Source organism: Pseudomonas sp. FW305-7, assembly GCF_058786735.1.
The window spans coordinates 115,343-156,039 of the sequence record NZ_JBYSZA010000015.1; the positions used below are offsets into that span (position 1 = coordinate 115,343).

Consider the following 40,697-nt stretch of genomic DNA (forward strand, 5'->3'; position numbering starts at 1 on the left):
GGCCGACGTTGAACAGGTGCTCTACGCGGCAGTGGTACTGAACCATGATCGACAGGCGACCCCAGTCGCCACCGCCAGGGCCTGCTGCCAGGCGCTCGACCACTTCTTTCTGCAACATGAAGTGCATGTCGCGAATGATGCCGGCGTTGTTCAGCAGGTGAAAAATCAGCGGTGTAGAGATGTTGTACGGCAGGTTGCCGACGACGCGCAGACTGTTCGGCGCGGCGTTGAGCGTGTTGAAGTCGAACTTCAGCGCATCGCCCTGATGCAGGTTGAAGTTGCTCTTGCCAGCGAACTGCTGATTGAGGATCGGGATCAGATCCTTGTCCAGCTCCACCACGTCCAGTTGCGCACCTGAGTTGAGCAGGCCGGCGGTCAGTGCGCCCTGGCCCGGGCCGATTTCCAGCAGGCGGTCTTCGGACTTGGCACTGATGGAACGCAGGATGCGGTCGATGACGCCGGCATCGTGCAGGAAGTTCTGGCCAAAGCGTTTGCGCGCCTTGTGTTGGTATTGCTCGGTCATAAACGGGTCTCGGCCATCTGGTAGGCGGTTTCCAGGGCGACTTGCAGGCTGCCGGTGTCGATTTTGCCGCTGCCGGCCAGATCCAGGGCGGTGCCATGGTCGACCGATGTGCGGATGATCGGCAAGCCCAGGGTCACGTTGACGGCAGCGCCGAAGCCTTTGTACTTAAGCACAGGCAAACCCTGGTCGTGGTACATCGCCAGCACTGCATCGCAGTGCTCCAGATATTTGGGGGTAAACAGAGTGTCGGCGGGCAGCGGGCCACGAAGGTCCATGCCCTCGCCACGCAGGCGCTCTAATGTCGGTTCGATGATGTCGATTTCTTCATGGCCCAGGTGTCCGCCTTCACCGGCGTGCGGGTTGAGCCCGCAAACGAGGATGCGTGGCTGGGCGATGCCGAATTTGTTTTGCAGGTCGCTGTGCAGAATCCGCGTGACCCGCTCCAGCCGCTCCGGCGTGATCGCATCGGCGATGTCGCGCAGGGGCAGGTGAGTGGTGACCAGTGCCACACGCAAACCGCGGGTAGCGAGCATCATCACCACCTGGGCGGTATGGGTCAGGTCAGCGAGAAATTCCGTGTGTCCAGAGAAGGCGATACCCGACTCGTTGATCACGCCTTTGTGCACGGGTGCAGTGATCATCCCGGCGAAATCGCCGCTGAGGCAGCCGTTGCCGGCGCGGGTCAGGGTTTCGAGGACGAAGGCCGCATTGGCCTTGTCCAGTTGCCCGGCCACCACTGGGGCGCTGAGCGGAGTGTCCCAGACATACAGGCTGTTGGCGGGCGCCGGGGCGTCCGGCCAGTGATCCGGGCCGACATCCTGCAAGTTGACGGCCAGCCCCAGCTGCGCGGCCCGCTCAAGGAGCAGGTCGCGGCTGGTGATGGCAATCAGGGGATGTGGCTGGGCTTGCGAGGCGAGCAGCAGGCACAGGTCGGGACCGATGCCGGCTGGTTCGCCGGGTGTCAGCGCGAAACGCTTGGGTTTCACTGCGCTGCCTGGTCTGCACCAGGGAGTTTGATCTCTACGTACGCTTCGTCACGGATCTGACGCAGCCAGGTTTGCAGCTCTTCGTCGTATTTGCGGTTACGCAGTACGGTCATGGCTTGCTGCTCGCGGGCTTGTTCGGTGCTGTCGGTGGCGCGACGGCCAAGGACTTCCAGAACATGCCAGCCGTATTGGGTCTGGAACGGCTTGGACAGTTGACCTTGTGGGGTCTTGGCCATCACTTCGCGGAACTCCGGCACCAGTACGTTCGGGTCGATCCAGTTCAGGTCGCCACCGTTGAGGGCGGAACCCGGGTCTTCAGAGTAGCTCTTCGCCAGAGTGGCGAAGTCTTCACCTGCCAGGATTCGCTCATACAGCGATTGAACCAGGGCTTTGGTCTTGGCTTCGTCGCGGATCGGGCTTGGCTTGACCAGGATGTGGCGCACATGCACCTCGTCACGGGTCTGGGCTTCGCCGCCGCGCTTGGCCAGCAACTTGAGGATGATGAAACCACCTGGCGTACGTGCCGGCTGAGTTACATCGCCAACGGCCATGCTGCTCAGCTCGCGATCGAACGGAGGTGGCAGTTGAGCGGCTTTACGCCAGCCCATGTCGCCACCTTCCAGTGCGTTGTCGCTGGCGGATTTGGCCACTGCCAACTGACCGAAGTCGGCGCCTTGCTTGAGCTGCTGGTAAACCTCCATGGCCTGACGCGCGGCACTCTGAATGGCTTCGGAGTTGGCGCTTTCCGGGGTCGGAATCAGGATGTTGGCCAGGTGCAGCTCTTCGGACAGTTGCATCTTGCCCAGGTCGGAGGCGAGGAAGTTCTTCACTTCCTGCTCGGAGACCTGAATGCGTTCTGCCACGCGGCGCTGACGGACACGGCTGATGACCATCTCGCGCTTGATCTGGTCACGAGCGTCGTCATAAGACAGGCCGTCGCGTGCCAGGGCGGCGCGGAACTGGTCAACAGTCATGTTGTTGCGCTGGGCGATGGTGCCGACAGCCTGGTTCAGTTCTTCATCGGTGATGCGGATGCCGGAACGTTCGCCGATCTGCAGTTGCAGGTTTTCGACGATCAGGCGCTCAAGCACCTGTTGATCCAGTACACCTGGAGGTGGCAAGCCACCTCCACGCTTGGCGATGGTCTGCTGAACTTCGTGGACGCGCTGGTCCAGTTGGCTCTGCATGACCACGTCGTTGTCGACGATCGCTACCACTTTATCGATGGACTGTACGGCGGCGTTGGCCGCCGTACCCAGGAACAGCGCGCCCAGCATCAGCGGGCGCAGACAATCAGAAAGCTTGGTCTTCACGTTCACGATAACCTTGAATGCCTTTGTCGAGGAAGCTCTCTACCTTGGCGCCAGTGAGGCCACCGAGTCCCTTCAGAACAATTTGGAGGAAGACGCCATGGTCGCCTTTTTCGTTTTGCGGAGCTTCCTGACTGAACTCGTCATAGGAAATCCAGTAACGGTTGATCAGGCGCAGTTTCCAGCAGCAGTTGTCGTACTCGAAACCACCGAAGGCTTCCAGGGTACGGTTACGGTTGTAGTCGTACTGCCAGCGGCTGATCGCGTTCCACTGTGGAACGATCGGCCAGATGACCGAGAAGTCATGCTGCTGGATCTTGTAGTAGTCCTTCACGTAGCCAGGCGTGCCCGGGGTGCCGTAGTCACCACCACCCACAGTCCATTTACCCGTGGATTGATCGTAACGAACCTGGTCATTGCGATAGCGATAGCCGGCGTTGATGACCTTGTTCGGGTTGTCTTCAGGCTGGTAGTGGAACATCGCACTGCCGGAACGCGGGCTGCGGCTGTCCGGATCCCAGTTGTAGTCGGCAGTGGTGCGCCAGTCGCGGTTCCAGCGGTATTCATATTCCAGTGCGTATGGCGAAACGTTGGATTTCGCGTCATCACGGGTTTTTGCATCGATGCCCGGCAGTTGGACTTCACGATCCTTGAAGTACAGCGCCTGACCGACGCTGATGCGTTGACGTTCGAAACCGTTGTCTTCGATCCAGCGGCTGGTTACACCCAGCGACAGTTTGTTCTCGTCACCGACGCGGTCGGAACCGGAGAAGCGGTTGTCACGGAACAGCGACGAGTAGTTGAAGGTGGATTCGCTGGTGTCGAAGACGGGAATGTCTTCCTGATCTTTCTCCGGTACATAGAGGTAGAAAAGGCGAGGCTCCAGAGTCTGGCGGTAGTTTTTGCCAAAGTACGAAGTGTTGCGGTCGAAGTACAAGCCACTGTCGACGCTGGCAATTGGTACGCCTCGGTTTTGGTTGCGGCTGTAATCTTCGCCAGCCAGCAATGTGCTTTTGCCTTTCTGGTCAAGATCAAGATTGTATTGAGTGTATTGATACTTGAGCGATGGCTTCAGGAAACCATAAGTCCAGTTCATTGGCAGGCTCACGCCTGGTTTCAGGTTCAAACGGTCGCCGTTGGCACGAGCGAGACCTGCAATGTTGTTGTCTAAGCGCCGAGTGCCGACGGTGCCGTCAATGTTGATCGGTCCACCATCTTTATCTATGTAGTTACCCGTCAGCAGATCCCGGTCGAAACGAACCAACTCGGTTTCGTAGTCGAAATTCAAGCCTTCCGGATGTACTGGCAGCTGACCATTGAAGGTGATCTGCGGCAGGCGGTCATATGGCGTGATGTTCGATACGGTCGCCAGTTGGTAAGCCTGGGCATTCAGCCGCGCTGTATAGCTGTCGCCACGATAGGTAACCGATCCCTGCTGGTTCACGTAGTCGCTGGATTTCACACCAATCTGATCGGTCTGCAGATCCTGGAAGTAATAAGGATCACTGATCTTGGTGTAGTCGACCTGGGTGAGAACACGGGAGTCAAGGCCGCCCTTGTGTTGCCAGTTGTACATGTAGCGGGTCTGTTTGGAATCAGTCTGCTTGTCGCGATCATGGTCCTCGTCATTGAGGTACGCAGCACCGAACTGACCTTCACTTGACTTGGTCAGATAACGGAACTCGCCTTCCACCAACATGCCACGCTTGCTCATGTAACGCGGGTACAACGTGGCGTCGTAGTTAGGCGCCAGGTTGAAGTAGTACGGGGTAACCAGCATGAAGCCGGTGTCGGTGCCGCTGCCGATGGTCGGCGGCAGGAAGCCCGACTGGCGACGATCATCGATCGGGAAGTAGATGTATGGCGTGTACAGGATCGGAATGTCTTTTACACGCAACGTCACGTTGGTCGCGGTACCGAAGCCGGTGGCCGGGTTCAGGGTGATGTTATTACCCTTGAGCTGCCAGGCGTTGCTGTTCGGTTCGCACGTGGTGTACGTGCCGTCCTTGAGACGAATGATCGCGTTTTCGGCACGCTTGGCGTACAGCGCGTTACCGCGGATGCGCGATTTGTGCATCACGTATTCGGCGTTGTCGACCTTGGCTTCACCAGTGTCGAGCTGCACATCGGCGTGGTCGCCGACGATCAGCGCGCCGTTGTCGCGGATGCGCACATCGCCGTTGAGTTCGGCGCGGCTCTCGGCCTGATACAGGCTCGCCTCATCGGACTCGACCTGCATGCTGCCCTGACGCAGGACAACATCACCGGCCAGGGTGCCAACTTGATCATCGGTGTTATAGCGCGAAGCTTTTGCGCCGATAAAGGTCGGTGCATCGCTTTTATTCGTCTTGTCATTCATGCCAGGACGAGTCGGCTCGATGTAAGCACCAGAGCAATACGGACCGGTTTCAGCCAATTGGGCAGCGGTGAGTTTCTCGCGCGGAACCCAGTCGAGGTGACTGAAGTCTTCGCTACGGGATTTCAGTCCGCGGCCCTTGGCTTCGGTCACCAGCGCTGGTTTGGCGCCAGTGTCGGAAGTCGAACCGTTCTGTGCCGGGGCTTCGCCGGTGGCGCTGACGGCACTGCCGTCATGCACTGGACGCGGAGGCAATGCAGCCGCCGGCGTCTTGGGCGAACAGTCCCAGGCACCCGTAGCCGAGACAGAGCAGTCATACTGCTCGGCGGCGACAACGAATTGACTGGCCAGAGGTTGCATAGCCAGCAGACTGCCGGTTACCAACAACGGAAATTTTTTACGAAACGCGGGGGATTTCAATGCCATCTTATTAGTCCGGGCTTCCTGCGTGCCATCTGCCCGCGGTGTGGGCCGCACGCCTCTCGATGGTCTGAAAAAGATGCTGGATAATAAAGCATGACCCGCTTGACGGCTAGCGCCGTCGGAGACCCTTGCAATGCCTGACCAAGATGTACGCTTGCAACACCTGAAAGTTTGGCTCGATGAGCAGTTGGCAATCCTGTTTGCAGATCAGGGCTGGGGCGCCGTGCCCCCGGCCACGTTGACCGCGGCCAGTAGCGACGCGAGTTTCCGCCGTTACTTCCGCTGGGAAGGCGCGGGTCGCAGCTTCGTCGTGATGGATGCGCCGCCACCCCAGGAAAACTGCAAACCGTTCGTGGATATCGCCTTTTTGCTGGCGAAATCCGGAATTAATGTGCCGAAAATTTATGCCGAAGACCTCGAACGCGGCTTTCTTTTGCTCAATGACCTGGGCAACAAGACCTATCTCGACGTGATCGATGGCGAAAATGCCGACGCATTGTTCAGCGATGCCCTGAAAGCCCTGCTGGCTTTTCAGCAGTTGCCGATGGTCGCGCCCCTGCCGAGTTACGACGTCGCATTGCTGCGCCGTGAGCTGGAACTGTTCCCTGAGTGGTACGTGAAGCGTGAACTGGGCGTCGAATTCAATTCGACTCAGCAACAACAGTGGCAGCAGATCAGCGACCTGTTGATCGACAGCGCCCTGGCCCAGCCGAAAGTGCTGGTGCACCGCGATTACATGCCGCGCAACCTGATGCTCAGCGAGCCAAACCCTGGCGTGCTGGATTTTCAGGATGCGGTCTATGGCCCGGTGACCTACGACGTAACCTGCCTGTTCAAGGACGCTTTCCTCAGCTGGCCTGAAGAGCGCGTGCGTGGCTGGCTGGAAAATTACTGGCAGCAAGCCTCGGCACTGAACATCCCGGTGCAGCCGGATTTCGAAGACTTTCTGCGTGCCAGCGACCTGATGGGCGTGCAGCGTCATTTGAAAGTCATCGGCATCTTCGCGCGTATCTGCCACCGCGATGGCAAGCCGCGTTACCTGGCCGATGTGCCGCGTTTCTTCTCTTATATAGAAGCGGTGATTGCCCGTCGTCCTGAACTGGCCGAATTGCAAACGCTGTTCACCAGCCTCCGGGGTGGAGCAACAGCATGAAGGCAATGATTCTGGCGGCAGGCAAAGGCGAGCGCATGCGCCCGCTGACCCTGACCACCCCGAAACCGCTGGTACGTGCCGGCGGCGTGCCCCTGATCGAATATCACCTGCGCGCCCTCGCGGCCGCCGGTTTCAATGAGATCGTGATCAACCACGCCTGGCTCGGTCAGCAGATCGAGGATTATCTGGGCGACGGTTCGCAATTCGGCGTGAGCATTCAGTACTCGCCGGAAGGCGAGCCGCTGGAAACCGGTGGCGGGATTTTCCGTGCGCTGCCGTTGCTCGGCGACGATGCGTTCTTGGTGGTCAACGGTGATATCTGGACCGATTACGACTTCAGCGTGCTGCATCAGCCGATCAATGGTCTGGCGCATCTGGTGCTGGCGGACAACCCTGCGCATCACCCGAGCGGTGATTTCACCCTGACCGACGGGAAGGTGCACGACGGCCATCCGGACGCGCAGACCCTGACCTACAGCGGTATTGCCGTGCTGCATCCGCAATTATTCGATGGCTGCACGGACGGTGCCTTCAAACTGGCGCCGCTGCTACGTAAAGCCATGGCAGACGGCGAAGTGACAGGCGAGCGGCTGAAAGGTCACTGGGTGGATGTCGGTACGCATGAGCGTCTGGCCGAAGCTGAAACCTTGATAGAAGCGAGTCGCTGATATGTTGTGGCCAGGGACTCTGATTGGAGCCGGAGCGGGTTTTGCGATCGCCAGCATTCCGGGGGCCATGCTTGGGGCGTTGTTGGGACAGGCGCTGGATCGGCGCCTGCACTTGCAGAGCTGGGGGCATTTACGCGAGAAACTCGGCGGCCGGCCGATGCTGCGCAACGACGAATTATTGTTCGTGTTGCTCGGGCGTCTGGCCAAGAGCGACGGGCGGGTCACGGACGGGCATATCCAGCAGGCGCGGAACGAGATGCGCGCGCTGGAGATGAGTGAACCGGCAACGCGTCGGGCGATCGCGGCGTTCAACCGGGGCAAGTCCGGTGGCGATCGTCTGCGCGGTTATCTGCGCCGCCTGAGTGCGCAGCCACACGCGGCCGAAGGTGTGTTGCGCGCCTGCTGGCGGATGGTCTGGGCCGATGGCCGGGCGGGCGTCAGTGAGCGGGAATTGTTGGCGCAGTGGGGTAAATGGCTGGGCTGGACGACGCATCAGGTGCAAGCACTGGCCAGTGATTACGAGCCCGGCAAGCGGCCCATCGTCAGTGCGGCGGTGAGCTATCAGGAGGCGATGCGCCTGTTGGGTGTGTCGGCATCCAGCGAGCCGGCGCAGATCAAGCGTGCCTATCGGCGTCTGCTCAGTCGTCATCATCCGGACAAGATTGCCGGCAGTGGTGCGACGCCAGCGCAGGTGCGCGACGCGACCGAGAAAACCCGCGAGCTGCACAACGCCTATACATTGATTCGTGAGCGGCGGGATTTTCGCTAGTCGTTAGATGTGTATCGTTTGAAGTGGCCTCATCGCGAGCAGGCTCACTCCTACAGTTGATCGGGTTCCTTCAATTGGAGCGTAATCACCTGTAGGAGTGAGCCTGCTCGCGATGGATGCGACTCGGTCTATCGATCAGTCGGTGTTCTGCGGATTCAACCAGCCACGCACGCGGCGGAACAGCTGCTCCTGCTCAGCGTTGTTATCCGGCAGTGCCTTGAGCGCCACCTGGCTGAATGCCGACGTCTTCAAACGCTTGCTCGCCTGCATGCGCTCCAGCGCGGCATTGCGATCCAGCGGTTTGTCCATGTAGAAAATATCCGCCGTCGGCAGCTTCAGCGTCGGCGTCAGTTCCGCCAGTGCCGGCTTGGCCTTGAGCGGTGTCTGCGCGTCGACCATGACAAATTTTTCCACCTGCGCCGTTTGCCGTTCGCTCAAGTAGCGTGCGGCCCAATACGCGCCGGTTCCGTGACCGAGCACGACAATGCGCCGCGCACTTTGCTGTTCGGCGTAGGCAATGGCAGCGTCGATTCGCGTGAAGATGCGTTCGGCATCGGCTTTGGATTGTTCTTCGGTCGTCTCGGCAACCACTTGGTCAGCCACTTCAGCCTCCCCGCCCGCCGCTTGCTCGATCGGTTGCGCGGTGGTGGAATCCTTGCTGCCCGACTCAGGTGCTTTCGGGGCCGCAGCCGCCTGGATCACACGCGGCGCGATGACGTCGGCTTGCAGGTCGGGCAGGGTGATGCTCAGGCTGCTCCATTCAACGTCCGGCAACTTGCGCCGCAACGGGCCGATTGCCTGAGGCCAGTCAGCGGTTTCGCCCGTACCGGGGATGATAATTACCGCGCCTTTGGGCTCGGCGGTATTGGCCGGTTTCCACAAGGCGAGGAAGGTGTCGCTGGCGGCCTGCAACTGTTGCTGTTCCTGCGCCGGGACTTTGCGTTGCAGTGCGGCGGCTTCTTCCTGACTACGCTCAAGCAATGGCTGGCGTTCGGCCGGTTTTTCTTCAGCGGACTTTTCCGCAGCGGCGGCCGGGGCCGGATCGGCCGCGTTGACGGAAAACGCACAAGGCAGGATCAGCGACAGGCACAATGCTGGCATTGCCAGGCGGTAGACAGAGGGCATCGGTTATTCCAGGCCAGAAAAGTATCCCGGCAGCCTAATGGGTTGGTCAGAATTTGTCAGTGTATGAGACTTCAATGAAGCGATTTTGCTGCCTGTGGGTTATCGGCTGTCTGTGGCTTCCCTTGATGGGCTGGGCGGCGCCTGCGCCACCAACGCACGTTGCGCAGTTGTCGGCGAGTGAGCAGCAATGGCTCGCGCAGCACAACGAATTGCGCGTCGGTCTGGTGTTGCAGGCGCCGTACGCGCAATACGACCGGCGCTTGCAGCGTTTGTCCGGGGCCAACGTCGAGCTGATGAAGCTGTTGGCGAAGGCGCTCAATGTCGAGCTGAGCTGGCGCAACTTTCAGGATCTGGCGCAACTGGAAGCGGCCGCGCGCGAAGGCGAAATCGATATCGCCCCGGGGCTGACCCAGACGCCCAGCGCCCTGCGCCTTTGGCAGTTCTCCGATCCGTACATGCGTGTGCCGCAATTGGTGGTCAGCGATCAGAAGGCCAGCGGCGGAGTAGATCTGGAGAAACTCGACAGCCAGACCCGCGTCGCCGTGCGCATGCCGAGCACCACCGCCGACTATCTGCGCGGTAACTATCCGCATTTGAACCTGCAAGGCGTGCCCCTTGAGCGTCAGGCATTGCAGCTGTTGTTGAGTCAGCAAGCGTCATACGCGATCGTTGATGAGGCGCAGCTCGGTCGACTTTCGGCAGAACCGGAGTTTGCCGAACTGGTGGTGGTCGGCGATATCGGGCTGCCGCAACTGCTGCGGGTGGCATCGCGCCGTGACTGGCCGGAACTGGCCGGTATCGTCCAGAGCGCATTGCGTGTGATCCCGGCCAAGGATCTCGAACGCCTGCACAACCAATGGCTGCAACCGAAATACCCGCGACTGTCGGAGTCGCCGGGGTTCTGGCAGAACCTCAGTCTGTTGTTTGCCGTCATGTTGCTCAGTTGCGTGGCCATCGTGTTCTGGCAGCGGCGCCAGCAGCACAGTCTCGAACAGCGTCTGCTGGCCGCGCGCGAAGACATCGCCTTGCGTGCCGCCAGCGAAGAAGCCTTGCGGCTGACGCAGTTTTCCATCGACCAAAGCACCGTCGGCATCCTCTGGGTCAATTGGGACAGCCATGTGCGCTACGCCAACCGCGCGGCGGAAAACATGCTCGGTTATCCATCGGGTGGGCTGATCGAACGACCGCTGATCGACTTCGAACCGGGTTTGCACATGGACCGCTGGCTCAACCTGTGGAAACGCGCACGGGCCAGTGAAGAAGGGCCGCTGAGTTTTGAAACAAGCTGCGTACGTGCCGACGGCAGTGTTTTACCCGCGGACGTGTCGCTGAGTTTCCTGCGTTTTCGCGACAGTGAATATCTGGTGGTCTATCTCAATGACGTCACCGAGCGCCGCCGGGCACTGGCCGCGTTGCAGGAAAGCGAGGCGCGCCTGCAGGGTATCGCCGCGAACGTGCCGGGGCTGGTGTTCCGGCTGGAGCGGGCGCCGGTGACCGGGCAGATCGACTTTGCCTACATCTCCGAGGGCAGTGAAAGTCTGGTGGGTTACGCGCCAGCGGCCATCGCTCATCGCGACATGGGCCTGCGCAGTCTGGTGCATCCGGACGACAGGGCCAGTTATCACCAGACCCAGGATCAGGCGCTGGACACCGACAGCGATTGGTCGTGGCAGGGGCGAATTCTCACGCGCCAGGGGCAACAGCGCTGGGCCGAAATCAAGGCGATTACCCGACAACTGGAAGATGGCGCCTATGTCTGGGATGGCATCGTCTGGGACATCACCGAGAGCAAACGCATCGAGCTGGAGCTGGCGGCGTCGCGTGAGCAACTGCGTGAACTGTCGGCGCACCTTGAGAGCGTGCGCGAAGAGGAGAAGGCGCGAATCGCCCGCGAGGTTCACGATGAGCTGGGGCAGATGCTCACGGTGCTGAAACTGGAGACGTCGATGTGCGAACTGGCCTACGCACAACTCGATCCCGGTCTGAATGAGCGGCTGAACAGCATGAAACGCCTGATCGCTCAGTTGTTTCAATTGGTGCGCGATGTGGCCACGGCATTGCGTCCACCGATTCTCGATGCGGGGATTGCCTCGGCCATCGAGTGGCAGGCGCGACGGTTCGAGGCACGCACGCAGATTCCGTGTCTGGTGCAGGTGCCGGACAATCTGCCGGCGCTGAGCGATGCCAAGGCGATTGGCCTGTTCCGCATCCTGCAAGAGGCGCTGACCAACGTCATGCGCCATGCTCAGGCGCATACTGTCGAACTGACGCTGGCGCTGGAAGGCGATGAATTGTGTCTGACGGTCAGTGATGACGGCGTAGGCTTTGTCGCCGCTGCCGCTCGGCCGACCTCGTTTGGCCTGGTCGGCATGCGTGAGCGGGTGCTGATCATGGGCGGGCGGCTGGTGCTGGAGAGTGAGCCGGGGGAGGGCACCAGTCTGCATGTCTGGGTGCCGGTGAATGAGGTCTGATGGTTATATGGTGTTTGGGTCGACGCTTTCGCGAGCAGGCTCGCTCCCACATTGGAATGCTTTTCCCTGTGGGAGCGAGCCTGCTCGCGAATGACCTTGGCGCTGAATAAGAACAATGGAGAAAAACGTGATCCGTGTACTGGTAGCCGAAGACCACACCATCGTCCGTGAAGGCATCAAGCAATTGATCGGCCTGGCCAAGGATCTGCAAGTGGTGGGGGAGGCGAGCAATGGCGAACAGTTGCTCGAAACCCTGCGCAACGTGCCGTGCGAAGTGGTGTTGCTCGATATCTCCATGCCCGGCGTAAACGGTCTGGAGGCGATCCCGCGAATCCGTGCGCTGAACAACCCACCGGCGATTCTGGTGCTGTCGATGCACGACGAAGCGCAAATGGCCGCTCGCGCCTTGAAGGTTGGTGCGGCCGGGTATGCGACCAAGGACAGCGATCCGGCGCTGTTGCTCACGGCGATCCGCAAAGTCGCGGCGGGCGGGCGCTATATCGATCCGGATCTGGCGGATCGCATGGTCTTCGAAGTTGGCCTGACTGATACGCGGCCACTGCACTCCTTGTTGTCCGAGCGTGAGTTCTCGGTGTTCGAGCGCCTCGCCCAAGGTGCCAACGTCAACGACATTGCCCAGCAATTGGCCCTGAGCAGCAAAACCATCAGTACGCACAAGGCGCGGTTGATGCAGAAGCTCAACATCACCTCGCTCGCCGAACTGGTGAAATACGCGATGGAACACAAACTTCTCTAAACACACCACAAAAACCTGTGGGAGCTGGCTTGCCAGCGATGAGGGAGTGTCAGTCACATCAATGTCGGCTGACCCGCCGCTATCGCTGGCAAGCCAGCTCCCACAGGTTTCTCTGTGTGTCCGGAGAATGTGGGCATATCTGTTAGCGACAGGCGCTTTTGCTTGTTCTTGCGGCTTGCAGCTTGTCACTCACGGCTGCCTTATCCAATCGCGCCATCCTTGTAGGGCAATCCCTACCCCCAACCTTCCATCCGGCTGAGGCGAATCTCTCCTGCGCCCCGATTTGCGTGCCTGCCGCCAGCCACTAGGCTTGATACACAAGCAGTCATCAACAACAAAGGTGTGGGTATGAGCCAGGTCGATTCAAACGCAGGGGCCAGTGATGTGCTGGTCAGCTTTCGTGGAGTGCAGAAGAGCTACGACGGCGAGAACCTGATCGTCAAAGACCTCAACCTGGACATTCGCAAAGGCGAATTTCTCACCCTGCTCGGGCCGTCCGGTTCCGGCAAGACCACCAGCCTGATGATGCTCGCCGGTTTCGAGACGCCGACCGCCGGCGAAATCCTTCTGGCGGGTCGCGCAATCAACAACGTGCCGCCGCACAAGCGCGATATCGGCATGGTGTTCCAGAACTACGCGCTGTTCCCGCACATGACCGTCGCGGAAAACCTCGCCTTCCCGCTGACTGTACGTGGCTTGAACAAAAGCGATGTCAGCGACCGTGTGAAGAAAGTCCTCAGCATGGTCCAGCTCGATGCGTTCGCCTCGCGCTACCCGGCGCAGTTGTCCGGTGGTCAGCAGCAACGTGTGGCCCTGGCCCGCGCTTTGGTGTTCGAGCCGCAACTGGTGCTGATGGATGAACCGCTCGGTGCCCTCGATAAACAACTGCGTGAACACATGCAAATGGAGATCAAACACCTGCACCAGCGTCTCGGCGTGACTGTGGTCTACGTGACTCACGATCAGGGTGAAGCGCTAACCATGTCTGATCGCGTTGCAGTCTTCCATCAGGGCGAAATCCAGCAGATCGCGCCACCGCGCACGCTTTACGAAGAACCGAAAAACACCTTCGTCGCCAACTTCATCGGCGAGAACAACCGCCTCAATGGTCGCCTGCTCAGTCAGAGCGGCGAGCGCTGCGTGGTCGAGTTGGGGCGTGGCGAAAAGGTCGAGGCGCTGGCAGTCAACGTCGGCCAGACCGGCGAACCGGTGACCCTGTCGATTCGCCCGGAGCGTGTGAGCCTCAACGGTTCGAGCGATCAATGCGTCAACCGCTTCTCAGGGAGGGTGGCGGAATTCATCTATCTGGGCGACCACGTCCGGGTGCGCCTGGAAGTCTGCGGCAAGACCGACTTCTTTGTGAAACAACCGATTGCCGAGCTCGATCCTGCGCTCGCCGTCGGCGACGTGGTACCGCTTGGCTGGCAGGTCGAGCACGTTCGTGCGCTTGACCCGCTGTTAGAGGCGAACTGATCGCCCCCCGTTGTACCAACACCAACCCTGCACGTGGAGAGAACAATAAATGTTGAGATCCCTGAAGTTCACCGCCCTGACCCTGGGCCTGATGGGTGCGACCAGCGCAATGGCCGCTGGCCCGGATTTGACCGTGGTGTCGTTTGGCGGGGCGAACAAGGCGGCGCAAGTCAAAGCCTTCTATGCACCGTGGGAAGCGGCGGGCAACGGCAAGATCGTTGCTGGCGAGTACAACGGCGAGATGGCCAAGGTCAAAGCCATGGTCGACACCAAGAGCGTGTCCTGGGACCTGGTGGAAGTTGAATCGCCAGAGCTGTCCCGTGGTTGCGACGAAGACATGTTCGAGCAACTCGATCCGGCGCTGTTCGGCAAGACCGAAGACTACGTCAAAGGCGCGATTCAGCCTTGCGGCGTGGGCTTCTTCGTTTGGTCGACCGTACTGGCCTACAACGCTGACAAGCTGAAAACCGCACCAACCAGCTGGGCCGATTTCTGGGATACGAAGAAATTCCCGGGCAAGCGTGGTCTGCGCAAAGGTGCCAAGTACACCCTCGAATTCGCGTTGATGGCTGATGGCGTTGCGCCGAAAGACGTCTACAAGGAACTGGCGAGCAAGGGTGGTCAGGATCGTGCGTTCAAGAAGCTTGATGAACTCAAGCCGAATATCCAGTGGTGGGAAGCTGGCGCGCAACCGCCGCAATACCTCGCTTCCGGTGACGTGGTCATGAGCTCGGCCTACAACGGTCGTATCGCGGCGGTGCAGAAAGAATCCAACCTGAAAGTGGTGTGGAACGGCGGTATCTACGATTTTGACGCGTGGGCCATCCCGAAAGGCCTGGACGCCAAGCGTGCGGAAGCGGCGAAGAAGTTCATCGCCTACTCGGTACAGCCGCAGCAGCAGAAGACCTACTCGGAAAACATCGCCTACGGCCCGGCCAATACCCAGGCTGTGCCGCTGCTGGCCAAGGATGTCCTGAAAGACATGCCGACCACCCCGGAAAACATCGCCAACCAGGTGCAGATCGACGTCAGCTTCTGGGCTGACAACGGCGAGCAACTGGAGCAGCGCTTCAACTCCTGGGCGGCGAAGTAATCCCTTCACATGGATCGACGGCACACCGGATGATCGTTCCCACGCTCTGCGTGGGAATGCTACCCGGGACGCTCCGCGTCCCTGTGACGCAGAGCGTCACTGGATGCGTTACCACGCAGAGCGTGGGAACGATCAGTACCCAAAGTTCGAGGTAGCGTTCGCCACCTCTGTAACGATCAAAGATTTGCGGAGTACGTCATGGCCATCGCCGTTCCCCTGAACGAGGGCGCCAGCCCCACCTTGAAGCAGAAGCTCAAACGCGCCGAGCGGGTCAACCGCTGGAAGGCCCAGGCGCTGATTGCGCCGCTGGTGCTGTTTCTGTTGCTGGTGTTCCTGGTGCCGATCGTGGCGCTGCTCTACAAAAGCGTCGGCAACCCCGAAGTGGTCGGCGGCATGCCACGCACGGTGGCGGCCATCGCCAGTTGGGACGGCCGTGGCTTGCCCGCTGAGCCGGTCTACAAAGCCGCCGGCGAAGACCTCGCCGAAGCACGCAAAAACCAGACGCTGGGCGATCTGTCCAAGCGCTTGAACATGGAGTTGGCCGGCTATCGCAGCCTGCTGACCAAAACCGCCCGGGCGCTGCCATTCGCCAGCGAACCGGCCTCCTATAAAGAAGCACTGGAAGCGCTCGACGAGCGTTGGGGCGATCCGGCCTACTGGCAAGCGGTGAAACGCAACACCAGCAGTATCACGCCTTACTACCTGCTGGCGGCGGTCGACCACCGTATCGACGACCTCGGCGAAATCGCCCCGGCCACCCCCGATCAGGCGATCTACCTCGACATCTTCGCCCGCACTTTCTGGATGGGCCTGATCATCACGGTGATCTGCCTGCTGCTCGCTTATCCACTGGCGTATTTGCTGGCGAACCTGCCATCTCGCCAAAGCAACCTGTTGATGATTCTGGTGCTGCTGCCGTTCTGGACTTCAATTCTGGTACGGGTCGCCGCATGGATCGTGCTCCTGCAATCAGGCGGGTTGATCAACAGTGCGCTGCTGGCCATGGGCATCATCGATAAACCGCTGGAACTGGTGTTCAACCGCACCGGCGTATACATCTCGATGGTGCACATCCTGCTGCCATTCATGATCCTGCCGATCTACAGCGTGATGAAAGGCATCTCGCCGACCTACATGCGCGCCGCGATCTCGCTGGGCTGCCACCCGTTCGCCAGTTTCTGGCGGGTGTACTTCCCGCAGACCTATGCCGGTGTCGGCGCCGGTTGCCTGTTGGTGTTCATCCTCGCCATCGGCTACTACATCACCCCGGCGCTGCTCGGCAGTCCGAACGATCAGATGGTCAGCTACTTCGTCGCGTTCTACACCAACACCAGCATCAACTGGGGCATGGCCACTGCGTTGGGCGGCTTGCTGCTGCTGGCGACCGTGGTGCTTTATCTGATCTACAGCTGGCTGGTGGGCGCCAGTCGCCTGCGCCTGAGCTAAGGGGAATTTGAAATGCTGAGTCCTTACATGTCGCCCATCGAACGGGTGTGGTTCTACAGCTTGCGGATCCTCTGCGGCCTGATCCTGCTGTTTCTGATTCTGCCGGTGCTGGTGATCGTGCCGCTGTCGTTCAACTCGGGCAGTTTCCTCGTGTATCCGTTGCAGGGCTTTTCGCTGCATTGGTATCAGGATTTTTTTGCTTCGGCGGAATGGATGCGCGCCCTGAAGAACAGCATCATCGTCGCCCCGGCCGCGACCGTGCTGGCGATGGTCTTCGGCACACTGGCGGCGATCGGTCTGACCCGCGGCGACTTTCCCGGAAAGTCGTTGGTGATGGCGCTGGTGATTTCGCCGATGGTGGTGCCGGTGGTGATCATTGGTGTGGCGAGTTATCTGTTCTTCGCGCCGTTGGGTTTGGGTAACAGCTTCTTCTCGCTCATCGTGGTGCATGCGGTGCTGGGTGTGCCGTTTGTGATCATCACGGTGTCGGCGACGTTGCAGGGGTTTAACCACAATCTGGTGCGTGCGGCCGCGAGTCTCGGTGCATCGCCGCTGACGGCGTTCCGCCGGGTGACCTTGCCGCTGATTGCGCCGGGGGTAATTTCCGGGGCGCTGTTTGCCTTTGCGACGTCGTTTGATGAGGTGGTGGTGACGCTGTTTCTTGCGGGGCCTGAGCAAGCAACGTTGCCTCGGCAGATGTTCAGCGGGATTCGCGAGAACCTGAGTCCGACGATTGCCGCTGCTGCCACGTTGCTGATCGCCTTCTCCGTCATCCTGCTGCTGACCCTCGAATGGCTGCGCGGCCGTAGTGAAAAACTGCGTACCGCTCAGGTTTAAGAGCCAGATCAAAAGCTTACCCCCTCACCCCAGCCCTCTCCCCCAAGGGGGCGAGAGGGAAAGGGAGCAGATCGTTGTTTTTCAAAGCTTGAATTCGACTCGGTATCGCGCGTCGGTGTACCTCCCCCATCCACCTCGGTCAGTCCCCTCTCCCTCCGGGAGAGGGCTAGGGTGAGGGGCTGTTGATCTTGCCCTTGATGGGTCATTCACCACCTGAATAGCAGACAACCCCAAACCCTCAGCTAATCTTGTGCCCAGCTCCCACATCTATAAGAGGCTGCGCACGATGAGTCTGTCCCAGTTCAAAATCGCTCACAAACTGATCACCGGCGCCGCCGCCATCGAGCAACTGGCCGCCGAACTCACGCGCCTCGACATCGACAACCCGCTGATCGTCACCGACGTCGCGCTGGTCAAGTCTGGCACCGTCGAGTTGGCGCTGGTACAACTCGGCGGGCGCGATTACGAGATCTTCGACCGCGTACTGCCGGACCCGGAAATCGCCATCGTCGAAGACTGCATGCGCGTCTATCGCGAAGGCGGACATGACGGCTTGATCGGCTTGGGTGGCGGCAGTGCCATCGACATCGCCAAAAGCGTGGCGGCGTACGCCGGTTACCACGGCGCGCTGGAGGACCTGTTCGGCGTCGACCAGGTGCCGCGCAAAGGCCCGCCGCTGATCGCCATTCCGACCACCGCCGGCACCGGCTCGGAAGTAACCAACGTGGCGATCCTCTCCGACAAAGTCGCGCAGTTGAAGAAAGGCATCGTCAGCGACTTTCTATTACCGGACGTGGCACTGGTCAGCCCGCAGATGACCCTGACTTGCCCGCGCAGTGTCACCGCCGCCAGTGGCGTCGACGCGCTGGTTCACGCCATCGAGTCCTATCTGTCGGTAAATGCCTCGCCGATCACCGACTCGCTGGCCATCGGTGCCATCAAACTGATTGCCAAGGCGTTGCCCAAGGCCTACGCCAACGGCGCCAACCTGCAAGCCCGCGAAGACATGGCCACCGCCAGCCTGATGGCCGGCATGGCGTTCGGTAATGCCGGGGTTGGCGCGGTGCATGCGCTGGCGTATCCGTTGGGCGGGCGCTACAACATCGCTCACGGGGTCAGCAATGCCTTGTTGCTGCCGTATGTCATGACCTGGAACAAAATGGCCTGCGTCGAACGCATGCAGGATATTGCCGAAGCCATGGGGGTGAAGACCGCTCATCTGAGTGCCAGCGAAGCGGCGGACAAAGCCGTGCAGGCGATGACCGACTTGTGCGTGGCGGTGGAAATTCCCGTCGGCCTGCGCAGTTTCGGCGTACCGGAAGAGGCGATACCGGCCATGGCCGTGGAGGCCGCGGGAATCGAGCGCTTGATGCGTAATAACCCGCGCAAGCTCAGCGCCATCGATATCGAGAAGATCTACCGCGCAGCCTACTGATCATCGCGGTCACGGTGCGCGCGCGGAAACTTGAGGTATACAATGCGCGCCATCGTGATTTAGCTCAGAAAAGGTGCGTCATGCAGCCCTTCGTAATTGCTCCGTCGATTCTCTCCGCCGACTTCGCCCGCCTCGGCGAGGAAGTAGACAATGTTCTGGCCGCTGGTGCCGACTTCGTTCACTTCGATGTCATGGACAACCACTACGTGCCCAACCTGACCATTGGTCCGATGGTCTGCGCGGCACTGCGCAAGTACGGCGTCACCGCGCCAATCGACGCACACCTGATGGTCAGCCCGGTGGACCGCATCGTCGGCGACTTCATCGAGGCCGGCGCGACCTACATCACCTTCCACCCGGAAGCCACGCTGCACGTCGATCGCTCGCTGCAACTGATCCGTGAGGGCGGCTGCAAATCCGGTCTGGTGTTCAACCCGGCGACCCCGCTGGACGTGCTCAAGTACGTGATCGACAAGGTCGACATGGTCTTGCTGATGAGCGTCAACCCGGGCTTTGGCGGGCAGAAGTTCATTCCCGGCACCCTCGACAAACTGCGCGAAGCGCGGGCGATCATCGATGCCTCGGGCCGTGACATCCGTCTGGAAATCGATGGCGGCGTCAACGTCAACAACATCCGTGAAATCGCCGCCGCTGGCGCCGACACGTTCGTGGCCGGCTCGGCGATCTTCAACGCGCCGAACTATCAGGAAGTCATCGACAAGATGCGTTCCGAGCTGGCGCTGGCACGTCCATGAGCGGTTTTGAGCAGCTGTTCCCGGGCAAACTGCCACGGTTGGTGATGTTCGATCTGGATGGCACGCTGATCGACTCGGTTCCCGACCTGGCGGCAGCGGTGGACAACATGCTGCTCACCCTCGGCCGCCAACCTGCGGGCATCGACGCGGTGCGCGAGTGGGTTGGCAACGGCGCGCCTGTACTGGTGCGCCGCGCACTGGCCGGTGGCATCGATCACTCCGCCGTGGATGACGTCGAGGCGGAGCACGCGCTCGAGGTTTTCATGGAGGCTTACGGCGCCAGCCATGAGCTGACCGTGGTTTATCCCGGCGTGCGCGACACCCTCAAGTGGCTGCACAAGCAGGGCGTGGCCATGGCGCTGATCACCAACAAGCCGGAGCGCTTCGTCGCGCCGTTGCTGGATCAGATGAAGATCGGCCGCTACTTCAAGTGGATCATCGGCGGTGACACGCTGCCGCAGAAGAAGCCTGACCCGGCCGCGCTGTTCTTCGTGATGAAAATGGCCAACATCCCGGCCTCGCAATCGTTGTTCGTCGGCGACTCGCGCAGCGACGTGCTGGCGGCGAAAGCGGCAGGGGTCAAATGCGTGGCACTGAGTTACGGCTACAACCATGGCCGACCGATTGCCGAGGAATCCCCGGCACTGGTGATCGACGATCTGCGCAAGCTAATTCCCGGTTGCCTCGGTACGGCCGCTGAGATAACGTTGCCCGACGCTTCTCAATCCCCTTCTGGAAACGCCATCGTGGTGGTCACCCGCAAACTCTGGATGAAAGTCATCAAGGCCCTGGCCCGCTGGCGTTGGCGCGCCTGACTTGTTCCTGGCCGGCCTGCCGGCGCGTTTGCACACCTGACTGATTTGCCCCTCACACCACGAGGCACCTTATGATCCGCGAAGAATTCCTGCGCTTGGCCGCCGACGGCTACAACCGCATCCCGCTGGCCTGCGAAACCCTGGCCGACTTCGACACGCCGCTGTCGATCTACCTGAAACTGGCCGACCAGCCCAACTCCTACCTGCTCGAATCGGTGCAGGGCGGCGAGAAATGGGGCCGTTACTCGATCATCGGCCTGCCGTGCCGCACCGTGTTGCGGGTTCACGACCATCACGTCAGCATCACTGTTGATGGCGTCGAAACCGAAAGCCACGACGTTGAAGATCCGTTGGCCTTCGTCGAAACCTTCAAGGCGCGCTACAACGTGCCGACCATCGCCGGTCTGCCGCGTTTCAACGGTGGCCTGGTCGGTTACTTCGGTTACGACTGCGTGCGTTATGTCGAGAAGCGCCTGGGCAAATGCCCGAACCCGGATCCGCTGGGCGTGCCAGACATTTTGCTGATGGTCTCCGACGCTGTCGTGGTGTTCGACAACCTCGCCGGCAAGATGCACGCGATTGTGCTGGCCGACCCGGCGCAAGCGGATGCATTCGAACAAGGTCATGCGCAATTGCAGGCGTTGCTGGAAAAGCTCCGTCAGCCGATCACTCCGCGCCGTGGCCTGGATTTCAGCAAGCAGCAAGCGGCTGATCCGGTGTTCCGCTCCAGTTTCACCCAGGACGACTACGAAAAAGCCGTTGATACCATCAAGGAATACATCCTCGCCGGTGACTGCATGCAGGTCGTGCCGTCGCAGCGCATGTCGATTGACTTCAAGGCTGCGCCGATCGATCTGTACCGCGCACTGCGTTGTTTCAACCCGACGCCGTACATGTATTTCTTCAACTTCGGTGACTTCCATGTCGTCGGCAGTTCGCCGGAAGTGCTGGTGCGGGTCGAAGACAACCTGATCACCGTGCGCCCGATTGCCGGCACGCGCCCGCGTGGCGCCACCGAAGAAGCGGATCTGGCGCTGGAAGAAGACCTGCTGTCGGACGACAAAGAGATTGCCGAGCACTTGATGCTGATCGATCTGGGGCGTAACGACACCGGGCGCGTCTCGGAAATCGGTTCGGTGAAACTCACCGAGAAAATGGTCATCGAGCGTTATTCCAACGTGATGCACATTGTTTCCAACGTCACTGGCCAGTTGAAAGAAGGGCTGACGGCGATGGACGCATTGCGGGCGATTCTGCCGGCGGGCACCTTGTCCGGCGCGCCGAAAATTCGTGCGATGGAAATCATCGACGAACTGGAGCCGGTCAAACGTGGCGTGTATGGCGGTGCAGTCGGTTACTTCGCCTGGAACGGCAACATGGACACTGCGATTGCGATCCGCACCGCGGTGATCAAGAACGGCGAACTGCACGTGCAGGCCGGTGGCGGCATCGTCGCCGACTCGGTGCCGGCGCTGGAATGGGAAGAAACCCTGAACAAACGCCGCGCGATGTTCCGCGCCGTGGCCCTGGCCGAGCAAACCCCGGACTGACCACACATCCCCCTGTAGGCGTGAGCCTTTGTGGCGAGGGGATTTATCTCCGATGGGGCGCGAAGCGGCCCTGAAAGCTGCAACACGGATTCTTCAGGTGTACCGTGCGCAATGGGTTTTCGACTGCTGCGCCGCCGATCGGGGCGGTGCGACGTTTCGCTAAATCCCCTCGCCACAGGTCAATGTCGCCCATCCCGGAAAATATGATCCATAAAAAAAGCGGCGCCTGTGAGGGCGCCGCTTTTTTATGGCCTGCAACAAACCCCTGTAGGAGCCGCCGTAGGCTGCGATCTTTTGATCTACCGCTTAAAAATCCAATACCACCCCAACATTCACGCCCTGCTGGGTAAAGTCATCATCCTTGCGCAATGTGTACCCGCCACGCAGCGCCAGATCCGCCGTGAGCTTGTGGCTGACGCCCAAACTCAAACGGTTCAAGTGGCTCTGCGGCGTATAGCCCTCAAGCTTGAAGTCATTCGCCGGCAAGGTATTAAGCGCGATGTTGACCTTCTGCACATCATCTTCGTACTCACGCTCATGCGCGTACTCACCAAACACCTGAGTTTGCGGAGTGAAGTTGTACTTGCCCTGAATGCCGACGCCCAAACGTTTCGAATCGCGAGCCTGGTCATCGAAGGTCAGCGCCGTGGCGCGGTTGCTCTTCTCCGAGTAGCCATCGACATCGACGCTGGCGTAATCGGCGCTGACGAACGGCGACAGATGCCATTCGCTGCCCGGCTGAGCGATGTCGTAACCGACACGGGTGCTGAAGGCCCACAGATGGCCGTCGGTATCACCCTTTTCCGCACCCTCGCTGGCGCCCAGGTCGAACTTGCGCTTGAGGTTGTCGTAGTCGAGTTTGCCGCCGGTCAATGCCGCGTCAGCCCACCAACGGTTTTGCTGGAATTGGGCAAACGCTGTAGCCAGATAGCTGTTGAGTTTGTAGTCCGAATCGTTATGACCGGCCTCCAGGTTCTGCCGGTAGAAGCCCGCTGCCACGCCAACGCGCCAAGCATCGTTGAGGCGATAACTGCCGCCGACATTCAGGTTGTAACCGCTGCCATCGGCGCTGGCGCCGCTGCTTTGGCTGTCGACATCCAAGTGTTGGCCGCCGGCGGAGACAATCGCCCGCCATTGGCCGACCGCTTGCCAGTTCTCCCAGTCTGCCTGCCATTGGCTGCGCAGCTCATCCTGATGCGCACGCACGGTGGCGTGGGCCATTTCCGGCAACAGTGTCAGTTCCCACGGCGCGGCGAGCAGTGAATAGGCGTAATCGGAGATGAGTTTCTGTCCGGCTTCGGTCGGGTGTACGCCGTCGTTGTAGATCAACTTGCTCGGATCCGGTGTCGCACTGTTGATGCCGTAACGGGCGTTTTCCGGGCAACTGCTGCCGCTGAAGCAGGTCGCGGTCAGGTTTTGATCGGTGGCGAGGCCGAAGCGCCCCGGGTCGGCGAACACTTCCGACAACAACACCGGAATGTTCAACGGAATGATTTCGGCGTTGATGCCTTGCAGGCGGGTCACCAGTTGACTGTTGAACTGGCTGGCGAGCTGACTGCTGAACGCCTGCAACGGGGTGCCGTTGATGGCCGGGGTCAGGCCGACGTCAGGCAACAGCCAGACCATCACGTATTTGGCGCCGGCGGTTTGCAGCGCTTGCACACTGTCGGCCAATCGGTCGGCACCGGCGTTGGCCTGGGGCAGGCTGAGAATCCGCCCTTGCAGGAAGTCGTTGCCGCCGCCGGAGATGTAGTACAGCGCGTTCGGATCGGCGCGCAAACCGTTCGACGGCAAGTAGCCTGCGCGGGTGCGTTCGCCGGTCGCGGATTGAGTGGTGATCGAATCGAGAATCTGGTCGGTACGATATCCGCCCACTGCCCAGTTGTTGCCATCCGGCAGGCCTTCGTTGGCGCGCACAGCCGAACTGGAAGACGCTGTCTGGTCCGGGGTGAAACCGAGGCGGCCACCGAGCAGTTGGGTGGCATTCAGCGAGCGCTGTTCACCGCTGCCGTCCAGATAAACCGGGCCGGTACGGTTGGTGTAGCGCTGAGTGGCACCGGCCGGGCCGCCGGTGTCGGTGAAGGTCCCGGCATCGTTGAGGCTGTCGCCGAAGACAATGAAACTCGAATAGGGATTTGGCGCTGCATTCGCCTGGGCGCAGGCCAGTGCGAGCAAGCATCCGGCCAGCGGTACAAACAACGTCTGTTTGATCATGAGCAAGTCCGTTTATTTATTGTTGTAGGTGAACGAAACGACAGTACCAAAAACTTCCGGCCTTTTGCCACCGGTCGCGAATCCTCCCCCGGTTTTATCTCCCGCAGGCCCGGCCATATTGCACGCTCCGCCCAGCTAAGTTACTGTGCCGGAACGTATGAACGAGACCTTCCCCGTGTTGATCACCAGCAAACTTCTGGATCAAGTCATCAAGGCACACGCCCGCTGGCGTTGGCGCGCCTGAATCTTTTCTGCCGGCCTCGCCGGATCTGTATCGCTTTGCCTTCCTTGCCCGTTTGAAATGCCGCTTTGCCGACGCCACTGGCGCGTCCGACATCGTGCAGCGCTCTGCGGGCAGGTCATCTGAAGGCTGTCTTCAAGTCAGAATTCAAGAGGTTCGAAACGCCATGTTGCTGATGATCGACAACTACGACTCCTTTACTTACAACGTTGTGCAATACCTCGGCGAGCTGGGTGCCAAAGTCAAAGTCGTGCGCAACGACGAACTGACCATCGCCGAAATCGAAGCGCTCAACCCCGAGCGTATCGTGGTCTCCCCCGGTCCTTGCACGCCGAGCGAAGCCGGCATCTCCATCGAAGCCATCAAGCACTTTGCCGGCAAACTGCCGATCCTCGGTGTCTGCCTCGGCCACCAGTCCATCGGCCAGGCCTTCGGTGGCGACGTAGTACGTGCCCGCCAAGTCATGCACGGTAAGACTAGCCCGGTATTCCACGAGGACAAGGGCGTTTTCCAAGGCCTGAATCATCCGCTGACCGTTACCCGTTATCACTCGCTGATCGTCAAGCACGAGACGTTGCCCGATTGCCTGGAGCTGACCGCGTGGACACAACACGATGACGGCAGCGTCGACGAAATCATGGGCCTGCGTCACAAGACCTTGAACATTGAGGGCGTACAGTTCCACCCCGAGTCGATCCTGACCGAACAGGGCCATGAACTGTTTGCCAACTTCCTCAAACAAACCGGCGGCACGCGCTAAGGACTTCCCATGAATATCAAGACAGCCCTGAGCCGTATCGTCGATCACCTCGACCTCAGCACCGATGAAATGCGCGACGTGATGCGCGAAATCATGACTGGCCAATGCACCGACGCGCAGATCGGCGCGTTCATGATGGCCATGCGCATGAAGAGCGAGAGCATCGACGAAATTGTCGGCGCCGTGTCGGTCATGCGCGAGCTGGCCGATCAGGTTGAACTGAAAACCCTCGACGGCGTAGTCGATGTGGTGGGTACCGGCGGTGACGGTGCCAACATCTTCAACGTGTCGACCGCTTCTTCCTTTGTTGTCGCCGCTGCCGGTTGCACCGTGGCCAAACACGGCAACCGCGCGGTCTCGGGCAAAAGCGGCAGTGCCGATCTGCTGGAGGCGGCCGGCATTTATCTGAACCTGACGCCGGTGCAGGTTGCCCGTTGCATCGACAACGTCGGCATCGGTTTCATGTTTGCCCAGACGCACCACAAAGCCATGAAGTACGCCGCCGGCCCGCGCCGCGATCTCGGTCTGCGTACGCTGTTCAACATGCTCGGCCCGCTTACGAATCCGGCCGGTGTGAAACATCAGGTGGTGGGCGTTTTCACTCAAGCCTTGTGCCGGCCGCTGGCCGAAGTCTTGCAGCGCTTGGGCAGCAAACACGTACTGGTCGTGCATTCGAAAGATGGCCTGGACGAATTCAGCCTCGCTGCGCCGACTTTTGTCGCCGAGCTGAAAAACAACGAAATCACTGAATATTGGGTCGAACCCGAAGACTTGGGCATGAAGAGCCAGAGCCTGCACGGTCTGTCGGTCGAAGGCCCGGAAGCGTCGCTGGCGCTGATTCGCGACGCGTTGGGCAAGCGCAAAACCGAAAACGGCCAGAAAGCCGCCGAAATGATTGTGCTCAATGCCGGTGCGGCGCTGTATGCCGCTGACCTGGCCAGCAGTTTGAAACAGGGCGTGGAGCTTGCGCACGACGCTCTGCACACTGGGCTCGCTCGGGAAAAACTCGAGGAGCTGGGTGCCTTTACCGCGGTATTCAAAGTGGAGAATGAGGGATGAGTGTACCGACGGTTCTGGAAAACATTCTGGCGCGCAAAGTTCAGGAAGTTGCCGAGCGTAGCGCTCGCGTCAGCCTGAGCGAGCTGGAAAGTCTGGCCAAGGCGGCCGATGCACCCCGTGGTTTTGCCCAGGCATTACTGGCGCAAGCCAAGAAGAAGCAGCCTGCGGTGATTGCCGAAATCAAAAAGGCCTCGCCGAGCAAAGGCGTGATCCGCGAGAACTTCGTGCCGGCCGACATCGCCAAAAGCTACGAGAAGGGCGGGGCGACCTGCCTGTCGGTGCTGACCGACATCGATTACTTCCAGGGCGCCGACATCTACCTGCAACAGGCGCGCGCGGCGTGCAAGTTGCCGGTGATCCGCAAGGACTTCATGATCGACCCGTACCAGATCGTCGAAGCCCGTGCGCTCGGCGCCGACTGCGTGCTGTTGATCGTCTCCGCACTGGATGACGTGAAAATGGCCGAGCTGGCATCCGTCGCCAAAGGCGTCGGTCTCGACGTGCTGGTGGAAGTGCATGACGGCGATGAACTGGAGCGCGCGTTGAAAACCCTCGACACGCCGTTGGTTGGGATCAACAACCGCAACCTGCACACCTTCGACGTCAGCCTGGAAACCACCCTCGACCTGCTGCCGCGCATTCCACGCGATCGTCTGGTCATTACCGAGAGCGGCATCCTCAACCGCGCCGATGTCGAGCTGATGGAAATCAGCGACGTCTACGCGTTCCTGGTGGGCGAGGCGTTCATGCGCGCGGAAAACCCGGGCACCGAACTGCAGCGGTTGTTCTTCCCGGAGCGCGGTGGTCCGGTAGTCAGCGGTTCGACCCTCGACTGATCAAGTCTTCTCAGGCGCCCGCGTCCCCTGTGGGAGCGGGCTTGCCCGCGAAGGCGGCATAAGACTCACCTCAGACTCATCGTCCTACGGAACCCTTATGATCCCCACCCCCCTGACCATCGAAGCCGGCCTGCAAGCCGAACAGGATTTACTGGCCTCGATCTGCGCCGGCGACGCCGAGTTCGGCCTGCTGTTCTGGCAACCCAGCGACCGCGCCTTGGTAATGCCGCGCCGCCTCAATCGTCTGCCCGGATTCGAACACGCCTGCGAAGTCTCCGCTGCTGCTGGTTGGCCGGTGCTGTTGCGTGAAACCGGCGGTGAACCGGTCCCGCAATCGACCGCAACCATCAACATCGCCTTGGTCTACGCCCCGCCACGCAGCGAAGGCGATCTGAACCGGATCGAAACCGGCTATCGACGCCTGTGCGATCCGATCTGTCAGTTACTCGATGAGTTGGGCGGTGTTTCGTCGTTGGGTGAAATCGACGGTGCGTTCTGCGATGGTCGCTTCAACGTCAATCTCGACGGTCGCAAAATGGTCGGCACGGCTCAACGTTGGCGCCAGAGTCAGGGCGGGCAACGTCCGGTTGGCTTGGTTCACGGTGCAATGCTGATGGATAACGAGCGTGAATCGATGGTGGCGGCCGTCAATCGCTTCAACGAAGCTTGCGGCCTGGAGCAGCGGGTGCGGGCGCAAAGCCACATTGCCCTGCACGAAAAATTCAACGCGCCACAGGCGTTGGCGCGTCTTGATGAGTTGTTTCGTCTGATGCTGGCGCAGATGTACAGCGCCTGATTTTTACCGGCTTACCGTGTACCGAAGACCACCATGGTCTTGCCTTTCACATCGACCAGGTTGCGTTCCTCAAGATCTTTGAGCACGCGACCAACCATCTCCCGCGAACAGCCGACAATCCGTCCGATTTCCTGGCGGGTCACCTTGATCTGCATGCCGTCCGGATGGGTCATGGCGTCCGGCTGCTTGCACAACTCCAGCAGGCAACGGGCGACACGACCGGTGACGTCGAAGAATGCCAGATCGCCGACCTTGCGCGTGGTGTTGCGCAGGCGTTGGGCGATTTGTCCGCTCAGCACGTAAAGAATGTCTGGATCCTGCTGGGACAATTCGCGGAACTTGGCGTAGCTGATTTCGGCGATTTCGCACTCGACCTTGGCGCGCACCCAGGCACTGCGTTCTTGCTCCTGGCCGGCCTGTTCGAACAGGCCCAGTTCACCGAAGAAATCTCCGGCGTTGAGGTAAGCGATGATCATCTCGCGGCCATCGTCATCTTCGATCAGGATCGTCACCGAGCCCTTGATGATGAAGTACAGCGTATCGGAACGGTCGCCAGCACAAATAATGTTGCTCTTGGCCGCATGGCGACGACGCTGGCAATGCATCAGCAGCTTGTCGAGGTTCTTGATTTTGGGTGTTGGGGTAATAGCAACCATGGTTGTATCCCGAAAAGACTGCACGGTGATGTTTGATTTTTTTATGAGGCGCTGAAGGCGGTCGCTACACAGCTGGCATGGGCGCCAGCGAATTGGCGCCAGCTTACCAGACACTTCGTCGAAAATTCGAGAAATTACCTACGTCCTAGAGGCATCCGTCCTAGGATCGCCGCTGGCTGTCAGACCGGGGCGCTGTGCTAAGCTGGCGACCCTTTTTTCTACAGTGGAGTCTTGGCGATGAAGGCACGCATCCAATGGGCTGGCGAAGCCATGTTCCTCGGCGAGTCCGGCAGCGGTCATGTCGTGGTCATGGATGGTCCGCCGGACGCCGGTGGTCGTAATCTGGGGGTTCGCCCGATGGAGATGCTGCTGCTGGGCGTCGGCGGCTGCAGTAACTTCGACGTGGTCAGCATTCTGAAGAAGTCCCGTCAGGCTGTTGAGAGCTGCGAAGCCTTCCTTGAAGCCGAGCGCGCAACCGAAGATCCGAAGGTGTTCACCAAGATTCACATGCACTTCGTGGTCAAGGGCCGTGGCCTGAAAGAAGCTCAGGTCAAACGCGCCATCGAGCTATCCGCCGAAAAGTATTGCTCGGCCTCGATCATGCTTGGCGCCGCAGGTGTGGCAATCACCCACGACTACGAAATCATCGAACTCGGTTGAGCCGACATTCAACTATCATAAAAGCAGTGCAGACTCTGGCGATCCCCCGCTGACGTCTGCATAATGCGCCACTTTTTTCAGGGCAGTGATCGGTCAACCGACGGGTCATCCGCCTGAACAGATAACCAAAATCGCCATCGCGAAGAGGTGTTAACCGTCCTACGCAGGTGCGTTGTTCGCACTTGACGGGCATGCTTGATCACGCGGCCGTGCCGCATACATAGAGAGTTTTTAACGGTGAAAAGCAAACTCAAGCTCCACGGGTTCAATAACCTGACAAAGACCTTGAGCTTCAACATCTATGACATCTGCTACGCGGAGACCCCGCAAGACCAGCAGGCTTACGTCGAGTACATCAATCAAGAGTACAACGCCGAACGCCTGACGCAGATTCTCACGGAAGTTGTCGAAATCATTGGTGCCAACATTCTGAACATTGCGAGTCAGAACTATGAGCCTCAGGGTGCCAGCGTCACGATTCTGATCTCGGAAGAGCCGGTAACCCCGACCGAAAGCCAGATCGAAGAATCGCCGGGTCCTTTGCCCGAAATTATCCTGGCCCACCTCGACAAGAGCCACATCACGGTGCATACCTACCCGGAAATCCATCCGGACGCCGGCATCGCGACTTTCCGTGTGGACATCGATGTGTCGACCTGTGGTGTCATTTCACCGCTTAAAGCGCTCAACTTCCTCATTCACCAGTTCGATTCGGACATCGTGACTGTGGATTACCGTGTGCGCGGCTTCACCCGTGACGTTGAGGGTAACAAGCACTTCATCGACCACGAGATCAATTCGATCCAGAACTACCTGTCCGAAGACACTCGCGACGCGTATCAGATGACCGACGTGAACGTGTACCAGGAAAACCTGTTCCACACCAAAATGCTGCTGAAAAACTTCGAACTGGACAACTACCTGTTCGGCGATGCCACCAGCAACCTGTCCCCTGAGCAACGTGCCCAGGTGACCGATCGTGTGAAACACGAAATGCTCGAGATTTTCTACGCGCGCAACATGCCAGCGTAAGAGTTTCAGGCACAAAAAAAGGCGACTGTCTCAGGACCGTCGCCTTTTTTATTGCTCAAACAAAGAACCCTGTAGGAGTGAGCCTGCTCGCGATGAGGCCCTCAGCACCCAAACAGATCTCAGATCCGATAAGTGCTTTTGGTCATCACCTTGGCCAAAAGACTCATCCCGAATTTCACCGGCGCCGGAAACCGGAAGCCACCAGCCTCCAGCGCACTCTCCGCATGGTGCTCTTCATCTATACGCATCTGCTCAAGAATCGCCCGGGACTTCTCATCCTCGGCCGGCAGTTGCTCCAGATGCTCATTCAAATGCTTGCACACCTGATGCTCGGTCGCCGCAACAAACCCGAGGCTGACCTTGTCGCTGATCAGCCCGGCAACCGCGCCAATGCCGAACGACATGCCGTAGAACAGCGGATTCAACACGCTGGTATGGCTGCCTAACTGGTGAATGCGCTGTTCGCACCAGACCAGATGATCAATCTCCTCTTCGGCCGCGTGCTCCATGGCTTCGCGTACCTGCGGCAGCTTGGCGGTCAGCGCCTGCCCCTGATACAGCGCCTGGGCACAGACTTCGCCGGTATGGTTGATGCGCATGAGGCCGGCAACATGGCGAGTGTCTTCGTCGCTCATTTGCGTTTCCGGCTGCAGAATCGCCGGCGACGGACGGTACGGCTGACCGCTGAAGGGCAACAAAGTACGCATCGCGGCATCGGCTTGCAGCAGAAGACGGTCAATTGGCGAATAGTGACGTTGGGTAGTCATGCTGACCTCCGGAAGAATCTCGGCGGCCAGTTTAACTGAATCGGCCGGAGAAGGTTTGCGCTGGGTCATTTGATGCGCGGTCAAGCTTTCGTGGGAGCGAGCCTGCTCGCGAAGGCATATTGTCAGGCGCTGATGAATTTAATGTGCCGACGTCTTCGCGAGCAGGCTCACTCCCACAGTGTGCGTGTGACGTTTAGCCCGGCGGCCAGTTCATCTGGCGTTGACCGAGTACATGCATATGAATGTGGTAGACGGTCTGCCCACCTTTTTCATTGCAGTTCATCACCACCCGGAAGCCTTCTTCACAGCCCAGCTCCAGCGCCAGACGTTGCGCTGTGAACAGGATGTGCCCGGCCAGTGCCTTGTCGTCTTCGGTGAGGTCGTTGAGGGTGCGCACCGGTTTCTTCGGGATCACCAGAAAATGCACCGGTGCCTGTGGAGCGATGTCGTGGAACGCCAGAACCTGGTCGTCCTCGTAAATGATCTTGGCCGGGATCTCCCGGTTGATGATCTTGGTGAACAGAGTATCCACTGCTGTTTTCTCCGTTGTGTGGGCGAGTCTGAGTCTACTCATGGGGAATGAACCCGCCCAGTTGTTTTGCCGTAGGACGGTTCAGCGCGGGCAGTAGGCCTTGTTGACCATGCCAACGATGGTGCGATTGAGCCAGCGCGAACCCAGTCGCGGTAGAAAGGCGAACCAGCGATTGCGTCGTCCCGGAATGATGATCGCGCGGTTCTTCTCCAATGCTCGCACGGTGTAAAGCGCGACTTCTTCCGGGCTCATCAGCAATTTGCTGTCTTTGAGTTTGTCGCTGTTCAGTTGTGCAGTACGAAAGAAAGCCGTGCGGGTAGGGCCGGGGCAGAGCACCGATACCTTTACCGCGCTTTGTTTGAGCTCGACCCGCAGTGCTTCGGAGAAGTGCAGCACGTAGGCTTTGCTGGCGTAATAGGTGCTCATCCACGGGCCAGGATTGAACGCCGCTACCGAGGCGACGTTGAGAATCTGGCCGCCACCCTGCAGCGCCATGCTGTTGCCGATGGCATGGCACAGGCGGGTGAGGGCGAGGATGTTCACTTCAATCAGGTCCTGCTCGGTCATCCAGTCCTGAGCGAGAAACGGGCCGCAGGTGCCAATGCCGGCGCAGTTCACCAACAGATCGATCTGCCGGTCGCCTTCTTCCAGCTCCAGCAGGAAACCGGACAGGCGCAACGGCTCGCCCAGGTCGCAGGCACGAAACAACACCTCAACGCCGAAGCGTTGGGTCAGTTCGATTGCAATACTTTCCAGCTGATCACGCTGTCTTGCCACCAGAATCAAGCTGCGGCCGCGCCGAGCCAGGGCTTCGGCCATGGCCAGGCCAATGCCGCTGGAGGCGCCAGTGATCAGAGCGTAACGGGTCATGCAATTCTCCATCGCAACAGCTCCGCGCCAGCGACGCGGGTGTCACGGCGGGGAGCGCTGTTCATTCTTTCGCAGAGTCTACAGGGGGCTGCGCCGCTTCGGCTGCATCGTCAGCGGAATTCGCTGCCGGTTCGACCTCTACGTCGATTTCATCGGTGGTCACCGAGCCGCTGTCGTAGCTGCTTTCGAGGCTGGTTTCGTACTCCTGCTGAATGGCCGAGATCCCTCCGAGCATTCCACCCACAAAAAACAGCCCGATAAACACGATCCACAGTGCGCTCAGCACTTTGACCGCCGTGCTATTGGGCGGCGGTGGTGGGCCGTAGCGATTGGCGCCGGTATTGCCTGGTACGACCATGATCACAAAAGGAAAAATGCTGCCGACCAGCGGGACGAGGTTGAGCAACCACAGCCAGCCGGACCAGCCGATATCGTGCAGGCGTTGAACAGTGAACAGAATACTGATGATGATCAGCGCCAAGCCTAAAAAGACCGCGACGATGCCGCCGATGATCAGGCCACCGGTGGAGTCGGAACTGACAAGTCCCACGGCAATCAGCGCGAATATGCTGAGAATCGGCAGGCTCACCAGCGTTACGACCATGGTCCAGGCCAGAAAGCGCAGGCGGCCTATCCGGCCTTCGACGCTGAACGGCTTGAGCATGGCGAATGCCGGAAGGTTTTCACCGACGCTGGCCTGGGGAGGTGCATAAGGCGAGCTAGGCTCTGCATAGGCAGGAGCAGGGGAGTGCTCGTGGACGTCCGAGAGATTCAGCTCGATGGCAGTTTCAGTTTCGACGCGTGCATCGATCCCGGTTTTGCTCAGCGCTTGCAGATAGGCTTGCGCGTCGCTATGGGACAGATCGCGTTTGAGTGCCACTGTGCGGCCGTTGAACAGGCGCTCAATGGCGGCCACGTCGCTTTTGAACAGGTCTGCCAGATTGAGCTTGGCAGTGGTGATGTCGACGCCGGGCTGTAGAGCACCGTCGAAAACGATCTTGTAACGGGGGTCGCTCATGGCCGAGGCATCCTTGTCGCGATTAGATTCAAAGGTCGTCAGTGTAAGGCCAGTCTGCTCGCGACTGGCCTGATTTTTTAGCGCGGCCAGCGCTTCGGCAACTGTGCTGCACGTTCCTGGGCCTGACGATATTCCGCGTCGAGGCGCGTGATCAACTGATCGACGCTTGGCAGATCATCGATCTGCCCCACACCCTGGCCGGCTGACCACACGGTCTTCCAGGCTTTGGCTTCGTCGCTGATCGGTTTGAGCTTGTCACCGAAATTCACTTCACCTTTGCCTTGCAGTGCGGCCAAGTCGAAACCGGCCGCCTCCAGGCTTTGGCGCATGAAACTGGCCGGTACTCCCGACACCGCTGGAGTATGGATGATGTCTGCCGCTTTGGCTGTCAGCAGCATCCCCTTGTAGGCGTCAGGCGCATGACTTTCGGTGGTGCCGATAAAGCGCGTACCGAAGTAGGCCAAATCCGCACCAAGCATCTGCGCAGCTAGAATCTCATGACCATGGTTCAGACATCCTGCAAGCAGCAACGTCTTGTCGAAGAACTCGCGGATTTCGGCGATCAGCGCAAACGGGCTCCAGGTACCAGCATGGCCCCCGGCGCCGGCCGCAACCGCGATCAAACCGTCGACACCGGCCTCGGCAGCCTTCTCGGCATGCCGGCGCGTGGTGACGTCGTGAAAGACCAGGCCACCATAGCTGTGCACCGCATCCACCAGTTCCTTGACGGCGCCAAGGCTGGTGATGACGATCGGCACTTTATGCTCGACGCAGATGTTCAAATCCGCCTGCAAGCGCGGGTTGCTGTTGTGAACAATCAGGTTCACTGCGTATGGCGCCGGGTTGTCCAGTGTCGCTAGGCCCGCCTCGATCTGCTCCAGCCAGGCTTTGAACCCGCTGCTTTCGCGTTGATTCAGTGCCGGAAAGCTGCCGACCACGCCGTTTCGGCAACAGGCCAGCACCAGTTCCGGGTTGGAAATCAGGAACATCGGCGCTGCCACTACCGGCAAACGCAGACGTTGTTCGAGCAAAGCGGGCAACGACATTATGAACACCCCAAAGAGTTGTACTTGTTGAAGTTAGAACGGCTTGACCACGACCAGAATTACGATAGCCAGCAATATCAGAACCGGGACTTCATTGAACCAGCGATAAAAGACATGGCTGCGGGTGTTCTCGCCACGGGCAAAACGTTTTACCTGCGCGCCGCACATGTGGTGATAGCCGATCAGCAGCACCACAAGGGTCAGCTTGGCGTGGATCCAGCCGCCCATGCTGAAGATGTTCGGGTTGAGATAGATCAGCCAGCCGCCGAAGATCAACGTGGCGATCATCGCCGGCCCCATGATGCCGCGATACAACTTGCGCTCCATGACGCTGAAGCGTTCTTTGCTGATCGTGTCTTCACTTTGCGCGTGATAAACGAACAGTCTCGGCAGATAGAACAGGCCGGCAAACCAGCACACGATGCTGACGATATGAAACGCTTTGATCCATAGATAGAGCATTTTTAGTTATTCCCAGGTTCACGGTAGCCCGGATAGTAGAGGCTTGAGCGTCCGCACGTCACCTTGACGGTTGTCGCAGGCGCGCGCGGCCCCTATTATCGACGGCTTTCCAGTGGGTTCGTTGAGGGCAGGTTTATGGTCAAGGTCGGTATCGTCGGCGGCACGGGTTACACCGGTGTCGAACTGCTGCGTCTGTTGGCACAGCATCCGCAGGCAGAAGTGGTCGTGATCACTTCCCGATCCGAGGCCGGTCTGGCCGTGGCTGACATGTACCCGAACCTGCGCGGTCATTACGACGGCCTGGCATTCAGCGTGCCGGACATCAAAACTCTGGGCGCTTGCGACGTGGTGTTCTTCGCCACGCCGCATGGTGTTGCTCACGCACTGGCGGGTGTACTGCTGGCAGCGGGCACCAAGGTCATTGACCTGTCGGCCGACTTCCGTCTGCAGGATGCAGAAGAGTGGGCCAAGTGGTACGGTCAGCCGCACGGCGCGCCGGAGCTGCTGGACGAGGCGGTTTACGGTCTGCCTGAAGTCAATCGCGAGCAGATCAAAAAAGCGCGCCTGATTGCTGTTCCGGGCTGCTATCCGACTGCTACTCAGCTCGGTTTCCTGCCGTTGCTTGAGGCGGGTCTGGCCGATGCCTCGCGTCTGATCGCCGACTGCAAATCCGGTGTCAGCGGTGCCGGTCGCGGTGCGGCTGTAGGTTCGCTGTACTCCGAGACGTCGGAAAGCATGAAGGCTTACGCGGTAAAGGGTCACCGTCACCTGCCGGAAATTCGTCAGGGCCTGCGTCGTGCAGCAGGCAAGGACGTTGGTCTGACCTTCGTTCCGCACCTGACGCCAATGATTCGTGGTATCCACTCGACGCTTTACGCGACGGTGGTCGATCGTTCGGTGGATTTGCAGGCATTGTTCGAAAAGCGCTATGCCAATGAACCGTTCGTCGACGTGATGCCGGCTGGCAGCCATCCGGAAACCCGCAGCGTGCGTGGTGCCAACGTTTGCCGTATCGCGGTGCATCGTCCGCAGGATGGTGATCTGGTGGTGGTGTTGTCGGTGATCGATAACCTTGTCAAAGGCGCGTCGGGTCAGGCTGTGCAGAACATGAACATTCTGTTTGGCCTGGATGAGCGCTTCGGCCTGTCCCATGCCGGTATGCTGCCGTAACACTTTATCGCGCACAGCAAAAAGGCCCGTTAAGCGGGCCTTTTTGCATTCTGAACCGGTGATCGGCTTTATTGATATACCGTAACAATAGTTGACCGATTTTCTAGGACAAGCGGATAATGCGCGTCATCACGCATTATGGCGGCGTAACGCCGGGAGATAGTCAGCATGAGCGTCGAATCCTTCACCCCCACGGCTTTGCAATTCACCCAGGGTGCCGCGCACAAGGTGAAGAGCCTGGTCGATGAAGAGGGGAATGATCGCTTGAAGCTGCGCGTATTCGTTACGGGCGGCGGTTGTTCGGGGTTTCAATACGGCTTCACCTTCGATGAAGATGTGGCCGAGGACGACACCATTGTCGAGCGCGAAGGCGTGAGTCTGGTGGTGGATCCGATGAGTTTCCAATACCTGGCGGGTGCCGAAGTGGACTACCAGGAAGGTCTGGAAGGTTCGCGCTTCGTGATCAAGAATCCGAACGCCACCACCACGTGTGGTTGCGGGTCTTCGTTCTCGATCTGATTGCACTCGCTGCACACAACAAAACGCCGCAGAGCCTCACGGTTCTGCGGCGTTTTTTGTTGTCGGCGTTTGACTCAGTTGGGATAGATGGCGCCGAGTACGCGCAGGCCTTTGGCGCCGGTGACGCTTGGGCGATTGGCAGCTATGCCTTCGAGGCAGCAATGAGCCAGCCAGGCAAAGGCCATGGCTTCGACCCAGTCTGGATCTACGCCGTGGGTGGCGGTGCTGGCGATTTTTGTATTCGGCAGCAAGTCCGCCAAGCGTTGCATTAGCGTGGCGTTGTGTGCGCCGCCGCCGCAGACCAATAGCTCCTGCGTATCCGACTGGGCGCTTTGCAGCGACTCGACGATGGTCAGAGCGGTCAGATCGAGTAGCGTGGCTTGCACGTTTTCAGCGGGGAAGGCTGGCAGGTGCGAAAGGTGTTGCTCCAGCCAGAGTAGGTTGAACACCTCTCGTCCGGTGCTTTTCGGGCCCTTGGTGATGAAGAATGGATCGCTGAGTAGCGCTTCCAGTAATGTCGGCTCAACGGAACCTGTTTTCGCCCAGTCCCCATTACGATCGTAGTTTTCGCCGCGTTGCTGCTGAATCCAGGCGTCCATCAGAACGTTCCCAGGGCCGCAGTCGAAACCGGCTACAGGCTTGGTCGGCTCAATCAGGCTGAGATTGCTGAAACCGCCGACATTCAAGACCGCCTGGTTGCCGGTACGCTCTTCGAACAACGCTTCATGGAAGGCTGGCACCAGAGGCGCGCCTTGGCCGCCGGCGGCGACGTCTCGGCTGCGGAAGTCGCTGACGACGGTAATGCCCGTCAGCTCGGTCAACAGGGCAGGGTTACCAATCTGTACGGTGAAACCGCGAGCGGGCTCATGGCGGATTGTCTGCCCGTGGCTGCCGATTGCGCGGATGTGTTCAGGGTTGAGTTGCCGCTGATCGAGAAGGGTGTGAATGCCCTGGGCTGCAAGCTTCACCCAGTGCTGCTGAGCAATCGCCGAGCGGGCGATCTCGTCGGGACCGCTGGCGCACAAGCCGAGGAGCTCGGTGCGCAGCGATTCAGGCATGGGAATGTAATGCGTAGCGATCAGCTTGATCGCCGAGGTCTGTTCGATCAGGGCGATGTCCAGACCGTCAAGGCTGGTTCCGGACATCACGCCGATATACAGGGCCATGGCTTAGCGCTTGCTCGAGGCCAGCATGGTGGCCTTCTCTTGGTCCATGCGTGCCATCAGCGGCTGGCTCTGAGCGAGGAAGCGAGCACGCTCGGCTTTGGCAATCGGATCGGCCATTGGCAGCTTCTGGCCCAGTGGGTCGACGTGCACGCCGTTAACCTGGAACTCGTAGTGCAAGTGCGGGCCAGTCGACAGGCCGGTAGTGCCGATGTAGCCGATCACTTGCCCCTGCTTCACGGTGCCGCCGGTTTTCACGCCTTTGGCGAAGCCCTGCATGTGGCCGTACAGCGTGCGGTAGGTGTTGCCGTGCTGGATGATCACCGTGTTGCCGTAACCGCCGCGGCGGCCGGCAAGCAGCACTTTACCGTCACCGGCAGCCTTGATTGGCGTGCCGCGTGGGGCTGCGTAATCAACGCCTTTGTGAGCGCGGATCTTGTTGAGGATCGGGTGTTTGCGGCCCATGGAGAACTTGGAGCTTATACGGGCAAAGTCCACCGGCGTACGGATGAACGCCTTGCGCATGCTGTTGCCATCGGCGGTGTAATAGCTGCTGTTGCCTTGCTTGTTGGTGTAACGCACGGCGGTGTAAGTCTTGCCGCGGTTGGTGAAGCGCGCCGAGAGGATCGGGCCATTGCCGACAGCCTTGCCGTTGACCACTTTCTGTTCGTAAATCACGTCGAATTCGTCGCCCTGACGGATGTCCTGAGCAAAGTCGACGTCATAGCCGAATACGCTGGCCATATCCATGGTCAGGCTATGTGACAGGCCGGCGCGGGCAGCAGACTGAGACAGCGAGCTATTGATTACGCCGTGGACGTAAGCGGTGCGAACGGTTGGCTTTGCAGTAACGCGATTAAAGGCATAACCCTTGTCATTCTTGGTCAGGGTGATGGTTTCAACATCACTGACCTTGCTGTGCAGGCTGGTCAGCTGGCCTTCGGGGGTGAGTTCAAACTCGAGCTTCTGGCCGTGTTTGAGCTGGCTGAACTGCTTGGCTTGCTTGTCGCTGGCCAGAATTTCATGCACGGCCGCGGCCGGCAAGCCTACCTTTTCAAACAGCGTAGATAGCGTATCGCCTTTCGCGACAACAACTTCTCGATGACCTGGGGCTTTTGGTTTTTCGGCGACGGGTGCTGGCGCAGGTGCGGCTTCAGCCGTTTGCGAAGTGGTTTCGTCGCTGTTTTCTATCTGTGCAAACGGGGAGGTTACAGGCTCATTTGTGGCTTGAGCCGCGTCGGCAGCGTCTTGATCTTGTGTCAGTTGTTCAGCAGGACTTTCCAGTTCAAGGCTAAGGGTCGTCTTTTTGGCTTCAACATCGCTGGAAGGAAATACCAGGAGCGCCAGGCTAAGTAGGGCGGCGATTCCACTTGCGGCGAGTAGGTGGGTCTTCGGGTAAAGCGGTGGCGCTTTAGACGGTTCGGTGGTCATAAGTAATTTTGACTTTTGAAAAGTGATGAATTGGAAAAGATGAATGACATGATGAAGATGAAATAACTGTATAAAATATAACCAAATCATCTCTGAAGCAAGTCTACAGACGTCGCGTCTGTGGATTGGTGTCCGTGCGCCGGGCAAAACTTGTAATTGGTGCACGATCTTGTATGGTTGGTTCCCTTTGAATCTGAGCCTTGCGGGTCTGTTATGAAGTCGGTTGAAGAGCAGCTAGCGCTGATTAAACGTGGTGCGGAAGAACTATTGGTCGAGTCCGAGCTGATCGAGAAGCTCAAGCGCGGCCAACCGCTGCGTATCAAGGCTGGTTTCGATCCGACCGCCCCGGATCTGCACTTGGGTCATACCGTGCTTATTAATAAGCTGCGTCAGTTCCAGGAGCTGGGGCATCAGGTGATCTTCCTTATAGGTGACTTCACCGGGATGATCGGTGACCCGAGTGGCAAGAGCGCCACTCGTCCGCCACTGACTCGCGAGCAGGTTCTCGAGAATGCAGAGACCTACAAGACTCAGGTTTTCAAGATTCTTGATCCGGCGAAAACCGAAGTTGCGTTCAACTCCACCTGGATGGATCAGATGGGGCCGGCGGACTTCATTCGCCTGACTTCGCAATACACTGTCGCTCGTATGCTTGAGCGTGATGACTTCGACAAGCGCTACACCACCAATCAGCCGATTGCCATTCATGAGTTCCTCTATCCGCTGGTTCAGGGTTATGACTCGGTTGCTCTGCGCGCGGATGTCGAGTTGGGTGGTACCGATCAGAAGTTCAATTTGCTGATGGGTCGTGAGTTGCAGCGTGGTTATGGTCAAGAGGCTCAGTGCATTCTGACCATGCCGTTGCTTGAAGGTCTGGATGGCGTGAAGAAGATGTCCAAGTCGCTGGGCAACTATGTCGGTATTCAGGAAGCTCCGGGTGTCATGTATAGCAAGCTGGTTTCGATTCCGGATGCGCTGATGTGGCGTTACTTCGAATTGCTCAGCTTCCGTTCGATGGATGAGATCAATGCGTTCCGTGCTGATGTAGAGGCGGGTGCCAATCCTCGTGACATCAAGATCAAGCTGGCTGAAGAGATCGTTGCGCGTTTTCATGGCGAAGAAGCAGCAGCGAATGCTCACCGCGGTGCGGGCAATCGCATGAAAGAAGGTGAGTTGCCGGATGATCTGCCGGAAATCGATCTGACCTCTGCTGAGGATATGCCGATTGCCGCTGTCCTTAATAAGGCAGGCCTGGTGAAGAACTCGGCAGCTGCTCGTGATCTGCTGGCAGCTGGCGGTGTACGTATAGATGGTGAGGTGGTTGATCGCTCCTTTATATACGCAGTGGGCGCGACCCACGTTTGCCAGGCTGGCAAGAAGGCTTTTGCACGCATTACGCTGAAATCTGAATAAAGTTGGAATTGGGGGTTGACGGCGAATTCTAGAGGTCTATAATTCGCCCCACTTCCGGCGCAGTCGAAACGGAAAACTCCTTGAGATTCAATGAGTTATACGGTTTT

The 40,697-nt window shown here is 59.4% G+C and carries 37 protein-coding genes (1 of these 37 cut by a window edge); 22 read left to right on the forward strand and 15 right to left on the reverse strand.

Features of this window, described 5'->3' with window-relative positions:
- The 4 genes in view from rsmA to AC3WMT_RS18575 are tightly spaced (each overlapping or abutting the next) and all read right to left on the reverse strand, a layout consistent with a single transcriptional unit that may run on beyond the window.
- On the reverse strand, nt 1-523 hold the 5' portion of the coding sequence (gene rsmA / locus AC3WMT_RS18560) for a 16S rRNA (adenine(1518)-N(6)/adenine(1519)-N(6))-dimethyltransferase RsmA (RefSeq protein ID WP_103304408.1). Its footprint begins 296 nt before the window's first position; 523 of the gene's 819 nt are visible here — the first part of the coding sequence; it begins with the start codon at nt 521-523; its stop codon lies off the left edge, out of view.
- Nucleotides 520-1,509 carry a 4-hydroxythreonine-4-phosphate dehydrogenase PdxA gene (pdxA, locus tag AC3WMT_RS18565; protein WP_103304407.1) on the reverse strand — a complete coding sequence of 330 codons (990 nt, stop codon included), beginning with the start codon at nt 1,507-1,509 and terminating at the stop codon, nt 520-522. Before pdxA ends, rsmA begins: the two co-directional genes overlap by 4 nt.
- Entirely contained in the window at nt 1,506-2,822 is a 1,317-nt protein-coding gene (surA, locus tag AC3WMT_RS18570) for a peptidylprolyl isomerase SurA (protein WP_146041241.1), read from the reverse strand. The genes pdxA and surA overlap by 4 nt, the downstream gene beginning before the upstream one ends.
- On the reverse strand, nt 2,803-5,601 hold the full coding sequence (locus AC3WMT_RS18575) for an LPS-assembly protein LptD (RefSeq protein WP_103304406.1): 2,799 nt from the start codon (nt 5,599-5,601) through the stop codon (nt 2,803-2,805). Before AC3WMT_RS18575 ends, surA begins: the two co-directional genes overlap by 20 nt.
- A gap of 130 nt (nt 5,602-5,731) precedes the next feature.
- On the opposite strand from AC3WMT_RS18575, the gene AC3WMT_RS18580 reads away from it, so the two are divergent.
- Genes AC3WMT_RS18580 through AC3WMT_RS18590 form a run of 3 tightly spaced genes read left to right on the forward strand, consistent with a single transcriptional unit; the run spans nt 5,732 to nt 8,188 of the window.
- Nucleotides 5,732-6,751 carry an aminoglycoside phosphotransferase family protein gene (locus AC3WMT_RS18580; protein ID WP_103304405.1) on the forward strand — a complete coding sequence of 340 codons (1,020 nt, stop codon included), beginning with the start codon at nt 5,732-5,734 and terminating at the stop codon, nt 6,749-6,751.
- Nucleotides 6,748-7,419: an N-acetylmuramate alpha-1-phosphate uridylyltransferase MurU gene (gene murU / locus AC3WMT_RS18585; protein ID WP_103304404.1), complete on the forward strand. Its 672-nt coding sequence runs from the start codon at nt 6,748-6,750 to the stop codon at nt 7,417-7,419. Before AC3WMT_RS18580 ends, murU begins: the two co-directional genes overlap by 4 nt.
- Before the next feature lies 1 nt (nt 7,420).
- Nucleotides 7,421-8,188 (forward strand): TerB family tellurite resistance protein, encoded by a 768-nt coding sequence (locus AC3WMT_RS18590; protein WP_103304403.1) that lies wholly within the window; start codon nt 7,421-7,423, stop codon nt 8,186-8,188.
- 135 nt (nt 8,189-8,323) lie between these two features.
- On the opposite strand, the gene AC3WMT_RS18595 is transcribed toward AC3WMT_RS18590, so the two are convergent.
- Nucleotides 8,324-9,313, reverse strand: coding sequence for an alpha/beta hydrolase family protein (locus tag AC3WMT_RS18595; protein ID WP_103304402.1), 990 nt, complete (start codon nt 9,311-9,313; stop codon nt 8,324-8,326).
- Between the two features lie 74 nt (nt 9,314-9,387).
- Here AC3WMT_RS18595 and AC3WMT_RS18600 point away from each other — a divergent pair, with 74 nt between their 5' ends.
- The 10 genes from AC3WMT_RS18600 to trpE all read left to right on the forward strand — a co-directional run bounded on the left by AC3WMT_RS18600 (nt 9,388) and on the right by trpE (nt 21,945).
- On the forward strand, nt 9,388-11,784 hold the full coding sequence (locus tag AC3WMT_RS18600) for a PAS domain-containing sensor histidine kinase (RefSeq protein WP_103304401.1): 2,397 nt from the start codon (nt 9,388-9,390) through the stop codon (nt 11,782-11,784).
- Between the two features lie 115 nt (nt 11,785-11,899).
- Nucleotides 11,900-12,541: a response regulator gene (locus tag AC3WMT_RS18605; RefSeq protein WP_177431404.1), complete on the forward strand. Its 642-nt coding sequence runs from the start codon at nt 11,900-11,902 to the stop codon at nt 12,539-12,541.
- 348 nt (nt 12,542-12,889) lie between these two features.
- Nucleotides 12,890-14,014 carry an ABC transporter ATP-binding protein gene (locus AC3WMT_RS18610; RefSeq protein ID WP_103304399.1) on the forward strand — a complete coding sequence of 375 codons (1,125 nt, stop codon included), beginning with the start codon at nt 12,890-12,892 and terminating at the stop codon, nt 14,012-14,014.
- 49 nt (nt 14,015-14,063) lie between these two features.
- Nucleotides 14,064-15,107, forward strand: a complete 1,044-nt coding sequence (locus AC3WMT_RS18615) for an ABC transporter substrate-binding protein (RefSeq protein WP_103304398.1) — start codon at nt 14,064-14,066, stop codon at nt 15,105-15,107.
- Nucleotides 15,108-15,305: 198 nt separating this feature from the next.
- A complete protein-coding gene (locus tag AC3WMT_RS18620; RefSeq protein ID WP_103304397.1) occupies nt 15,306-16,553 on the forward strand; it encodes an ABC transporter permease in 1,248 nt (415 codons plus the stop codon).
- A gap of 12 nt (nt 16,554-16,565) precedes the next feature.
- A complete protein-coding gene (locus AC3WMT_RS18625) occupies nt 16,566-17,390 on the forward strand; it encodes an ABC transporter permease (protein WP_064589486.1) in 825 nt (274 codons plus the stop codon).
- Nucleotides 17,391-17,676: 286 nt separating this feature from the next.
- Nucleotides 17,677-18,825 (forward strand): iron-containing alcohol dehydrogenase, encoded by a 1,149-nt coding sequence (locus AC3WMT_RS18630; protein ID WP_103304396.1) that lies wholly within the window; start codon nt 17,677-17,679, stop codon nt 18,823-18,825.
- 80 nt (nt 18,826-18,905) lie between these two features.
- Complete coding sequence (gene rpe, locus AC3WMT_RS18635) at nt 18,906-19,580, forward strand: ribulose-phosphate 3-epimerase (protein WP_007918813.1); 675 nt, start codon at nt 18,906-18,908, stop codon at nt 19,578-19,580.
- Nucleotides 19,577-20,395: a phosphoglycolate phosphatase gene (locus AC3WMT_RS18640; protein WP_103304395.1), complete on the forward strand. Its 819-nt coding sequence runs from the start codon at nt 19,577-19,579 to the stop codon at nt 20,393-20,395. Before rpe ends, AC3WMT_RS18640 begins: the two co-directional genes overlap by 4 nt.
- Before the next feature lie 71 nt (nt 20,396-20,466).
- Entirely contained in the window at nt 20,467-21,945 is a 1,479-nt protein-coding gene (gene trpE, locus AC3WMT_RS18645; protein WP_103304394.1) for an anthranilate synthase component I, read from the forward strand.
- Nucleotides 21,946-22,251: 306 nt separating this feature from the next.
- Here trpE and estP read toward each other — a convergent pair whose 3' ends face one another.
- Entirely contained in the window at nt 22,252-24,159 is a 1,908-nt protein-coding gene (estP, locus tag AC3WMT_RS18650) for an esterase EstP (RefSeq protein ID WP_103304393.1), read from the reverse strand.
- 407 nt (nt 24,160-24,566) lie between these two features.
- Here estP and AC3WMT_RS18655 point away from each other — a divergent pair, with 407 nt between their 5' ends.
- The 4 genes from AC3WMT_RS18655 (at nt 24,567) to AC3WMT_RS18670 (ending at nt 27,851) form a co-directional block, all read left to right on the forward strand.
- Nucleotides 24,567-25,160, forward strand: a complete 594-nt coding sequence (locus AC3WMT_RS18655; protein ID WP_103304392.1) for an aminodeoxychorismate/anthranilate synthase component II — start codon at nt 24,567-24,569, stop codon at nt 25,158-25,160.
- A gap of 9 nt (nt 25,161-25,169) precedes the next feature.
- Nucleotides 25,170-26,219 (forward strand): anthranilate phosphoribosyltransferase, encoded by a 1,050-nt coding sequence (gene trpD, locus AC3WMT_RS18660; RefSeq protein WP_103304391.1) that lies wholly within the window; start codon nt 25,170-25,172, stop codon nt 26,217-26,219.
- Nucleotides 26,216-27,055, forward strand: coding sequence for an indole-3-glycerol phosphate synthase TrpC (trpC, locus tag AC3WMT_RS18665; protein WP_103304390.1), 840 nt, complete (start codon nt 26,216-26,218; stop codon nt 27,053-27,055). Before trpD ends, trpC begins: the two co-directional genes overlap by 4 nt.
- A gap of 97 nt (nt 27,056-27,152) precedes the next feature.
- Nucleotides 27,153-27,851, forward strand: a complete 699-nt coding sequence (locus tag AC3WMT_RS18670; protein ID WP_103304389.1) for a lipoate--protein ligase family protein — start codon at nt 27,153-27,155, stop codon at nt 27,849-27,851.
- 11 nt (nt 27,852-27,862) lie between these two features.
- On the opposite strand, the gene crp is transcribed toward AC3WMT_RS18670, so the two are convergent.
- Complete coding sequence (gene crp, locus AC3WMT_RS18675) at nt 27,863-28,507, reverse strand: cAMP-activated global transcriptional regulator CRP (RefSeq protein ID WP_103304388.1); 645 nt, start codon at nt 28,505-28,507, stop codon at nt 27,863-27,865.
- 237 nt (nt 28,508-28,744) lie between these two features.
- Here crp and AC3WMT_RS18680 point away from each other — a divergent pair, with 237 nt between their 5' ends.
- Nucleotides 28,745-29,167 (forward strand): OsmC family protein, encoded by a 423-nt coding sequence (locus AC3WMT_RS18680; RefSeq protein WP_007941657.1) that lies wholly within the window; start codon nt 28,745-28,747, stop codon nt 29,165-29,167.
- A 237-nt stretch (nt 29,168-29,404) separates the two neighbouring features.
- Entirely contained in the window at nt 29,405-30,199 is a 795-nt protein-coding gene (speD, locus tag AC3WMT_RS18685) for an adenosylmethionine decarboxylase (protein ID WP_103304387.1), read from the forward strand.
- 119 nt (nt 30,200-30,318) lie between these two features.
- On the opposite strand, the gene coq7 is transcribed toward speD, so the two are convergent.
- The 6 genes from coq7 to hemJ all read right to left on the reverse strand — a co-directional run bounded on the left by coq7 (nt 30,319) and on the right by hemJ (nt 34,894).
- Nucleotides 30,319-30,966: a 2-polyprenyl-3-methyl-6-methoxy-1,4-benzoquinone monooxygenase gene (gene coq7, locus AC3WMT_RS18690; RefSeq protein ID WP_103304494.1), complete on the reverse strand. Its 648-nt coding sequence runs from the start codon at nt 30,964-30,966 to the stop codon at nt 30,319-30,321.
- A gap of 193 nt (nt 30,967-31,159) precedes the next feature.
- Nucleotides 31,160-31,498, reverse strand: a complete 339-nt coding sequence (locus AC3WMT_RS18695) for a histidine triad nucleotide-binding protein (protein ID WP_003228789.1) — start codon at nt 31,496-31,498, stop codon at nt 31,160-31,162.
- Between the two features lie 81 nt (nt 31,499-31,579).
- Nucleotides 31,580-32,368, reverse strand: coding sequence for an SDR family NAD(P)-dependent oxidoreductase (locus AC3WMT_RS18700; RefSeq protein ID WP_025113537.1), 789 nt, complete (start codon nt 32,366-32,368; stop codon nt 31,580-31,582).
- A gap of 61 nt (nt 32,369-32,429) precedes the next feature.
- Complete coding sequence (locus tag AC3WMT_RS18705) at nt 32,430-33,386, reverse strand: DUF805 domain-containing protein (protein WP_103304386.1); 957 nt, start codon at nt 33,384-33,386, stop codon at nt 32,430-32,432.
- 77 nt (nt 33,387-33,463) lie between these two features.
- The gene (locus AC3WMT_RS18710; protein ID WP_103304385.1) at nt 33,464-34,432 is read right to left on the reverse strand and encodes an NAD(P)H-dependent flavin oxidoreductase; all 969 of its coding nucleotides are present in this window, start codon (nt 34,430-34,432) and stop codon (nt 33,464-33,466) included.
- A gap of 33 nt (nt 34,433-34,465) precedes the next feature.
- Nucleotides 34,466-34,894: a protoporphyrinogen oxidase HemJ gene (gene hemJ / locus AC3WMT_RS18715; protein WP_103304384.1), complete on the reverse strand. Its 429-nt coding sequence runs from the start codon at nt 34,892-34,894 to the stop codon at nt 34,466-34,468.
- 135 nt (nt 34,895-35,029) lie between these two features.
- Here hemJ and argC point away from each other — a divergent pair, with 135 nt between their 5' ends.
- Together argC and erpA are read left to right on the forward strand one after the other, a co-directional pair.
- Nucleotides 35,030-36,064 carry an N-acetyl-gamma-glutamyl-phosphate reductase gene (argC, locus tag AC3WMT_RS18720; protein WP_103304383.1) on the forward strand — a complete coding sequence of 345 codons (1,035 nt, stop codon included), beginning with the start codon at nt 35,030-35,032 and terminating at the stop codon, nt 36,062-36,064.
- A 168-nt stretch (nt 36,065-36,232) separates the two neighbouring features.
- Nucleotides 36,233-36,583, forward strand: coding sequence for an iron-sulfur cluster insertion protein ErpA (erpA, locus tag AC3WMT_RS18725; RefSeq protein ID WP_003228776.1), 351 nt, complete (start codon nt 36,233-36,235; stop codon nt 36,581-36,583).
- A gap of 74 nt (nt 36,584-36,657) precedes the next feature.
- Here erpA and AC3WMT_RS18730 read toward each other — a convergent pair whose 3' ends face one another.
- The gene (locus tag AC3WMT_RS18730) at nt 36,658-37,749 is read right to left on the reverse strand and encodes an anhydro-N-acetylmuramic acid kinase (RefSeq protein WP_103304382.1); all 1,092 of its coding nucleotides are present in this window, start codon (nt 37,747-37,749) and stop codon (nt 36,658-36,660) included.
- A gap of 3 nt (nt 37,750-37,752) precedes the next feature.
- Nucleotides 37,753-39,177 (reverse strand): peptidoglycan DD-metalloendopeptidase family protein, encoded by a 1,425-nt coding sequence (locus AC3WMT_RS18735; RefSeq protein ID WP_103304381.1) that lies wholly within the window; start codon nt 39,175-39,177, stop codon nt 37,753-37,755.
- Between the two features lie 213 nt (nt 39,178-39,390).
- Here AC3WMT_RS18735 and tyrS point away from each other — a divergent pair, with 213 nt between their 5' ends.
- Nucleotides 39,391-40,590 carry a tyrosine--tRNA ligase gene (gene tyrS / locus AC3WMT_RS18740; RefSeq protein WP_103304380.1) on the forward strand — a complete coding sequence of 400 codons (1,200 nt, stop codon included), beginning with the start codon at nt 39,391-39,393 and terminating at the stop codon, nt 40,588-40,590.
- The last annotated feature ends 107 nt before the right edge of the window (nt 40,591-40,697 follow it).

Coding starts and splice junctions, on each gene's coding strand:
- AC3WMT_RS18605 (WP_177431404.1), top strand. CDS start 11,900: ATGGAGAAAAACGTGATCCGTGTACTGGTAGCCGAAGACCACACCATC.
- trpD (WP_103304391.1), top strand. CDS start 25,170: ATGAATATCAAGACAGCCCTGAGCCGTATCGTCGATCACCTCGACCTC.
- AC3WMT_RS18590 (WP_103304403.1), top strand. CDS start 7,421: ATGTTGTGGCCAGGGACTCTGATTGGAGCCGGAGCGGGTTTTGCGATC.
- AC3WMT_RS18595 (WP_103304402.1), bottom strand. CDS start 9,313: ATGCCCTCTGTCTACCGCCTGGCAATGCCAGCATTGTGCCTGTCGCTG.
- AC3WMT_RS18620 (WP_103304397.1), top strand. CDS start 15,306: ATGGCCATCGCCGTTCCCCTGAACGAGGGCGCCAGCCCCACCTTGAAG.
- AC3WMT_RS18630 (WP_103304396.1), top strand. CDS start 17,677: ATGAGTCTGTCCCAGTTCAAAATCGCTCACAAACTGATCACCGGCGCC.
- AC3WMT_RS18700 (WP_025113537.1), bottom strand. CDS start 32,368: ATGACCCGTTACGCTCTGATCACTGGCGCCTCCAGCGGCATTGGCCTG.
- AC3WMT_RS18735 (WP_103304381.1), bottom strand. CDS start 39,177: ATGACCACCGAACCGTCTAAAGCGCCACCGCTTTACCCGAAGACCCAC.
- hemJ (WP_103304384.1), bottom strand. CDS start 34,894: ATGCTCTATCTATGGATCAAAGCGTTTCATATCGTCAGCATCGTGTGC.
- argC (WP_103304383.1), top strand. CDS start 35,030: ATGGTCAAGGTCGGTATCGTCGGCGGCACGGGTTACACCGGTGTCGAA.
- murU (WP_103304404.1), top strand. CDS start 6,748: ATGAAGGCAATGATTCTGGCGGCAGGCAAAGGCGAGCGCATGCGCCCG.
- AC3WMT_RS18600 (WP_103304401.1), top strand. CDS start 9,388: ATGAAGCGATTTTGCTGCCTGTGGGTTATCGGCTGTCTGTGGCTTCCC.
- trpE (WP_103304394.1), top strand. CDS start 20,467: ATGATCCGCGAAGAATTCCTGCGCTTGGCCGCCGACGGCTACAACCGC.
- AC3WMT_RS18705 (WP_103304386.1), bottom strand. CDS start 33,386: ATGAGCGACCCCCGTTACAAGATCGTTTTCGACGGTGCTCTACAGCCC.
- AC3WMT_RS18625 (WP_064589486.1), top strand. CDS start 16,566: ATGCTGAGTCCTTACATGTCGCCCATCGAACGGGTGTGGTTCTACAGC.
- AC3WMT_RS18670 (WP_103304389.1), top strand. CDS start 27,153: ATGATCCCCACCCCCCTGACCATCGAAGCCGGCCTGCAAGCCGAACAG.
- erpA (WP_003228776.1), top strand. CDS start 36,233: ATGAGCGTCGAATCCTTCACCCCCACGGCTTTGCAATTCACCCAGGGT.
- AC3WMT_RS18580 (WP_103304405.1), top strand. CDS start 5,732: ATGCCTGACCAAGATGTACGCTTGCAACACCTGAAAGTTTGGCTCGAT.
- AC3WMT_RS18655 (WP_103304392.1), top strand. CDS start 24,567: ATGTTGCTGATGATCGACAACTACGACTCCTTTACTTACAACGTTGTG.
- coq7 (WP_103304494.1), bottom strand. CDS start 30,966: ATGACTACCCAACGTCACTATTCGCCAATTGACCGTCTTCTGCTGCAA.
- AC3WMT_RS18615 (WP_103304398.1), top strand. CDS start 14,064: ATGTTGAGATCCCTGAAGTTCACCGCCCTGACCCTGGGCCTGATGGGT.
- tyrS (WP_103304380.1), top strand. CDS start 39,391: ATGAAGTCGGTTGAAGAGCAGCTAGCGCTGATTAAACGTGGTGCGGAA.
- AC3WMT_RS18575 (WP_103304406.1), bottom strand. CDS start 5,601: ATGGCATTGAAATCCCCCGCGTTTCGTAAAAAATTTCCGTTGTTGGTA.
- AC3WMT_RS18710 (WP_103304385.1), bottom strand. CDS start 34,432: ATGTCGTTGCCCGCTTTGCTCGAACAACGTCTGCGTTTGCCGGTAGTG.
- AC3WMT_RS18730 (WP_103304382.1), bottom strand. CDS start 37,749: ATGGCCCTGTATATCGGCGTGATGTCCGGAACCAGCCTTGACGGTCTG.
- AC3WMT_RS18640 (WP_103304395.1), top strand. CDS start 19,577: ATGAGCGGTTTTGAGCAGCTGTTCCCGGGCAAACTGCCACGGTTGGTG.
- rpe (WP_007918813.1), top strand. CDS start 18,906: ATGCAGCCCTTCGTAATTGCTCCGTCGATTCTCTCCGCCGACTTCGCC.
- trpC (WP_103304390.1), top strand. CDS start 26,216: ATGAGTGTACCGACGGTTCTGGAAAACATTCTGGCGCGCAAAGTTCAG.
- estP (WP_103304393.1), bottom strand. CDS start 24,159: ATGATCAAACAGACGTTGTTTGTACCGCTGGCCGGATGCTTGCTCGCA.
- crp (WP_103304388.1), bottom strand. CDS start 28,507: ATGGTTGCTATTACCCCAACACCCAAAATCAAGAACCTCGACAAGCTG.
- AC3WMT_RS18610 (WP_103304399.1), top strand. CDS start 12,890: ATGAGCCAGGTCGATTCAAACGCAGGGGCCAGTGATGTGCTGGTCAGC.
- AC3WMT_RS18680 (WP_007941657.1), top strand. CDS start 28,745: ATGAAGGCACGCATCCAATGGGCTGGCGAAGCCATGTTCCTCGGCGAG.